This is a genomic window from Paenibacillus sp. VTT E-133280 (assembly GCF_002264385.1).
Lineage (GTDB): Bacteria > Bacillota > Bacilli > Paenibacillales > Paenibacillaceae > Paenibacillus_AQ > Paenibacillus_AQ nitricinens.
Genome location: NZ_NFUX01000044.1, coordinates 1 through 57,671, shown reverse-complemented (window position 1 = coordinate 57,671; position 57,671 = coordinate 1). Strand labels below are relative to the sequence as shown.

Below are 57,671 nucleotides of genomic sequence, written 5' to 3'. Positions count from 1 at the left end.
AAGTCTTTCTTTTCATCAAAAGGTTCGTGAAGGCTATCAATTATTAATCCAGGACAATCCGGACAGAATAGTAGTTCTGGATGCTAATCGCCCGATCCATATGGTAGAACAAGATATTGTGAGAACTCTTGAAGAGAGAGTATTAAAGGGTTTTTAGGGTGTTTTGTCTAATATACTAAGAGAAGTGACATATAATTAGGCATGTGCTTATGATGTAAGGGTTACTACGAGAGGGCTTTCAGTAGTAATACACCATAAAATTATTGGGAGGGAATGCGAAGATGAAGTTGATCATTGCAATTATCCAGGATAAAGACAGTAACCGGTTGTCCAGCGAGCTAGTTAAAGCCAATTTCCGTGCTACTAAACTTGCAAGTACAGGTGGATTTCTACGGGCAGGGAATACGACATTTATGATCGGGGTAGAAGACAGTCAGATTGAATCTGTATTAACCGTAATCCGAAACAGCTGTAAAGTCCGTGAGCAATTAGTTACTCCGGTAACACCGATGAGTGGAACAACGGATTCGTATTTGCCACTTCCTGTCGAAGTACAAGTCGGTGGAGCTACTGTATTCGTACTTCCTGTAGATCGTTTTGAACATTATTAAGTATAATATAGAGTAGCAAGTCATTTACAAAAAGGGCGGTAGATAACCTTTGAAGATCAATCCGGGGTATAGGCCCTTGAAGAGTGAAATGACAAATGCAGAAGGGGCTAATAAACCCGTTCAGCAAAAAACATTCTCTGATGTTTTTCAGCAGCAAAGTGAACAGAAAACCAAAGACGAACTAAATCGCCAGATCAAAGAGATACAGTCTCAAGGGGATCGTTTATCTAAGTCCATGACGATTCGTGAACTCACTATATACCGGATGATGATCAAAAGGTTTCTGGAAGAAACGGCTCGAAGAGGCGTTACTCTGAAAGAAACACGCGGATGGGATCGGCGTGGCCGTGGCAAGCGTTACAAGCTGCTTGAGGAAATTGATTCGGCTTTGCTATCTATGGCAGATGATTTGCTGAATAGCGAGCAGGGCCGGATAGATTTGTTGGGACGTGTTGGAGAAATCCGCGGGTTGTTAATCAACCTTTCTTTTTAAATTATAAGAAAGTATATGCTTTACACTATACTTTATCCTTATATTTCTTGATTAAACACTTACCGTCCTTATAAGGGCGCCGAAGGCGTTTATGTTTGAAAGTTTTGGGAGGAAATTATGCCTTTTCATGATATAGTAGGCCAGGAGAACGCCACGCGGCTACTCCAAAATGCCTTGCGCAAAGAAGCTGTGAGTCATGCTTATTTATTTACAGGGCCAGCAGGCAGTGGACAAATGAAAACGGCGCTGATGTTTGCCCAAGCTATATTTTGTACCCAGAGCAAGGACGATGCCTGTGGGGAATGCCTGGAGTGCCGCAAAGTAGAGCATGGAAACCACCCTGATTTGTCACTGCTGCAGCCAGATGGGGCAAGTATTAAAATAGATCAAATCCGTGAGCTGCAGCGCGTCTTTTCCTATCGGTCAGAGGGTGTGAATCCGAAAGTATATATTATAGATGGAGCAGACAAAATGACGGTACAAGCTGCCAATAGTCTGCTGAAATTTCTGGAGGAACCACCAGCTCCGGCTGTTGGAATCTTAATTTCTGATAATAGCCGTTCCTTATTGCCAACCATTCAGTCGCGGACCCAGCGGATTCCATTTAGTCCGTTAAACCCGGATATTATGCTCCAAGCTCTGGCAAGTGAGGGCGTTCCCATACCCTTAGCTCGATGTGCAGTATCACTTAGTTCAGGATTTGATGGTTGCAGGAAACTTTTGGAACAGAATTGGTTTGCAGAAATGAGAAATGTAATGTTACAATTAGCTAAGGAGTCCTTAGGCAAGGGCAGCTCCGCTGTAGCAACTGCTGGGCAGAAGCTGTTCAAGACCGGACTCGCTGAACATTTGGATATCTTCTTCAGCATGTTCCATCTGTGGTTTAAAGATATGCTTTACTTCCTGTATCGTAAGCATGAGAGTATCGTTTTCATAGATCAGTTAGACTTTATTTCCAGGCATGCCCGTGAGCGGAGTGCGGAACAATGGGTGGCTTATATGGGATTTGCTGCAGAGAGTTCGAAGAAGCTGCGATCCAATGCCAATGCCCAGTTGTGTCTGGAGCAGTTTTTAATCCGACTGGAAAGTTAAAGGATTAGTTATGATATATCCTCCGGATGTCGCTTTACCTGGAAATATCGTTTTAACAGACGAGGAAGGACAAGCATGGATCATCAGGGAGCGGACATGCCCATAGGTTCCTTTTACCGGCAAACAAGGGGGTTAATTTTTGTACAGCGTAGTAGGTGTCCGTTTTAAAAAAGCGGGTAAAATATATTATTTTGATCCACTTGATTTTCCGATTGAACGGGATCAATATGTTATTGTGGAGACAGCACGTGGGGTTGAATACGGTAAAGTTGTCGTAGGTAAAAAAGAGGTGGAAGAATCCGACGTAGTTTTGCCCCTCAAAAAAGTGATGCGTATTGCCGGAGAAACCGACGCACGCGTAGTTGAAGAGAACAAAGGGGCCGCTAAAGAGGCTTTTACCACCTGTTTAAATAAAATACGCGACCATGGTCTCAAAATGAAGCTCGTCGATGTAGAGTTTACTTTTGACCGTAATAAGATTATATTTTACTTTACGGCCGAAGGACGGGTCGACTTTAGAGAATTGGTTAAAGATCTAGCAAGTATTTTCCGGACCCGCATTGAGCTACGGCAAATTGGGGTGCGTGATGAGGCTAAAATGCTAGGTGGACTTGGACCTTGTGGGCGAGTACTTTGTTGTTCATCTTGGTTAGGGGATTTTGAACCCGTATCCATTAAAATGGCGAAGGATCAGAACCTGTCACTTAATCCGACGAAGATTTCAGGACTTTGTGGACGTCTGATGTGTTGTTTGAAATTTGAGCATGACAATTATGAGAGTGTGAAGGAAGAAATGCCAGCGGTCGGCAAGATTGTCGTGACCTCATTGGGTGATGGCAAAGTAGTAGGACTTAATGCCGGAAGCCGTACGGTTCATGTACAGTTGTTTGAAGTGGGCAAAGTTAAGGAACTTCCAATGGATGATGTTGTCGTCAAGTAAACCATTATAAGGTTACTTTCGGGGTGGAAACTTGGAGAAGAAAAATATATTTGCACACATGCAGGATATGGAAGCACAGATGGAAACGATGCGCGCCAATCTTGGAGAATGGAAACAGACGGTAAAAGAACTGATGGAAGCGAATCAGAGGTTAACTCTGGAAAATGAACAGCTTCGCAAAATTTTAAAGCGGGATGCACCTTTGGATCCTACCGTAGATTCTGCGGAGGCGGAAGCTCTTTTAGCTGCCGGAGAGGGAACAGAAGAGGTTGTCGGGGAAGGTTATGACAACTTGGCCCGGCTTTACCATGAAGGCTTTCACATCTGTAATGTTTATTTTGGACATTTACGCACGGAAGGTGATTGTCTGTTCTGTCTTTCTTTTCTTAATAAATGAGGATATCCAGCCGTAGGAGATTGATCCTACGGTTTTTTTTGAATTTCAGCTGAATGAAGATAGTCTTGTTTCGATGATTATGCACAGAGATTTTAGCTCAACAAAAATTTTAGGAGATTACTACATGACAAATTCTTTTAACGATATATCTGTTCCTTTGCTGCCGACGGAGCGGGTGGATGATTTATTAACGCATGACTTGCGAATTATTCAAAGTGATGAAGTATTCAGCTTTTCTATGGATGCTGTACTGCTTGCCCGTTTCGCCAGCGTTCCGCCCCGTGGGAGAGTCCTGGATCTTTGTACTGGAAATGGTGTAATTCCTATTTTGATGACGACCCGAACTAAAGCTTCTATAGAAGGGATTGAAATTCAGCCCCGTTTAGCGGATATGGCTCGACGTAGCGTGGCTCTAAATGGGCTACAGGATCAGGTTGTGATCCATGAAGGCGATTTACGTGAGTTATATAAAGTAGCAGGACATGGCGTATATGATGCAATAACAGTCAATCCTCCTTATATGCCGCTTAACGGCAGTGACCTCAAGCTGAACACTCATCAGGCTATGGCTCGTCATGAAATCGGATGTACACTGGAGGAGGTTATTCAAGCCTGTGTGAGACTGGTTCGCACCGGAGGAAAGGTAAGTATGGTTCACAAGCCACAACGATTGGTCGATATTATTAGTTTGATGAGAAAATATAGGCTCGAGCCCAAAATTATCCGCTTTGTACATCCACGTGCGCATCTGGAGGCTAACATGGTATTAATCGAAGCGATACGTGATGGTAAGCCGGAGGTTCGTTTACATCCACCACTCATTGTATATAATGAGGACAATCAATACTGTCCAGAAATTATGGACATCTACTATGGTGCTAAAGAGGGTAAATCATGACGATATCATGCCAAAGCAGTTTTCAGAACAATAACAATACACATAAGCAGGAATCAACCGGTTCACTCTTTTTGGTTGCAACACCCATCGGTAATTTAGAGGATATGACTTATCGTGCTGTTCGCACATTGCAGGAATGCGATATTATTGCAGCTGAGGATACAAGACAAACCCGGAAATTGTTGAGTCATTTTGAAATTACACCCTCTATGCTGTTCAGTTATCATGAGCATAATAAGGCTGCAAGTGGACCTGAACTTATCCGCTATATAATAGAAGGAAAAAATTTGGCACTCGTCAGCGATGCCGGTTTACCAGCCATTTCCGACCCTGGTGCAGACCTTGTAGCCCTTGCCATAAGTCACGGTATACCAGTAATTCCTATACCCGGAGCTAACGCAGCTTTGTCAGCATTGATTGCCTCTGGTCTGCCTACGACTACTTTCACCTTTATCGGCTTCTTACCTCGAGAACGTAAAGATATCCGTGCGGTATTAAGTCCACTTCGTTCGGCGCAAGGGACTATATTGTTCTACGAATCTCCACATCGCGTGGTGAAGACACTGGCTCATCTCCATGAAGCATTTGGCAATCGGCGAATTGTGCTTGCTCGTGAACTGACGAAGAGATATGAGGAGTTTCTACGTGGGACGATCGAGGAATGTACGGATTGGCTCGCTGAACATCCACCGCTTGGTGAGTATGTCATTGTCGTTGAAGGTGAGAGCAAGGAAGATGCTGAAATGGCGGAATCGGCTTGGTGGCGCCAGTTAAGTATTGAAGAACATGTTGCTCATTACGAAGCAGCAGATATGCCGCGTAAAGAAGCTATGAAAAAAGCAGCCTCTGATCGTGGTGTGTCAAAGCGGGATATTTATAACGCACTTCTGGATAAAGCGGAGCAGCAGTAAGTGTTATTGACGGATTCTAATTCTAAGAGGTTAACAAGGTGCGGAGGGGTATTACGAAGCTGACGAGATTCTAGCCTGAAGGTGGTTCCCAAAAGGAAGCCCAATATAGACCAGATCATGGTAAAAACTCGGTTTACTTCATGCTCTCACCGCATTCCCCATCATTATTAGGTATCATGGGGGGAGTAAATCCTTGTAGACATCTTTTGGAGCGGGAAACACAGGTGATTGCAGAAAAAAAAATACCTCCCGCGGTCACGGGAGGTCAAGGAGATATGAAAAGGTTAGAATTAACAATTTGATTAGTTCTATTATATACTATTTATTTTAGTTTGTCACAGGGGTAGGGATAGTAGAAATGCATTCATGACAAACTATTTTTCCTTTGAAGTAAGTTACGTTCTCAGCGTTGCCGCAGAAAATGCAGGCAGGCTCATATTTCTTAAGCATAATGCGCTCACCATCAACGTAAATTTCAAGTGCGTCTTTTTCACCAATGCCAAGAGTACGGCGTAATTCGATGGGAATAACTACCCGTCCAAGTTCGTCTACTTTTCTTACAATTCCTGTTGATTTCATCATACCAATCGTTACTCCTCTCAATGTTCCAAAAACGTCATTATTCGACATTGTTCACTGTTTTATGATATTCATAATACCAACGATTCCCAAAACAGTCAACCTTTTTTCATAGGTTGAATTAAGAACTTTTTCACTAAAACTTTGAATTGCCTATACCAATTGCGAATTCTAAAAAAAAAGTAAAAATAAACTTTGTCGATTTACCAAGACTAAAAACGTCATCATTCGACAAAGTACGACATAATTACTTATTATATACTTATATTGGTTAAAATCATATTAAATTTAATAAAGGAGTTGATCTCATGAAGCAGCCGCTCACAGAAGAAAAGGTTTTCAAAGATCCGGTTCACAATTATATCCACGTGCAGGATACTATTATTTGGCGACTAATAAATACAAAGGAATTTCAGCGTTTACGCCGAATACGCCAGCTGGGTACCTCGTATCTCACCTTTCATGGCGCAGAGCATAGTCGGTTTTCTCATTCTCTAGGGGTATACGAAATTACACGTAGAATTATTTCGCAATTTGAACGAAGCGGTTATAAGGATTGGATTCCTGAAGAAAGTCTGCTCACCTTGTGTGCGGCTTTGCTGCACGATCTGGGGCATGGTCCATTTTCCCATTCTATAGAAGAAGCCTTTGAAATGAATCATGAGGATTGGACTTGTCGAATTATTCTGGAGGACACAGAGATTACTGAGATCTTGCGTGATGTGGAGGAGGATTTTCCTCGTAAAGTAGCCTCAGTAATCGCTAAAACTTATGAGCATGAAATTGTTGTAAATCTGGTTTCAAGTCCGCTAGATGCTGATCGCATGGATTATTTGCTGCGTGATGCGTACTATACAGGTGTAAACTATGGAACGATCGACATTGATCGGATTTTAAGAATGCTGCGTCCTTATAATGGTCGAGTTGTTGTAAAAGAATCGGGAATGCATGCCATTGAAGATTATTTAATGTCGCGTTATCAAATGTACTGGCAAGTGTATTTTCATCCGGTGACACGTAGCTCAGAGATTATCTTGCGACAAATTTTCCGTAGAGCCAAGGAGCTTTTCCAAGAGGGGTACAATTTTAGTTTCATGATTAATCCGCTGGAGGATTTGTTCCGTGGTGAGGTGACAGTAAAGCAATATTTAATGCTGGATGAAGCACTGGTACAGACGGCTTTTATGCAGTGGACGCTTGAAAAAGATGAGCTACTAAGCGACTTGTGCACCCGTTTTATTCATCGTAAACTGTATAAATACGTTGAGATGGAGAATCTCGATACAGATATGATTACTGAAATTCGCAGCAGTTTTGCGGCAGCGGGTCTTCACCCAGAATATGATTTGGAGATTGATTTTCCGACAGATCTGCCCTATGATGTGTTCCGTCCGGGAGAAGCTTTTGACAATAAACAAATTCTGCTGCTTGATCGGCATGATCATCTGCGGGAAATTTCAGAGGTATCCGATATTGTACGTTCTATTAGCGGCATTCACCGTGGCAGATATCATCTTTATTTTCCTCAGGATAAGTTGAGAAAAGTGCTTACACGATTGCCTTCTTCTATCGCAGAGATTTTTGCAAAATAATACAAAAAAATATAGCATTTTTGACAAGGAGTGAAGGTTAAAATGTATCTGTTTGACACACATACGCATCTGGATGCGCCTCAATTCGACGAGGATCGCGAAGAAGTTATCGCTCGTGCTGTAGAAGCAGGAGTTAGCAAGATGATTAATATCGGATTTAATCGGGAGACGATTCCCTCAACGATGAAGCTGGCGGAATCTTACGATTATATTTATGCGGCAGTGGGTTGGCATCCTCAGGATGCGATTGATATGAAAGATGGAGATCTCGATTGGATCGCTTCTCTATGCAGTCATAAGAAAGTGGTGGCGATCGGTGAAATCGGACTGGATTATTACTGGGATACTTCTCCCAAGGATGTGCAGCATGAAGTTTTTCGCAAGCAAATTGGACTAGCCCGCGAACTGAATATGCCGATTTGTATTCATGATCGTGATGCCCATGAGGATGTTGTACGGATTTTACGGGAGGAAAAAGCAAATGAGGTTGGAGGCGTGATGCACTCGTTCTCTGGAAGCTGGGAAACGGCTAAGATGTGCTTGAATCTTGGTTTTCATTTATCCTTTGGAGGACCTATTACGTTCAAAAATGCAAGAGTGCCAAAAGAAGTACTTGCGCAGACCCCTCTAGACCGATTATTGATCGAAACCGATGCTCCATATTTGACTCCGCACCCCTTCCGCGGAAAGCGAAATGAGAGCGCTCATGTGAAGCTGGTAGCAGAGGCAGCAGCTGAAATTAAAGGGTTAACATGGGAAGAATTGGCTAAAATAACGTATGCGAACGCACTGGAACGATTTGGGATTGAGTGAAAACGGGAGAAAAACAGGCGAAAAATAGAGAATGGCCGATATATTAAACTTTTTTAATATAAAAACAGCTGAATATTACAATATTTTAACCATATTTTTGCTTAAACGTGGTTGAATCGTCCTTTACAACATGCATCAAAACAGGATATCATCTTTTCAGTGATGTGAGCTGTGTTACAGTGACAGCCATATATTCATGGATCGTCTCGCTGAGTCTCCGTATGGAGAACGGGGGAACCAATATTGACCTGCCGCATGCCTGTATTTAAAATACGGTTTAGACGTGCCGTAGGACAGTATTTGATTTCTTCACGTGGTCTTTGGGGTGAATTTAAGGGCAACCGCCATGAGCGGGTGACCTGAAATAGGGCGTCTCTCTTTCGTCCGAACCCGACAGCTAACCCCGTAAGCGCAAGTAAGAGAGGCAACCTCGTGCACAAGCATTCTCTATTCTGATATTGGAGAAGCCACGAAAGAGTCCTCAGTTGAACTCTTTTTAGGCTTTTTTATTTTTGAATAAATAGAATGTTACCCACATACTGTTATATAACAGGGGTGGGAGTAGCTGTGCCGAGCAGGCGATCCATGAGCAGGAGACGCTAAGTTATTACGTGCGTGTCCTGTGACAATCTCAAATAGTTTCGTCAAAGGAATTCAGTCCTCATGATATACAATTGACGACGGGGCTATGTAAGGAGGATGGAGAGAATGGGCGTATTCCAACCAGAAGTATCCCATGATTCGCAGTCATCCAGCAGGTCTTTCGCATTACGGTGGGAGCAAGTAAATACTCGCGTGCTTTTACTTGCAGGCGTGATTTCAGTCGCTATCGCGTTACTTATTCTGCTGTACGTACACGGTCAAAGTAACAAACAATTATTTTTAGTAATAGACGGGCAAACACAGACGCTTGAAACGCGGGAAGCGCTTCTTGGTGATGTGTTGGAGAAAGAGCAAATTTCGCTACAGCCGCATGATGAACTATCTTTAGGTCTGAGTGATGAAATAAAAGACGGTGACCGTGTCGTTATCAATCGTGCGCAGAAAATTAGTCTTACTGCGGATGGAGCAACAAAAACGTTATATACGACCGAGGATACAATTGGTAAAGCAATTGAGAAAATGGGCATTACCCTAGAAGGTCATGATAAGATTTTCCCTTCGTTAGACACCACCATTTCTGCAAACATGGAGGTTAAGATTGTTCGCATCAACAAACAGACCGTACAGCGAACAACTGACTTACCCTTCAGAGTCATCAAGACAGCAGACCCCTCCCTTACTGTGGGAACAGTTAGAGTGGCACAGGCAGGCAAACCAGGCGTCATGATTCAGCATATTGAAAAGATCTACCAAGACGGAGAACTGGCCTCTATGCGCATGATTGGTAAGGAAGTACAAACGGTAACGAAAGATAAGATTATTGCCGTTGGTACCAAAGCACTTCCTAAGCCGGCTGTAGCTAAGACTACAACAACTTCCAAATCAAACACCACTTCAAAAACGGCTAAAGTTAGCGCCAAGACTAATAACGTCACAAGCAAGGCTGGCGTAGACTTTGAGTACAAGAAGATGATTAAGAATGTCTCCATGACAGCTTATTCGTCAGAAGAGGCAGGTATAGGTACCAAAACGGCTTCCGGAACACGCGTAACGGAAGGTCGCACAATTGCTGTAGATCCGAATGTAATTCCTATTGGCTGGTGGGTATATATCGAGGGACTTGGATTCCGCCGAGCAGAAGATACTGGCGGTGCCATTAAGGGCAATAAAGTAGATGTCTACTACGATTCACTGAGCCATGTTCGTAATTTCGGTCGTAAATCACGAACCGTTTATGTGATTGGACCTGTGAAGCCGGAGTTAAACTAGGCTGAAGCTTTTGCAAATTATTCTTTGATAAGCTATAGTGATGATAACCGTTAAGGAACGCCAGATGATCATTTCGTTGATCGCAGAGCAACCGCTCATCACTTATACATTCTTTAACCAAAAGAAGAGGAGCGAAACCTCTTCTTTTTTGCTTTTTTTGGAAGGAGTCAGAGATATGATTAAGGAACTAATTGTCGTCGAAGGTAAGAGTGATACCGTCGCTGTTAAACGCGCTGTAGAAGCAGATACGATCGAAACAGGGGGCTCGGCTGTAGACCGGACCGTAATTGCGAAGATCGCGCTTGCTATGGAGCGTAGAGGGGTGATTATTCTTACGGACCCGGATCACGCCGGTGAACGAATCCGCAAGATTGTGTCTGCAAAGGTGCCGGGCTGCAAGCATGCCTTCATTCCGGAGAAGGACGCAACCCGCAAAGGAGATATCGGTGTGGAGAACGCTTCTCCAGAGGCGATTCGTCATGCGCTGCGGAATGTACATACCTCTTTTGAAGGAGCACCTGCTTTAATCGGACTTGATGATCTAATGGCCGCTGGAATGCTTGTACACCCTCGGGCAGCTGAAAGACGTATGGCACTTGGTAATTTGCTTGGAATCGGATATTGTAATGGCAAGCAGCTGTACAAGCGGCTGGCGATGTTTGGAATTACGCGGGAGGAATTTGCCGGAGCTCTCGCCCAAATTGATCAGGGGGGCATTACTTCATGAGTGGTAGAGAGGAAATTTCAACTCCAAAACGGACGAAAGAAATTATTCAACGTTATGGATTCAAGTTCAAGAAGAGCTTAGGACAGAATTTTTTGATTGATCAAAATATATTGGACAAGATTGTAGACGCTGCCGGGCTAGATAGCGGCTCTGGGGCATTGGAGATCGGTCCCGGCATTGGGGCGCTGACAGAACGTTTGGCGCTAACATCTGGAGCGGTAACCGCTGTGGAGATCGACCGTAGATTGATTCCTATTTTAAGAGACGTACTTTCCCCTTATCCGCATGTTAAGGTTCGTAATGATGATGTTCTGAATGTAAATCTGCAGGAGTTGTTCAAAGAAGATTTTGCATCCGTGAACAAGGTAAGCGTAGTTGCCAATCTGCCGTATTATGTGACTACTCCGATTCTGATGAAGCTGCTCGAAGAGAAGCTTCCACTTGATAACATCGTTGTAATGATTCAGAAAGAGGTTGCGGAGCGTATGGCTGCTTCTCCGGGAGGAAAGGAATATGGGAGCCTTAGCATTGCCGTGCAGTACTACAGCGAGCCTGAGCTCGTCTGCATTGTGCCGCGTACGGTGTTCATTCCTCAACCTAATGTGGAGTCCGCTGTAATCCGTCTAAAGGTAAGAGAGCGTCCACCGGTAGAAGTTGAGAGTGAGAAGCACTTCTTTGAGGTCGTCCAAGCTTCTTTCACACAGCGCCGTAAGACGATTGCTAACAATCTCAAGGCTCGTTACTTCCCTGGAGAGGGACGTGAGCGTCTGGAGGCTTTACTCGCAGAAGCTGGGATTGAACCAACCCGTCGTGGAGAAACGTTAAGTCTAGAAGAATACGCCCGATTGAGCGGTGTTCTGTTGGCTGCTGGAATTGAATAAGCTAAAAACATAGCTAGTTATGAACCAACTGAGGCCTTTGCCCATACGATGGGGTAGAGGTGGTGGTTGTAATGAATTTAGGAGACTTGGTCGTTCGTAAATCTTATGGCGGAGATTTGACTTTTCGTGTAGATCATATTGTGCAGGACAGAGCGGTCATCAAAGGCACAGATTTCCGTCTGTTGGCGGATTCTCCTCTGAATGACTTGGTTCAAGTGCCTCCTACCCGGATTACGGAACGAGGACAGCAGGCACAGATTAAAGCGAATGAATCACTGACACAGCTGCGGAAAGACCGACAGGAGCAAAGTCAGCGGAGCGGCAGCGCTCTATCAGAAGGCGCATGGGCTCCATCGCCTAAGGAAGCTGCTTATTTTGAAGTACCGGGGAAAGTACTGCATCTGGATGGCGATCCAGCGTATTTGAATAAGAGCCTTAGCTTATACGAACAATTGCGGATCCCCGCTGAAGGTCATCATGTTCATGAGTCCGCAATGGCGGACACTTTATACCGGCTGCTGCCCCGCGTGCGTCCAGACATTGTGGTGATTACCGGTCATGACGGGGTGCTGAAGCAACAGCATACTTACGATCTTCACAGTCTGAGCAGCTATAAAAATTCGCAAAACTTCGTAGCTGCTATTAGGGTGGCTAGGGACTATGAGCGAAATTTTGATGCGTTGACGATTGTTGCAGGTGCTTGTCAGTCACATTTTGAAGCACTGCTGGGGGCAGGGGCCAATTTCGCCAGTTCTCCTGGACGGATATTGATCCATGCCTTAGACCCAGTTTATGTAGCGGCAAAATCGTCGTTCACGCCCATTAGGGATACGGTGAATCTGAGTGAGGTTTTGAACAACACCATTAGTGGTAATCAGGGAATCGGCGGTATTGAGACCCGTGGCAGCTTCCGTATTGGGATGCCGCGTCTGCAGAACCTGTCAGAACTAAAAGTGACACCTTCCGCAATTTAATCGACATGTACTGATCATATTTTTCAAAGCTAATAGGTAATTTGGAGTGGCCGAATAGAGTAACGCGAAGAAAGGGTGAGCGATGAGCTTAACCCTTTTTTTGCGTGAAATGGTAGTTATCTTTAAAAATCTACAATGTTATTTTTCTTGCTTTGTGCTGAACCTATTACAGATAACAAGGATATTAGTTCGCCTCTGATTCTCCGCAAAAAAATTCCGTTGACAACCAAATATTCATCATCTATAATTATTTATTTGCTTTGACAAACACCTGGGGAAGTTGTATAATGGACAAGAAAAGAGGTGGTCGTCAGGCAATGGCTAATAACGCGCTGTTGGAAATCAAACGCAGTCTCGAAGCTCACGTCGGTCATAAGATCACGTTGCGTGCAAACGGAGGTCGTCGTAAAACCGTAGAACGCACCGGTGTCCTGGAAGAAACGTACCCTTCTGTATTTATTGTCAAACTGGATCAGGAGCAGCAAACATTCAAGCGAGTCTCCTATAGCTATGCCGATATCCTTACTGAATCTGTGGAAATTACAGTATGTGAAGATGATGGGCAGATGCGGATTATGTATATTAAAGCTTAATGTTTCACGGGCAGCTTCCTTTGGGGGCTGTTTTTTATTTGTGCAGATAAACATTCAGTGAATGATCCTTGTTCTTAGCAAGCATACTAATTGAGCAATCGGTTTATCATTTTCTTTCATAAGGGAGGAATTCCGTAATGAGCCGCAGAAAACGAGGCATGATGTCGGAAGAACTAAAGACAGAGTTAGCCAAGGAGCTTGGTTTTTACGAAACTGTGGAACGTGAAGGCTGGGGAGGAATACGGGCGAAGGATGCCGGCAATATGGTAAAAAGAGCGATTCAGCTCGCTGAAGAGGCCGCGCGGAAATCTTAATCTTTAGCGTGTGAACAATTATTTAACGAAAAAGGGTGCGTCCAACTGGCGACACCCTTTTATTATTGGACTTCATTAGAAGTTTTTCATATAATATGTTAAGTTGTTTTTACGGGAAAAGCTGAAGGTGGGTGAACGCCTTGAAAATGTATGAGAAGGCACCAGCTAAAATCAATTTGATGCTGGATGTGCTGCACAAGCGTGCTGACGGTTTTCATGAGGTGGAGATGATTATGACCATGGTAGATCTAGCAGACCGTTTAGAGCTGTCTGAGCTGCCAAGGGATACTATTATAATATCAAGTCAAGCGGGTTATATTCCTCTAGATGAGAAGAACCTGGCCTTTCAAGCGGCTAGGCTTATTAAAGAGCGTTATAACGTGAAGAGTGGTGTACATATCCATCTGGATAAAAGAATACCGGTTGCAGCTGGCCTGGCTGGCGGCAGCAGCGATGCAGCGGCTACGTTACGTGGCCTGAACCGACTGTGGCGCCTAGGAATACCTGCGCAGGAGCTGCAGGAGCTTGGCGCTGAGCTTGGCTCAGATGTGCCTTTCTGTGTTACAGGTGGTACTGCCTTGGCAACAGGTCGTGGCGAGAAGCTGACGCCGATTAAGAACCCTCCGCAATGCTGGGTAGTTTTGGCTAAGCCACCTATCAATGTATCGACAGCGGAAGTATACGGACGTGTTCGGAGCAATAATATAGCTGTGCATCCTTCGGCTAGAAGGATGCAGGATGCGATCGAAGCTGGAGATTTTGGGGGCGTATGTAATCATTTAGGCAATGTGCTTGAGGATGTTACCCTAAAGCTTCATCCAGAGGTCCAGCAGCTCAAAGAGGCGATGGTTAAGCTCGGAGCAGACGGAGTGTTAATGTCCGGCAGCGGACCTACTGTATTCGGTTTAGTGTCCAAGCAGTCTAAAGTAGCAAGAATTTATAATGGACTGCGTGGGTTCTGCAAGGAAGTCTATGCAGTGAGATCACTCAATTAGTATGCTTCTCTTGTGTAAACCCGTACAAAAGTGATATATTTTTCATAAAATATTCGGTTTTGGCGAGGAGCATTCCGTGAAGAAATTAAAAAGAAGCCAACGTTTGGTAGACATGACTCAGTTTTTACTTGAGCGGCCACATGACCTACTGCCGCTGTCTATATTTGCCGATCGGTATGGAGCGGCTAAGTCCTCCATCAGTGAAGATTTGGCGATCATAAAAGAAGTATTTGAAGGTGAGGGCATTGGTGAGCTTCAGACCTTGGCCGGTGCAGCAGGTGGAGTACGTTATATTCCTGTGATGCCTAAAGAAATGGCGCTCTCTTTTGTTAAACGTTTATGTGTGCAGTTGGAACAGACAGATCGGATACTGCCTGGTGGTTACTTGTATATGTCGGACCTGCTTGGACTGCCATCTTTGATGGAGCAAGCGGGGAAGATCATCGCAACGGCCTTTTATGGATCGGAAATCGATGTGGTGATGACAGTAGAAACTAAAGGGATTCCGCTAGCCTATGCAACGGCAGCGCAGCTCGGCTTGCCAGTAGTGCTGGTACGACGTGACCATCAGGTTACAGAAGGTTCAGCAGTAAGCATTAATTATGTATCTGGATCACATAAGAGTATACACACCATGTCTCTTTCTAGACGAGCACTCAAGGAGAAATCGCGGGTACTCATTGTAGATGACTTCATGAAGGCAGGCGGAACCGTTCGAGGGATGGTTGATTTACTCGGTGAGTTCAATGCCGAAGTTGCTGGAGTGGGTGTATTGGTCGAATCTGGCGCAGTAGAGACGGAAGAGCGTCTGTTGCATGACTATGTTTCTTTAGTGAAGCTCAGCGAGGTAGACTCGAAAGAGCGGCGGATTTCCGCGCATCCGGGCAACTACTTTTCCTCTTGATAGATTGGTATTTCTTTGTTTTCAAAAAGCGTGGAAATTGTCGAAAACGTAAGAGATATTAAGAAAATGACCCGATGCGTGTCGAAAACAACGAATCCTAAAAAATATATTTCTTTTTTAGGTATTTTATGGAATCAAAAAGAAGGAATTCGCTTTGCTGTGTGGAATTATACACCAAGTCTCTGATGGAAAAAGGTGGTGAACACACACATGCAAATTACGGATGTCAGACTCCGCCGCGTTAACTCTGAGGGGAGAATGAAAGCAATCGCATCCATTACAATCGATAACGAGTTTGTTGTTCATGACATTCGCGTCATCGATGGTAATAACGGGATGTTTGTTGCAATGCCCAGCAAGCGTACACCGGATGGCGAATTCCGCGATATCGCTCACCCGATCTCTTCGGGAACACGCGAGAAGATTCAATCCGCGGTTCTAGCCGAGTACGATCGCGCCGCTACTGAAGAAGAAGAAGAAGTTATTGAAGAGGGAGCTTAGGCTACCTCGGAAGACGGCTACCTTTTGGGTGGCGTAGGATCCGCCGTTTTTGATAAGATCATACCGAATATACTTCATGACTTAAGCAGCTTGATCTTGCAAGAAAAGCTAGCGCTAGTGAAGGATTTGACGACATCTTCGAAAGGCAGCGATAAATGCTTTTCTAACATGGGGTTTATAGAAAAGAGAACCATGACTTCATGGTTCTCTTTTCTTTTTGCCCGGAATGAGATATATTCAGTAGTGAGTTCAAGAGTAGGAGGTTGGCATTCTTGAAAAGAATGGCTGTAGTTCTTGCCGCAGGTCAAGGCAAGCGAATGAAATCTAAATTATATAAGGTGCTGCACCCCGTTTGCGGTAAGCCAATGGTAGGGCACGTGCTTGATACAGTAGAAGCGACCGGATGCCAGCGCACCGTTGTTGTTGTTGGGCATGGCGCAGAGAAGGTTAAGGCCTATGTAGGGCAAAGTGCGGAATACGTGCTGCAGGAAACTCAGCTCGGTACGGGTCACGCTGTCAAACAAGCTAAGGATTTGCTCGGTGGTGAAGAAGGAACGACGATTGTTGCTTATGGTGACACTCCGCTTATTACATCGGAGACGCTGATAGGATTGATGGCTCTGCATGAGGAGCGTCAGGCAGCAGCGACTGTATTAACTGCAGTAATGGATGATCCATCTGGATTAGGACGGATTATACGTAGTGAAGATGGCGGCTTAATGAAGATCGTCGAACAGAAAGATTGTAATGCCGAACAGGCAGCTATTCATGAAATCAACACAGGAATTTATTGCTTTGATAACATCAAGTTATTTTCAGCTTTAGAGAAGGTTACTAACAGCAATAATCAACAGGAGTATTATTTGACAGATGTTATCAGTATTCTGCGTGAGCAAGGTGATCTTGTTCTAGCATTCCAGACTGAGGATGCTAACGAGTCTATTGGTGTTAATGACCGTCTAGCTTTATCTGATGCGGAAGGTATTATGCGTCAACGTATTAACCGCAAACATATGCTGGGTGGCGTAACCATAATCGATCCTGCCTCGACATATATCGGAGCAGATGTAGTCATTGGGTCAGATACAACGATTTATCCAGGAACCATCTTGAAGGGTAAAACTGTAATCGGTGAGAACTGTGTGATCGGACCGGCAAGTGAAATCGAAGATTGTCAGATCATGGATGACGCAACGATTAAGCAGTCCGTATTGAATCAAGCACAAGTTGGCGCACGGACTACCGTTGGGCCTTTTGCCTATTTGCGTCCAGGTTCTATACTTGGAGAAGAAGTGAAGGTTGGCGATTTCGTTGAGATCAAGAATGCTACGATAGGTGACGGTTCTAAGGTGTCGCATCTTAGCTATATTGGCGACGCATCTGTGGGTAAGAATGTAAACGTCGGTTGCGGTGCGATTACTGTTAACTATGACGGGTATAATAAATTTACGACAACAATTGAAGACGATGCCTTTATTGGCAGTAACGTTAACCTTATCGCACCGGTTTCTGTGGGCAAGGGGGCTTTTGTTGTAGCTGGTTCGACAATTACACGTTCCGTTTCAGAGAACGATCTGGCTGTTGCCAGAGTACGGCAGGAGAATAAACCGGGATATGCAGAGAAGATCCGTTCCCGTGCAAAAGCGAAGAAAGACCACTCGAGTCCATCGTAAAGCGTTGCTAAGAAGCGCCGGACGGACTTATATTTCCGCGCCGGCGCCTTTGGAAAGCTAAATTCCGTCACGGAGGGTTTAAATTTTATGACTTATTGTGATTCCAAATTAAAGATTTTCACCTGTAACTCCAACCCAAAGCTTGCTAGTCAAATCGCTGATTACATCGGAATTCCGATGGGTGAATCGCATACTACAAGTTTTAGCGATGGAGAAATCCAGGTCAAGCTGTCAGAGAGCGTTCGGGGTTGTCATGTGTATATTGTTCAATCCACCTGCGGCCCAGTTAATGACAACCTAATGGAGCTTTTAGTTATGGTGGATGCACTCAAACGCGCCTCCGCAAAAAGCATCAATGTGGTTATCCCTTACTATGGTTACGCTCGTCAAGATCGGAAAGCTCGTTCCCGTGACCCTATTACGGCCAAGCTGGTAGCAAATTTGATTGAAAAAGCCGGCGCTCACCGTGTAATTACGATGGACCTCCATGCTATGCAGATTCAGGGATTCTTTGATATTCCAGTGGATCACTTGCTGGGTGTTCCCATCCTGGCTCAGTATTTCCGTTCCAAACAAATCGAGAACCCAGTTGTCGTATCGCCAGATCACGGCGGTGTAGTACGTGCAAGAAAGCTTGCTGACTTCCTGAACGCTCCGCTTGCAATTATAGACAAGCGTCGTCCAGAGCCGAATGTCAGCGAAGTCATGAACATTATCGGTAATATTGAAGGTAAAACAGCCATTCTGATCGATGATATTATCGATACTGCCGGAACTATTGTACTTGGTGCTAATGCTTTGATGGAAGGCGGCGTGAAAGAAGTATACGCTTGCTGTACACACCCGGTATTGTCTGGTCCTGCACATGAACGTCTGGAGAATTCTCCAATTAAAGAGATTATCGTGACAGATACGATTCCAATTCGCAGCGCGAACCCAACTTCTAAACTCAAAGTGTTGTCCGTGGCTCCACTTATGGGTGAGGCAATTATCCGCGTTCATGAAGAGTTGTCGATTAGTAAATTGTTTGAAATTGAATAAATATAATCAATGAATACAAGCATAAATGCTCTACCGTCCTTATAAGGTCGGTAAGCGTTTAAGCGAGAAATATAAGACATATAGTATAATGTGAAGCTTATACTTTCTTATATTTGTAAAAAAGGGTTACACCTCCGTTCTCGGAGATGTAACCCTTATCGGCGTGATGCAGGTAGAAGCGCTGGCTTCAATACCCGGCGCGGGAGACGAAGGTGAATATGCTGCGGTTATAGAGTGTCCCTTGCAGCTCCACGAATCCCTCGTCCACTGCTGTCAATACACCAATGTCAATGTGCACGTCGCCTCTGTATATTTCCACAGGCACAGCATATTGGATATGGTACTGAAAATCGCGCTGATGTGTTAAGATTCCACCTTGATGTTGCATAGGTTATCACCTGTCTTCGGAGTATAATTTCGCTCTGGTTGCTTAAGAGTATGCAGATAAGATCTATTGTACCAAAAACGGACTTCTCTTGCCGGAGAGCCCGCATGGAAAGGAAAGGTTCGATAATGAAATGGATTGTCGGATTGGGAAATCCGGGAACACAATACGCGAAAACCAGGCATAATGTTGGTTTTATGGCATTGGATGAGCTTGCGGCTCAGAATGGGATTTCTTTCAACCAAAGCAAATGTAAATCTGTGATCGGTGAAGGCGTTATCGGGGGAGTCAAAACCGTATTGATTAAACCGATGACCTTTATGAATTTGTCCGGTGAGGCTGTTCGAGCTTATATGGATTATTACAAAGTTAAACTAGAAGATATGATCGTCGTCTACGATGATCTGGATACCGAAATTGGGAAAATTCGCTTGCGTTATCAAGGTAGTGCTGGTGGACATAACGGAATTAAATCGATCATTCAGCATGTAGGTACACAAAGCTTTAATCGGGTACGAATGGGTATTTCTCGTCCTGAACCGGGTTTTGCAATAGTGGATTATGTTCTCTCTTCTTTTCCTAAAAAAGAAGGGGATCCTCTGAAGCAGATGATCCTTAATACTTGTGATGCACTGGAGTTTAGCTTAAAGAATTCATTCGAACAGACGATGGCAAAATTCAATGGTTGATCTGTAAACTCTGTTGTTATGAGGCTAAAGATGATGCTCCCCGGACATACTGAAGGTATATAGTACCTTCAGGAGGCATATAGATGGCAATAAACTATGTATGTAGGCACTGCAAGACATCTCTAGGCAGCATTAATAGAAGTGATGTTACAGAAATGCAGTTGGGCCTTCATTCCTTGACCCCTGCGGAGCGCAGAGATATAATAGCGTATAATTCAGAAGGTGAGATCACGATAAAGGTGACTTGCGACTATTGCAAGGAGGCTTTAGAGCATAATCCGGAGCTTAGCCTGCTGACGAGTCCGCTTCAGTAGGTGATAGCGCCTGTCTCTATCGTCATCCGCAAGCCTTGGCGTTACAGCTGAGGCTTCTTTTCGATTCCAATCATAATAGGTGACGGTCGCTTTGACTTCCGTTAGCCTGTTTAGTAAGAGAGGTGCGCCTGTTGTTACAAGGTATTATAGAAGCTTTTTCCAAGGATCCCGATTTCCAGTCTATCACCCAGGGTGTAGCTGCAGGTATGAAAGAGCAGCTCATATCGGGGCTTACAGGTTCAGCTAGACAGATCATGCTTGCAGCACTGCATGAAGAGACAGCTCGTCCCTTGCTTGTGGTGACTCATAATATGTTTTCGGCTCAGAAAATGGCCGATGATTTACAGGAAGCGCTTTCCCCGGAACGAGTTCTGCTCTATCCTGCTAATGAACTTGTGGCTGCGGAAGCTGCTGTCTCAAGTCCAGAGACATTAGCCCAGCGTATTGATGTACTGACCAAATGTGCTCAGGGCTTTCGAGGCATTGTTGTAGTTCCCTACTCGGGAGTGCGCAGACTGCTCCCTGCACCAGAGGTTATGGCAGAGGCGCAGGTTACGGTTTCTCAGGATGGAACGCTTGCTCTGGACGAATTCTTGATGTCCATGATCGAAATGGGTTATGAAAGAGTAGAGCGGGTTGAGAATCGCGGTGAACTGAGCGTTAGAGGTGGAATTATTGATTTTTATCCAATGACTTCTCCTTTGGCATATCGTGTTGAGTTGTTTGATGATGAGGTTGATTCCATCAGAACTTTTGATCCAGTGGATCAGCGTTCTATTGATAAAGTACGAAGTGTGAAGATTACACCGGCTAAAGAGATCATTGCGAGCAGGTTTCGCCAGGAATCCGCTTCTGCTGAAGCATCTGTTATGCTGGAGCGACAGCTTGAGAAAATGGCGGATCGGCAGGCTAAGTTGCGTCTAAAAGAAGAAATTGGACGCGAGCTAGAAATGCTGCGCGAAGGAACCTATTTTCCTGAAATCTATAAATATATCAGTCTTTTATACCCTGAACGCTCTCATTTATTTGATTACATGGCCCAGGATACGATCCTTATTCTCGATGAGCCGACAAGACTGCTTGAAACGGCAAAACAGCTCGAAAGAGATGAATCGGAGTGGAACCTCCATCTGATGCAAAACGGCAAAACATTGCCGGATCTGGATCTCTCTGTCGAGACAGATGTTGTGATGTACAAACGTCCGTTCCAAAGCCTGTTTATGTCGATCTTTTTGCGCCAGGTCCCACACATTCAACCACAGAATATTCTTGGGTTTATTAGTCGTGGGATGCAGGATTTCCATGGTCAGATGAATGTGCTTAAATCGGAAATGGAGCGTTGGCAGAAGTCTGGTGTAAAGGTAATGATGCTTGCGAGCAGTGAAGAACGGATTGAACGTGTACGCAGAGTCCTTTATGACTATGGTATTGATGAGCCAACGATCGTACAAGGAAACCTGGGTTCAGGCTTTGAGCTGCCTTCTATTCATCTAGCCGTTATCACTGAAGGAGAGATGTTCTCTCAGAAGCAGAGGAAGGCACGGAAGATCTCTAAAGGGATAGATAATGCTGAACGGATCAAGAGTTATACTGAGCTGAAAATTGGTGATTATGTTGTTCACCAGAACCATGGTATCGGTAAGTATATGGGGATCGGTACGCTGGAGGTCAGCGGTATTCATCGCGACTACATGCATATTTTATATGCGGGTGGCGATAAGCTCTCGGTTCCGATTGAGCAAATTGACTTGATTCAGAAATATGTCGGTTCAGAAGATAAAGAGCCGAAAGTATATAAATTAGGCGGTAATGAATGGACGCGGGTGACTAATAAGGTCCGCTCTTCCGTTCAGGATATTGCTGATGATCTAATCAAACTGTATGCCGAACGCCAAAGTGCAGCAGGGTATGGTTTTGAGAAGGATACTCAGGAACAGCGTGAATTTGAGGAAATGTTCCCTTATGAGGAGACTCGTGATCAGCTTCGAGCGATAGAAGAGATTAAGAAGGATATGGAACAGAACCGTCCAATGGACCGACTCCTCTGTGGAGACGTTGGTTATGGGAAGACAGAGGTAGCTATACGAGCAGCCTTTAAATCAGCAATTGAAGGTAAACAGGTGGCTGTGCTGGTACCGACAACGATTCTAGCCCAGCAGCATTATGAGACCTTCCGGGAACGTTTCGCTAATTATCCGCTTAATATTCAAGTCTTAAGTCGTTTCCGCAGCCGTAAGGAGCAGAATGAGACGATTAAAGGCGTTCGGGCAGGAACGGTCGACGTGGTCATTGGAACCCACCGTTTGTTGTCTCAGGACCTTGTATTCAAGGACCTCGGTTTATTGATTGTGGATGAGGAACAACGATTTGGCGTGACTCATAAAGAGAAGCTGAAAAAGCTAAAAACGAATGTAGATGTTCTCACCCTGACAGCAACACCAATTCCTCGTACACTGCATATGTCGATGCTGGGAGTGCGTGATCTGTCTGTCATTGAGACGCCACCGGAGAATCGTTTTCCCGTGCAGACTTATGTTGTCGAGCATAGTCAGACACTTACTCGGGAAGCTGTAGAGCGCGAATTAGCCCGTGGGGGGCAAGTCTACTATCTGTATAATCGTGTGCAGGGCATTCAAGAAATGGCCGCTCAAATTTCCATGCTTGTTCCTGAGGCTAGAGTAGGTATCGGACATGGCCAAATGTCGGAAGCGGAGCTGGAGAAGACGATCCTTGATTTTCTTGATGGAGAATACGATGTACTGGTCAGCACAAGCATTATTGAGACGGGGGTAGATATTCCTAACGTAAATACACTTATTGTGCATGATGCGGATAAGATGGGTTTGTCTCAGCTCTATCAATTACGTGGACGTGTAGGCCGGTCCAACCGGATTGCGTACGCCTATTTTACCTATCAGCGGGACAAGGTTCTGACTGAAGTGGCAGAGAAGCGGCTGCAGTCTATTAAGGAATTTACGGAACTCGGTTCGGGTTTCAAAATAGCGATGCGGGATTTATCTATTCGTGGTGCCGGTAACTTACTTGGTGCAGAACAGCATGGTTTTATTGCATCGGTAGGATTTGATTTATACTCACAAATGCTGGCGGAGGAGATCCGCAAGCGTAAGGTTACTGTGCTTGGAGAGGAAGATACCTCGCTCAAAGAGGGCAATACTGTCATTGATTTGTCGATTGACGCATATCTGCCATCCGAGTATATTTACGACAGTATTCAGAAAATTGAAATCTACAAAAAAGTTGCGGCAGTAACATCCTTTGATGATGCTTCTGAGCTTGAGGATGAGCTCTTGGATCGGTTCGGAGAACTGCCTGAAGCCGTTGTTAATCTATTAACTGTGGCTCGTCTGAAAGTGTATGGAAAAATGTATGGCATTGATTCCATGATCAGACGTGGTGATGAGGTTACCCTGAATTTCTATGAGGGGAGTCTTGGCGCTCTGGATACGGCGAAACTCGCCAAAGTTGGAAATAGCTTCGAAAGACGTGTACAATTCGATAGAGATGCTAAAGCCAGTATCCGAGTGAAGTCGAAAGACTTAAGTGATAAACAGCTGCTTGACTTGCTTGAACAGTTTCTTAAGGAAGCTAAACAGTCTTTTAAATCGAAGGGAGAACTACACAATGTCGTTAAATAAAAAAAAATCATGGAAAGTACTGCTCGTTTCATTGGTAGCAGCGGTTTCCTTTTCTATGCTAGCAGCATGCGGTAGTAGTGCTGATGATAGCAAGGCAGTTGCGACTTATAAAGGTGGAACAATTACAGAGAAGGAATTTGCTATGGATCAAAAAATCATGAAATTCCTCTCCCCACAGCAAGCGCAATATTTAGAGATTGAGGCGTTTAAGGAGTCTATTTTGAAGCAGGAAGTGGGCTTTGAATATTTGGCTTCCAAAGCAACGGATGAAGCGAAGAAGCAGGCGAAGAAAGAGGCAGATAGCCAAATTGCTGACTTGAAGAAAGCCCTGGGCGACAATTATAAGAAAACACTTAAAGACGCTGACGTTACAGAAGGCGATATCCATAGTTATATGGAGCGTGTGCTGACGGTTTATCAGGATATGCTGCTTAAAGTGACAGACGATCAGGTTGTCAAGGAATTTGAAGCTACAAAAGGTGACTTTACGGTAGCGACTTTGCGTCATGTGCTAATCGGTCTGACAGATGCTAACAACAAAGAGCGCACTAGTGAAGAAGCACTGAAAATCGCGAAGGAAGTTAAGGCAAAGCTGGACGGCGGAGCTGATTTTGCAGCCATCGCTAAAGAATACACTGACGATACAAGCTCTAAGGAAACGGGCGGAGAATATAAAGATAAAGCTGTAGGAACATATGTAGATGAGTTTAAGAAGGCTGCGCAAACCCTGCCTTTGAATACCATTAGTGATCCTGTAGAGACTTCTTATGGTTACCACATTATCAAGGTGGAGTCCCGCACCGACAAAACCTTTGACCAGTTAACGGATGAACAAAAAGAAGGCATTAAGAGCTCCATTGTGTCCAAGAACCTGGAAGCGTTCATGGAGAAAGATCTGGAAGGCATTATTGAGAGCATCAATCTGCCGAAGAGCTCTGCTGCTGCAGACGAATCCGGAACAAAAAATAGCGGAACAGAAGCCACTACAGCGCCAAGCGCATCCCCAAGTGCTACAAAAGCTGCTGAATAAACATCGGTAAAAATGGACAAGCTTACCTTAGAAAAGCCATCCTCACTTAATGTGAAGATGGCTTTTTATAAATATAAGGAGTATAAGTTTCACGCTATACTTTTTCCTTATATTTCTCGCTTAAGCGCATACCGTCCTTATTGAGGACGCCGAAGGCGCTTATGCTTGTTCGAAGAAACATCTTCAGAACGGCCTTTATCTTGATGCAGATATTAATACATGTCAGCTTATGTATAAGGATCTGGGAAGAGATGAATACTATGGTCAGATATTACGATAAATCACTGGGATTATCCTTTCCCATAATGGACAGTAGTAAGACCATACTTCTTAAGAAAGCGGGGCACATGTGAAATGAAAGCTACTGGAATTGTTCGGCGTATTGATGATCTCGGACGAGTGGTTATTCCCAAAGAAATTAGACGTACTCTACGGATTAGAGAAGGCGACCCACTGGAAATTTTCGTCGATCGGGACGGTGAAGTCATACTCAAGAAATATTCCCCGATTGGCGAGCTTGGTGACTTTGCAAAAGAGTACGCGGAGTCCTTGTTCGAAGGTACTGGACATATTACGATGATTGCTGATCGTGATACCTTTATTGCACTGGCTGGAGGCTCCAAGAAGGACTATTTGGAAAAACAAGTAGGAATTCTTTTGGAGAAGGTCATGGATAGTCGTAAGACTGTACTGGAAACCAACGAAGGCAGTTATGAAATCGCTAAAGATCATCCGGATTTGGTGTCCTCATATGTAGCCTCACCGATCATTTCCGGTGGAGATCCTATTGGTTGTGTAGTGATGGTAAGTAAGGATGATTCAGTGAAAATGTCGTCAATGGAAGTGAAAATGTCCGAAACCGCCGCCGCATTCCTTGGCAAGCAAATGGAGCAATAACCGTAATGTAGACCCCGCTTTCCTTTTGGTAAGATATACAAAGGGTAAACGGGGTTTTGTCGTTCTTACAAAACCGTTTCTACTTGTGGGTATACATACGTTATAATATAGAAATTCATCCCATTAAAGTTGTAGAAGCAGGTATTTTATGAAATCTAACACACAAACATCACGGCTCTTGCAAGGGGCATTTATTCTAAGTGCCGCGGCAATTATTTCAAAGCTTATAGGTACACTCCAAAAAATCCCGCTGCAAAATCTAGGCGGAGATGCAGTATTTGGTATATACAACACAGTTTATCCTTTATACACGATGTTGTTGACGGTAGCAATGCTAGGTCTGCCAGCGGCCATATCCAAATTTGTCGCTGAAGCCTCTGCAGGAAGGCGGGATGACGAGGGTCGAAGGATTCTGCGGTTAACTGCAATTATAACAGCCATAAGCGGTTTGGTTATCGGAGTAATCACCTATGCAGGTGCGCCCATTATAGCTGGGTGGGTCGGTAACTCGCATGTGATGCCCGCTTTGCGGACAAGTGCTTGGGGACTTGCGGTTGTTCCAATCATGTCAGCTCTTCGCGGTTATTTTCAGGGTCTTCATAATATGGTTCCGACGGCTGTGTCACAAATTGTAGAGCAGTCCGTACGTGTTACGGTAATGATTGTACTGCTCTTATACCTGACCTCACTGGGTGCAGGCGCTGAGAGCATTGCTGCTGGCGCATTGCTCGGATCAGCCGGGGGAGGGGCAGCAGGTCTTGTGGTTATGCTGTTGTTCCTGCGACGTCATCAGCGGAGGTTAAGACAGGGCACCTCTGTAGATGCTGCTGCTTCTGTCGAAAGCCAGGATTTAAAGCCGCCTAACGCGGAAATTAAGGGGCGAGCCAATCAACGGTTTATGGGCGTTAAAGCAGGTGCCTTGCTGGCTTATGGCATTCCTGTGATGCTTGGCGCGTTGGCAATGCCCCTTATCGGGCTTGTAGATGTTTTCACCGTACCTCGTTTGCTATCCTCTGTAGGAAGCGAAGTGGAGGCGATGATACAGTTTGGAGTGTACAATCGTGGTTTACCGCTAGTGCAAATTGTAACGATGATTGCCACTTCATTGTCCGTCGTGTTCATTCCAGCCTTGGCAGAGGCGAAGTACAAGGGAGATACGAAGCTGATTGAGAACCATTGCAGCTTATCGCTGCGTTGGTTCTGGCTTCTAGGGCTAGCAGCCTCGGCGGGCCTAGCGGTGCTTGCTGAGCCGATTAATATGGCTCTTTACGGCGATACGGCCGGCAGCAGCACTATGACTTGGCTGGCCTTAACCGCTGTTGGCGGTACGGTCAGCATCATCTCAGCTGCGCTTTTGCAGGGCCTCGGCTACGTGCGCGCCCCGGCCCTGCACCTTTTGGCCGCCGCGCTGCTCAAGGCGGCCCTGAACCTGCTGCTGGTTCCGCAGCAGGGCATTACCGGCGCAGCCATCGCTGGCGTGGCCGCGCATTCGTTCGCAGCAGCGCTTAACGTGCTGCTGCTGTACCGCCAGGGCCATCTGCGGGTTCGCCTCGCAGATGCCCTGGCACGGCCCGCGCTGCTTACAGCGGGCCTGGCTCTTGCCGCCGCAGCCGCCAGCTGGGGCGTGGGCGCTGTGGCTACGGCCGCTGGCATCGGCGGCGGGCGCACTGCCAGCTTGGCGCAGAGCCTGCTCGGAGTGCTCGCAGGCTGCGCTGTCTTTGCCGTAGGGGCTATAGTCCTGCGGCTCCTTAGCGAGAGCCAGCTGCGCCAGCTTCCGGGCTTCGGCCCGTCCCTGGCAGACAAGCTGAAGAAGCTGCGCTTATTCCCTTAATCAACTTCTACATCACAATATAAAAATGCGGTCTGCTGAGACAGCCGCTTAAGAGGAGGAACAGACATGAGTGCAACATTAACGGTCGTCGGTCTGGGTTCAGGTAACCCTGATCGATTGACGCTAGGAATTATAAAGAAGCTGAAGGCAGCATCCGTTGTCTATGTCCGCACAAAAGAGCATCCAGTCATGGCTGCCCTCTCCGAGCTTGAAATAACTTCACAGTCCTTTGATGGATTGTATGAATCATTATCCTCGTTTCCAGAGGTGTATGCAGCGATTACTTCAAAACTGATTGAAGAGGCTCAGGCAGCAGCAGACGGTATAGATATTGTTTACGCGGTTCCGGGTCATCCTATGGTTGCGGAATCAGCGGTTTCCCAGCTGCGCGAGCGGTGTCCTGAGGAAGGCATTGAACTGCAAATATTGGGTGGAGAGAGCTTTCTCGACGAGGCGTTTGTTCGACTGGGGTTTGACCCCATTGAAGGGTTTCAGTTACTAGATGCTTCAGGCATTCGCAGTGCTCAGCTTCAGCCTGAACTTCACACCCTGATTGGTCAGGTGTACGATAGCTTTACAGCCTCGGAAACAAAATTATCTCTGATGGAGCTGTACCCGCCTGAATATGAAGTTGTTGTGGGGCATGCACTCGGTGTCGAGAACGAAGAAAGTATTGTAAGAGTGCCACTGTACGAACTGGATCGACTCGACGGTTATGGTAACCTGTCATTAGTTTATGTACCTGCGAATCGTGATGAGAAGCTAAGAAATCGTACCTTTGCCCGTCTGCATGAAATTGTTGATATTCTTCGAAGCCCGGAAGGTTGTCCATGGGACCGGGAGCAGACACATGAATCCCTGCGCAAAAATTTAATCGAAGAAACCTATGAAGTCCTTGAAACGATAGATGAGGATGACCCCGATCATATGAAAGAGGAGCTGGGCGACCTTTTGCTGCAAATTATGCTTCACTCTCAAATGGAGGAGGAGCTAGGCACATTTAACGTGTATGATGTCATTGAAGGGCTGAATGATAAGCTTATCTTCCGTCACCCCCACGTATTTGGGGATACCCATGCGAATGATGCCGAAGAAGCGCTGAAGAACTGGGAAGGCATGAAGGCAGAAGAGAAGCGGCGTAAAGGTGTGAAGCCAGAGGAATTATCCGTTCTTAGTGGTGTTCCGCGTGACCTGCCTGCCCTTATGAAGGCATATAAGCTTCAGAAAAAAGCATCCAAGGTGGGCTTTGACTGGGACAATGCTACGGATTGCATAGCCAAGATTCGTGAGGAGATCGATGAGCTGCAGGAGGCGATTGACACAGATGCGGCGACAGATGAGCAAATTCTGGAACTTGGGGATTTGTTGTTTGCAGTTACGAATGTAGCTCGTTTTATCGGTGCAGATCCGGAAGAGGCATTAACCCGGACTAACCGCAAATTTGTGCGCCGGTTTCAATATATTGAGCAAAGCTTGCAGCGCAAGGGAACGAGCGTAAAGGATAGTAGTTTGGAAGAGATGGAAGAACTGTGGCAAGAGGCTAAGGCTGAGGAGCGTAAAGTCTAGTATTTCACAACCCCTTTGCGGTATATGGACTCCACAATGAGGCAATGCTGTGGATGTAGCTTTTATTTTCTGATTTAGAATGTGGCCAGTAGTTTAATAGTGCTATAGAATAGATTCTGCGACGATTTCTGAGAAATAACTGCTTCTTTTTTAAAAAAACGACGAATCGTGGCAGGATTTTAAGGTGACATCAAGAATAACATAAAGACGAAATGCGATTCGCCCCATATTATGGCGGTGATTCTCGTTTCATTTATTTTTTCGTATCCTAGGAGGAACTTTAAATTATGAACAAGACAGATTTGGTAAACAACATTTCCGAGAAAAACGGATTGGCAAAAAAAGATGTAGAAGCAGTATTGAACGGATTCTTGGGTGAGATTACAGAAGCTTTGGCAAAAGGTGATAAAGTCCAACTGATCGGTTTCGGAACTTTTGAAACTCGCAAACGTGCAGGACGTACTGGTCGCAACCCGCAAACGGGCACAACGATTGAAATTCCAGAATCGACTGTACCGGCTTTCAAAGCTGGTAACAAGCTTAAAGAAGCCGTTAACTAATGCGTCTTGACAAATTCCTGAAAGTGTCCCGTTTAATTAAGCGCCGTACAGTGGCCAAGGATGTGTCCGAACAAGGCCGGGTACTGATTAACGGGCGGGAATCTAAACCTAGTAGTGCAGTTAAGATCGGTGACGAGATTACTGTACAATTTGGACAAAAGCTTGTAACGGTCAAAGTAGAAAAGCTGGTCGAAACGACTCGCAAGGACGAGGCCGCTGGTATGTATACTCTAGTTCGGGAAGAGCCTGTTGCCAAAAGCAGCGGACTGGACTGGTAAGAGTAATAGAAGAAGGCATAACTTTACATTTTGTAGAGTTGTGCCTTCTTTTTTTCTCTCTTATTTTAGAGGGACGGGATGTTCTATAACTTCTACTTCTGCCATAGATTAGAGGTAAGAAGGAGGGGTACATGCTATGATCGAGCCAGGAAAGGTAAACAAACAGCATGATCTGCACATGCGCAGTCGGAAGCAGTTAGAGTTGACGGGCGTGCAAAATGTGGAGAGCTTCGACAGCGAGGAATTTTTGCTTCGTACAGAACTCGGCCATCTCACCATTCGCGGGAATCATTTACATATCAAAAATTTAAGTCTGGAGAACGGAATGTTGTCCTTAGAGGGCAATGTACATTCCCTGATTTATCTCGATCCCGGATCGCAGGGCAAAAACAAAGGTCTGCTCGGTAAGCTATTTAAATGAATCCTGCAGTCCAGTGGGTGACGCTGTTCTACATGATCATGGCCGGGTTGGCAATGGGACTGGCCTATGACAGCTACCGGGTGCTGTCGCTGAAGTTCAATTTTCCCAAATGGCTGAATGCCATACTAGATCTACTGTATTGGCTTTGGGCTGCCTTGCTCGTTTTTCGTATGCTTTATGCCGGAAATCAAGGACAATTGCGGTTTTATGTCTTTCTAGGTTTGTTTCTAGGAGTATGGATCTATTTTTTAATCTTCAGTGTTACGGTGCGGCGTTTTGTGTTAAGGTTAATTCAATCGGTTCAGTATATGTGCAGGCTGCTTTGGAGACTTGTGGAGATCCTGATAGGTACACCTCTTCGCTGGCTTTGGCGATTTGTTTTAGGACTGCTAAAGCTACTAGGTCGTATTCTGCGGTTCATCTTTAAGCTTCTGCTGCGTCTGACCAAACCAATTTGGGTATTACCTGTTAGGTGGATCTCTCCACAGTTATCTCGGCTGACACATAGCGCCTGGATTGTGAAGATCACTGGATGGATTACCAAATGGCGGAAACGCTGACCTTGAATTAGGGGGTACGTTACATGAACAGATTTACTGCGGAAGAGAAGAGTAATCATAGCAAAAATTCGGCCGCAGGCGCGAAGAGAAGAAGATTTATGTGGATTGTCTTTGTGGCAATATTTTTTGGTTGGGCGGGTTATACTTACTTCGATCAAAGCGCGGTCATTGCGGACAAGGGCAAGGAGCTTGCAAAGAAACAGGAGACTAGTGAGGATGTCATGGCATCTTTAACTCAATTAAAATATGAATTATCCAGACTTAATGATGACGAGTATATTGGCCAATTAGCACGTAAATGGTACAATATCTATCCTCAAGGGGAAACTCCTATTCGAACAGAGCAATCAGAGCAATAATAGCGGCTAAAAGAGGCTTTTACTCTGTTGCCTTGCTTTGCTCTTTACTGTATAATCAAATCACCGCAGACAGGATGACCTTAATATTCGTCTGTATATTTTTAAGGGAGGATCATTTTATTCTATGGCAATTGAAGTGGGCACCAAGTTAGAAGGCAAAGTGACAGGCATCACGCATTTCGGAGCATTTGTGGATCTGTCAGGAGGTGTCACAGGTCTCGTTCACATCTCGGAAATCGCCGATAATTATGTCAAGGATGTTAACGATCATCTGAAGATTAGTGATGTAGTAACAGTCAAGGTGATCAACGTCGATAAGGACGGCAAGATCGGACTTTCCATTAAGCAGGCTGTTGACAAGCCAGCATCGGAAGTACGTCCGCCTAGAGCTCCAAGACCAGAACGTCCTAGCGGCGGAGACCGTTTCGGCGGCGGTGGCGGCAGTGGTGGTGGAGGCGGCGGTGGATTCAATCGTGAACGGGGTGGGCGTCCATTTAAGCCTGCAGCCGGTAAACCTTCATTCGAGGATAAAATGTCGCGATTCCTGAAAGACAGCGAAGAACGGATATCTTCGATTAAGAAGAACACAGAAGGAAAGCGCGGAGGCCGTGGAGCTAAACGCGTATAATCCAATACCTGTACATCATAAATAACCGCAGGGGCATTTCGCCCTTGCGGTTTTTTTGTCATGTCATATAAAATTGCCGACAGCATCCATGTCATTCTCACATAACTCTAGGGCAATCGCTGACGAATGACCGCCGCGTTAGCGCGTGAAATTACGTTGCAAACAATCTTGAAACCAATCAACCTACCGTCCCGCAAGGGATAGAACCACTTTTTTACAGATCATGAATGAAGGCTTTTTTGTCGGAAATTTCTTATGTGTGTCCCTCCATTTTTGACAAACTTTCTCAAATCTCCGGTTATATAATGAGTAGCATAAATTCTTAAACGGGTGGTGTAGGGGAATGAGTAAAAGCAATGTGGTAAATTTGCCAGAGTGGACAAGAGTGGGAAGTGAAGATAAGAAACAAAGACAAGCCTTACGTACGCGCATTACAGCTTGGGTTCAGAAACAGCGGTATATGCAGCTTATAGCCGCGAAGAAATGGATGGTTTTGCTCAGTTTCATGGGATTTTTGCTGGGTAGAGCCATGATCTTGGACGAGCTATCCCCTTTTGCTGTCGCATATTTCGCCGTCATTGTGTTTATGCGTCGTGACTCCATTTTACCTGTGGCTGCAGCGATTATAGCTGGAAGTCTCTTCACTCCATTCCCCGGAGCTTTAGTTACTACTGCTGAACTGATTATTTTCTATCTAGTCTACAAAGGGCTGGAAAGTTATGAACGAATAGATTTGTCCTATGCACCATTGATGGTGTTCGTGTCTTCGTTTATGGTTGGTCTGTTCCAGATCGTTATTGGACCGTCTCTTTCCTGGTATCCGCTTATGATGATAACACTAGATGCTTTATTAGGCTTTGTACTTACACTGGTCTTCATTCAAGCGCTTCCTCTACTAACCTATAAGCAAAAGAGTAGAGCGCTCAGGAACGAAGAGGTTCTATGCCTTATTATCTTGCTTGCCTCTGTAATGACTGGTCTTGTGGGTTGGACCCTTAATGGTTTGTCTTTAGAACATATATTGTCACGATATTTGATTCTACTGTTCGCTATGGCAGGGGGGGCTCCACTTGGTGCGGCTGTCGGGGTTGTGACTGGGTTGATTCTCAGTTTGGCGGATATCAGTGCTATTTATCAGATGAGCCTGCTTGCTTTTTCTGGAATGCTAGCGGGAATGATGCAGGGGGGTAGAAAAGGTGCAGTATCCATCGGGATGTTGCTAGGATCCACGATCCTTTCCGTCTATTTTACGGGTCCGGGTGATATGATGGCCTCGACATGGGAAACCTGCGTAGCTGTAGTGCTATTTCTTATAACGCCTAAGGCGATGATATCTGCCATTGCTAAATATGTTCCGGGCACGTCAGATCATAGCCGAACTCAACACGAATATGCGCGAAGGGTCAGAGATTTAACAGCAGAACGGGTGACGCAATTCTCACAGGTATTCCAGCAGCTGTCGAGCAGCTTTGGGCAGATTCCACGTGCCGGAGAAGTAGGGAAGTCAGACCGTGAGATGGAGGATTTCATGAGTACGGTGACAGAGGGCGCCTGTGCAGGATGCATTCGGCGTTCCCACTGCTGGGATGCAAAATTCTATCAGACGTATAGATACATGACAGATATGATGACTACTGTTGAGGAATGCCCTGATATTACGGCAGCTCAGCTGCCTCCGGAATGGAGCCGGATTTGCGGTAAAACTGGCGAAGTGCTTGAAGTCATGAAAGGACAATATGATCTTTACCAACATGATATGCGATGGAAAAGACAAATATACGATAGTCGTCAATTTGTTGCCGAGCAGTTATCGGGCGTGTCACAGGTTATGGAGGACCTAGCGCGTGAAATAAAACGTGAGGGACAGGCTATGTATCGTCAGGAAGCTCAAATCCGTGAGACATTGGAGAAGTTAGGGTTGTCTATTCATAGCATCGAAATCCTAAGTTTAGATCCTGGGCGTGTAGAAATAGAGGTGGTACATGCCTATACTCGTGGTTTTGATGAATGCCGTAAAATGATCGCTCCGCTCCTTTCTGACATACTAGATGAGAATATTGCTGTCATGAGCGAGACGGCAGTCCATCCCCGGGAAGGATTGTCGATGGTTACCTTCGGTTCAGCCAAAGCCTTTGAGATAAACACAGGAGTGGCCGTTGTTTCTAAAGGCGGAGATATGCTATCTGGCGATAGCTTCAGTACCGTAGAGCTTGGAAACGGCACCTTTGCAGTATCCATTAGTGATGGAATGGGAAATGGTGAGCGGGCGAGAATGGAGAGTAGTGCCGCCCTCGGCATGTTAGAAAAGCTACTGCAATCCGGTATGGATGAGAAGCTGGCTGTAAAGTCGGTAAACTCTATTCTCTTATTACGTTCTCCTGACGAGTTCTATGCTACCGTTGACATGGCTTTAATCGATCAGTATTCCGCGCAGACAACTTTTATGAAGATTGCTTCCGCACCGAGCTTTATCCGCAGGGGTAGTGAGGTTATTCCAATAACCTCTAGCAATCTGCCTATAGGAATCATTAAAGATATCGATGTGGATCTGATCAGCATGCAGCTTCGGGCGGGTGATATTTTAATTATGATGACGGATGGTATTTATGATGCGCCTGGATATGCCGTTAATAAGGAGATATGGATGAAACGGTTGATCCAAGAGCTTGAGGGGGATGATCCTCAAGATTTGGCGGATAATCTGTTAGATAAGGTAATCCGTTATCAGGGCAATGAGATCCATGATGACATGACCATTGTCGTAAGTCGTGTAGATCATTTCCACCCAGAGTGGTCCAGCCTGCATATGCCTGGTGTCGGGCGAATGGAGCGTCCGCGTACGGTGAGCTAGTTATTTTAGGTTTAGGTTTAGTAGGTTTTAATGTTGGGTACGCGCGAAGCGCCGTATTGCTTGTATGTTTAAGCACGCACGAAGTGTCGTGTTGCCTATATATTTGCAGTGAGCGCAATGCGCCGTGCTGCTATAGGAGGTTTAAGTACGCGCGAAGCGTCGTGCGTGCTTGGAAGTCGAGGCGAGTCTGTGATGTGTAACTCGCCGGCCTCTACTATTTACGTTTCAAAGGTTCGCTGACTTTGGAGCGTAATTTTTTAGATCTAAACTGTTTACTAGTGAAGGTACGGAACGGAGAGAAAGTTTGGAGCTGTAGAAGCGGAGCGTTCGCCTTTATTATTTGATTTCAACCGCAGAGGGCGGTTTTAATAGAGAAATCAAATAATAACAGCGATCGAAAGCCCAAACATTTCTCGCAGTTCCCCTATTCACTAACTCTCTATTTTGATCTAAATTTCCCCACTTAATAGCGACCGTTTGAAATCTCTCATTTCTGGATATGCTAGAAACAGAGGTTCAAACAAAGGGGGAGTTGAGGGTTATGAAGCAAATTATGCTCATTACTGACGGTTGTTCGAATGTAGGAGAAAGTCCGGTGTTGGCAGCGGCGCATGCCCTGCAGGAGGGAATCACCGTAAATGTGGTTGGTGTAGTTGATTATGGTACGATCGGCGAACTCGGAAGCCGGGAGATTGCCGACATTGCCAAGGCCGGGGGAGGCCTTAGCCGGATAGTCGGAACGCCACAACTGGCGCAGACGATTCAAATGATGACACGCAAGACCGTGGTTCAGACGATCCAGCAGGCGGTTAATAAAGAGGTAAAAAAGATACTAGGCGATGGCTCACTGGATCAGTTACCTCCTGTTCAACGTTCACAGGTTGTTACAGTTGTAGATGAACTGACAGAAACAACACCGCTGCGCATTGCACTTCTTATCGATGCCAGTGCTAGTATGAAACCTAAATTGGGTGCCGTGGAAGATGCTATCCGCGATTTGGCGCTAAGTTTGGAAGCACGGGAAGGTAAAAGTGAGATCGCTGTGTTCCATTATCCTGGAAATAACAGCAGTGAAGATGCCAAGCTTGATCTAGATTGGACCCATGACATGTCAGGTATTCGTACGTTATTCTCTAAATTACACATGAGAGGCGCGACACCGACGGGTCCAGCTATTTTCAAGGTGCTTGAACATTATCGTTATGATACACTGGATGAACATCGTGGACGCCGACTAAGTGATGACCACGACGAAAGAGAAGGGATGATTGGTGGGTATGTCGTCTAATCCGTCCTATCCTACTGGTACCTTAATTAACGGCAAATGGCGGGGTAACCGTTATGTCGTTGAACGGATGCTGGGAAGGGGCGCGAACGGAACCGTATATCTTGTGCAAAGAGAAGGCAGACGGGAAAGGTACGCGCTAAAAATCGGATACGATACACTTGAACTTCAATCGGAGATCAATGTATTAACCTCGCTGCAATCACGGCGAAAGCGGAATGAACATCGTGCTCGTCGTGAGAATCCATTGTCTTCTTATTTTTTGGAAGCGGATGATTTTGCGAATGGGGATAATGTCCCCTTCTATGTAATGAGGTATGTTGAAGGCAAACCTCTGCATCATTTTTTATCGAAAAACGGTCCCGACTGGTTAGGCCTGGTAGGGCTTGGTCTGCTTGATAAGCTGCGCACGCTGCATGAATGCGGTTTTGTGTTCGGGGATTTGAAGCCGGAGAACGTCATGGTATCAAAGTACGGCGAAGTGGAGCTGATCGACTTTGGGGGCACAAGTCCTATGGGTCGCAGTGTGAAGCAGTTTACCGAATGGCATGACCGTGGCTTTTGGAATGCAGGCAGCCGCACGAGTGATGAGGGTTATGATCTATTCGCTTTTGCTGTACTGTGCCTCCGTCTTTTGAATGAAGAGGGGCTCAAGAAAGCTGCGCTACAGCTGCCGCAGACAAGAAGTGTAGATGAGCTGTTTAAGCTGGCTAGAAATCTACCCGACAAGAAACTATCCTCTTGGATTTGTTTGGCGTTAAAAGGAGGTTTCACCGGTTCCGCTGATGCTACAGAGCTCTGGCGAAACCATATTTACAATTCGCGTAGAAAGCGTCCTGATAGTATGGACACACCTCGCTGGCTCAAAAATGCTTTTGGGTTATCCCTGTTTGTGCTTGCCTTTACAATTTATTGGGTATTTCGGTTTTGAACTTATACATATAGTTAGAGAAAAGGGGGGCCGCATATGGAGCAAATGAATGGACTGGTGGAGTCAGTATTGGAGTCAGCAGCCGAGCACGAGCTGTGGGCGCCCCATGACACCATTGTAGTCGCAGTTTCCGGCGGCCCGGATTCTGTGGCTCTTTTGCATGTTTTGCATGAAATAGCTTTAAACGTTATGCCACTTACCTTAATATGCGCTCATGTGAATCATGGATTTAGAGCGGAGTCTAAGGAAGAGGCAGAGCTAGTACGTGGTATGGCTGAACAATTGGGACTGCCCTTTGAGTTGGCAGAATTCGATATTCCCTCTTTGGCTAAAGAGAGTGGACTCGGCCCTGAGGGGACAGCACGCGAGAAGCGATACGAATTTCTGATTGATACCGCACACCGTTATGGGGCGCGCTCCGTTGCTCTGGCTCATCATGCGGATGATCAGGCAGAAACGGTGATTATGCGTCTATTGCGAGGAAGCGGTTTATCGGGGCTATCCGGTATCAAGTGGAAAAGAACAGAAAAAAAGGTGGAACTCATTCGTCCATTCCTACGTATTAACAAAACGGCTCTTCTTGGGTTATGTCAGAATGAAGGTTTCACCTATGCCGAGGATGCGACTAATCTGCTGACGAAATACAAGCGGAATGCTGTTCGATTGGAAGTTCTTCCTTTTCTGGAAAGGTATAACGGCAGAGTGAGGCAGTCACTTGTGCAGCTTGCGGAAATTGCAGGAGCTGAGGATGAATATATGGAGGCATCTGCGGTAAAATGCTTTGAGGAGCTGGTTTCGGAAGGGGAAGGGAAATATACCTTTAACAGAGCTTCATTTGCGGCCATACCCTCCGCTTTACAACGGCGTTTGATTAAACTAATATTAAATTATCTGTCGGCGGATCTATCTGCCCTTGATTTCTCCAAGATTGAATCTGTACGTCGGGGAACGCTGCAGAGCTATCCCACCACCTGGAGTTTGGATTTAGGTGGAGGCCTGACTTGTGTGCGGCAATATGATATCATCTTGTTCTCGTCCAAGCCCGCGCAGCAACAGGCAAGCTATACATATCGTCTGTTTTTACCGGATTCCGAGCTTAAGCTGGAGGAAATAGGTAAGGTGATGTCGATGGCGGTGCTGGAGAGAGAAAACTTTTTTGTACAGGGGGAGGATTATGGGAAGATGTCGGCTTGGTTTGACCGTGATGAACTGGTCTTTCCACTAACGATACGTTCCCGATTGCCTGGAGATACCATAAGAGTCATGGGATTAAACGGAAGCAAAAAGGTAAAAGATATTTATATTGATGATAAAATACCTGCTGCTGAACGCTCAATGATCCCCCTCGTTTGTGATGGTTTGGGCAATATCGTCTGGATTCCGGGCGTAAGACGCTCGATGCATGCCGCAGTAGGGCGGCAAACGACCTCGGTTCTTCTATTGTCTCTAGCAGAGCTGGATGACCGTGAAGAAACGTAATGGTCGATGTAAGTCTTTCATAGTATAACTTAGGAGGTTTCGCAAGTTGCAAAATGATATTCAAGAAGTCTTGATCACCGAAGAGGAACTTCAGCAGAAAATTAAGGAGCTCGGCCAAAAACTGAGCGAAGAATACGCAGGACGTACCCCTTTAGTCATTTGTGTACTAAAAGGCGCGTTTATATTTATGGCAGATCTGGTTAAAGCCATTACAGTACCTGTTGAGATGGATTTCATGGCAGTATCTAGCTATGGAGCATCCACCAAGTCCTCTGGTGTTGTCAAAATTATTAAGGATTTAGATGTATCGGTAGAAGGCCGCGATATCTTGATCGTTGAAGATATTATTGACAGTGGCCTTACGCTCAGCTATTTGATTGAGCTACTCCGCAACCGCAATGCTGCTTCTATCAATGTGGTTACCTTGTTTGATAAGCCCTCAGGTCGTACGGTTAATCTGGAAGCCAGCTATACAGGCTTCGTGTTGCCAGACGAATTTGTAGTAGGCTACGGATTGGATTATGCCGAGCGGTATCGGAACCTCCCATATGTTGGAGTACTGAAGCCTGAGATTTATTCCAATTGAACTATTGATTGCCTTGATCATACGGATCGGGCACCCTTGGCTTCCTTTATTTGAGGTGTCCCAAGAGGCTATGGTACAATAACTTGAGTGTTGCGAGAGGAGGTAGGGGATGAATCGGTTCATCCGGAATTCTGGTTTTTATTTGATTTTATTTTTAGTCGTGGTGGGTATTGTCCAGTTTGTGAGCAATGGAAATGAAGCCGCCGATTTCCCTAGATACGACGAGTTACGGCAGGAGATCAAGAGCAACAATGTGAAGGATTTGACGGTTCAGTTTGAGGGTAATGCCTTTTTAGTTACAGGCGAATATAGAGAGTTGCCTGCCGATACTAAATCGAAGAGCTTCTCCACATATATTCCTCCTACAGATGCTGCTATTGATGAACTGATTCAAGCCAGTGATGTTAATGGGATTGAATTAACTCAGAAGAAAATGGAAGGTACCAGCATTTGGCTGACATTCCTTTCTTCTATTATCCCGCTAGTCATTATGTTCATCTTGTTCTTCTTCCTGTTTAACCAGGCGCAAGGTGGCGGCGGTAAAGTCATGAATTTCGGCAAGAGCAAGGCTCGGTTATATAATGAAGAGAAGAAGAAAATTAGCTTTGAGGATGTTGCAGGGGCGGACGAAGAGAAGCAAGAGCTTGTCGAAGTTGTTGAGTTCCTGAAAGATCCACGCAAATTTGCAGCTGTCGGTGCACGTATTCCTAAGGGTGTATTGCTTGTGGGTCCTCCGGGAACAGGTAAAACATTGCTTGCACGTGCAGTAGCAGGTGAAGCTGGCGTTCCTTTCTTCAGTATTTCCGGTTCTGACTTCGTGGAAATGTTCGTGGGTGTCGGTGCTTCTCGGGTACGTGATTTGTTCGAGAATGCCAAGAAGAATGCTCCATGTATTATCTTCATTGATGAAATTGATGCTGTGGGTCGTCAACGTGGCGCCGGACTTGGTGGCGGACATGACGAACGCGAACAGACACTTAACCAATTGCTGGTTGAGATGGATGGATTCGGTGGTAACGAAGGCATTATTATTGTTGCGGCAACTAACCGCGCTGATATACTTGATCCTGCATTGCTACGTCCAGGACGTTTTGACCGTCAAATTACGGTTGACCGCCCTGACGTAAAAGGCCGTGAAGCTGTACTTAAGGTTCACGCTCGTAACAAGCCTCTTACGAAAGATGTAAGACTGGATGTTGTTGCAAAACGTACAACTGGATTCACTGGTGCGGATCTGGAGAACCTGCTAAATGAGGCGGCGTTGCTAGCTGCGCGTCGTAACCGTAAGGATATTTCCATGATTGAAGTCGATGAAGCCATCGACCGTGTTATCGTAGGTACTGAGAAACGCAGTCGTGTTATCAGTGACCGCGAGAAACGTATTGTGGCTTATCATGAAGCAGGTCATACTATAGCTGGTTACTTCCTAGAGCATGCCGATATGGTGCATAAAGTTACTATTATCCCACGCGGACGTGCAGGCGGATATGTTATCATGCTTCCGAAGGAAGATCGGATGATCGTTACGAAGCAGGAGCTTTTGGATAAGGTTACTGGATTACTTGGTGGACGTGTTGCCGAAGAATTGTTTATTGGCGAGATCGGTACGGGTGCATACAGTGACTTCCAACAGGCTACGCGCATCGTGCGTGCTATGATTATGGAGTACGGTATGAGCGATAAGCTTGGACCTATGCAGTTCGGATCTTCTCAAGGTCAAGTATTCTTGGGTCGTGATATTGGGCATGAGCAGAATTATAGTGATTCCATTGCTTATGAGATTGATCAAGAAATGCAGAACTTTATTACTTCGAGCTACGAGCGTTGTAAAGAGCTGTTGCTCAAACACTCTAAAGAAATGCACTTGATTGCCAATACCTTACTTGAGAAGGAAACACTTGAGCTTGATCAGATCAAAGAACTGATTGAACAAGGCTTCCTTTCCGAAGATGGTAAAGCTAAGGATGGTGAAGGTGTTGCACTTGAAGTTGGTGAACCAGTCATTGATAATATCGGTGATGTGAAAGTTCGCATTCAAGGCAAACCTGAGGATGCACAGTCCACAATCCCTGATCTATCGAAGGATATCCCGAATAACCCTGATTCTGAGGGTAATGATGATTCCGACGATAACAACAAAGGTGGCGGCACTAGCCTTTCCTAAATGGTCTCACGATTCATATGATGTAAATTTATCCGGAGAACGTAACTGTTCTCCGGATTTTTTATTTTAATTTTTAAGGGATTTTGAGCCTTAAAGCCTGTCCAGTTACATTGACAGAGACTGGAACGTTGTGTACATTAGTGATTAATATTACTTACTATTCATATCAGTATGTTCATTTTTTCACCATGATGGCTCATGCCATTTGATAACATCGCGCCGGCTTAAAGCCGCGAAGATTTAAGGGGGAGAACAATCGGTGGAAGCTCTGGCACTTGAGCGCAAGCAGGAACAGAATCGAGAACTTCGGATACGTCTTGAACAGCTTAAAAAGGAAAGAAACGCAATTATTTTAGCTCATTATTATCAACGTGATGAAATTCAGGAGGTTGCCGATTTCCGGGGCGACTCTTTCTTACTCGCTCAGAAGGCTGCGGAGACAGATGCAGAGGTTATTGTATTCTGCGGTGTTCATTTCATGGGGGAGAGTGCTAAAATTCTGGCCCCAAATAAAACCGTCCTTATTCCTGATGAACGTGCAGGTTGTCCAATGGCTGATATGGTCAATGTAGACGGTTTGCGTAAGCTGAAAGCACAGCATCCAAATGCTAAAGTGGTTACTTATATCAACTCGTCTGCAGAGATTAAAGCGGAGACTGATATCTGTTGTACCTCTGCAAATGCCGTGAAAGTAATCGAATCCCTCGATGCTGAAGAAATTATCTGGGTACCCGATAAGAATCTTGGCCAATATGTACAAGATCAGACCGGTAAAAAACTGATTATCTGGGAAGGCTACTGCAACACTCACGACATGTTGACCGTTAAAGATGTAGTAGAAATGAGAGCGAAATACCCAGAAGCAGAATTTGTAGTTCATCCAGAATGTCGTCCGGAAGTAGTAGCCATGGGTGATTATGTGGGTAGTACTACATCCATTCTCGAATATTGCCGGAAATCAGACCGCAAGCAGTTTATTGTTGGGACTGAAGACGGTACAGGATATCAGCTTCGTAAAGATAGTCCGGATAAAGAATTCCATTTTGCTACAAAATTTCTTGTTTGTCCTAATATGAAAGTTAACAATCTAAAAAAACTGGTGAAATGCCTGGAGACGATGAAGCCACAAATCTATGTACCGCCTGCTGTCGCCGACAAAGCCAGAACTTCCCTAGAGCGCATGCTACAAGTCCGGTAGTATGCGCTACTCTTTCGTTGAAACAGGTGAAACGCGGTCATGATTCCACAATATTTGGTTGATTTTGATCTTCGGGATATTCCTAAAGTAAAAACAGATTGTATTGTTATCGGTTCAGGGATTGCCGGATTGTTCACGGCTATTAAAGCTAGTGAAGATCGGCGTGTCATTATGATCACAAAGAAATCAGTAATGGAGAGTAATACTCGCTATGCACAGGGGGGGATCGCAGCTGTAATAGCTGAGGACGATTCCCCTGCTTATCACCGGCAGGATACATTAATGGCTGGAGCAGGTCTTTGCTCATCCACAGCTGTCGATGCACTTGTTAATGAAGGACCAGATAGAGTTCATGAGCTAATTCGTTTAGGTACTCTTTTTGATAAGGAAGATGGGGTACTGGCTTTGACGCAGGAAGGAGCGCATAGCCACCGTCGTATTTTGCATGCTAATGGAGATGCTACAGGTTACGAGATTGTTCGTGCTTTGGCTGAACAGGTAGCTGAACATGAGAACATTGAGGTGTGGGATGATCACTATGTCATTGATCTCATCACTGAAGGTGGAGAATGTGTAGGCGCATTGTTGCAGCGTCCCGGCGGCGGACGGTTATTCCTGCAAGGGGATGCGACTATTTTGTGCTCTGGTGGTGCAGGACAATTATTTAGATACACTACTAACCCTGAAGTAGCTACAGGCGACGGGGTAGCCATTGCTTACCGTGCCGGCGCTCATATACGAGATATGGAATTTATTCAATTTCATCCTACAGCATTAAGTTATCCTGGAGCTCCTAGATTCTTAATCTCCGAAGCAGTTCGAGGGGAAGGAGCAGTATTGCGCAATATTAATGGAGAGCGGTTCATGGAGCGTTATCATGAGCTGCTTGAGCTAGCTCCACGAGATATTGTAGCTCGGGCTATTGTAAGTGAAATGGAGCTTACAAAATCAACGTTTGTCTATTTGGATATTACGCATGAATCCCCGGAAATGGTGAAGCATCGTTTCCCTACAATACATGAGACATGTATGGGCTATGGACTGGATATTACAAGTGATTGGATTCCAGTAGCTCCAGCTGCGCATTATATGATGGGGGGCATTAAGACCGATCTGAATGGGGAAAGTACGATACCTCGCTTGTTTGCTTGCGGGGAGGTTTCTTCCACAGGCGTACATGGTGCTAATCGGTTAGCAAGCAATTCATTATCGGAAGCAGTTGTTTTTGGGCATCGTATTATTGAGCGGATTCGCAAATTATCCCCGCTTGGACGTGATGTTTTATCAGTTAGTAGTAACGAAGGGCGTGTTGATTTGCCAACGCAAGCTATTGTGGAACGCCGTTTGAAGCTACAAAAGGTAATGGTTCGATATGCTGGATTACGACGTAATGAAGAGACCTTGTCTAAGGGAATAGAAGAATTGAAACGGCAGCTACCCATCTTTGGATCGGTATTGACTAAACGCGAGGAATACGAGTTCGCTAATATGCTGACCTGCTGTTTGCTCGTGACAGAGTCTGCTCTAGCACGGGAAGAGAGTCGCGGGGCACATTACCGTGAGGATTACCCGCAGCGAAGTGATGATCAGTGGCGCAAGCACCTGCTTCAAATTCGCGATCTGGGAATAGTGGAGGAATTAAGCGATGATGTTTAATGGTTACAATGAAGAACTAGTACAATCCATCAAGGCTTGGCTGCGGGAAGATGTTGGCTCCGGGGATGTAACAACACAGATGACGATACCTGTTGGCCATGAGTCTAAAGGGATTATTCATGCTAAAGAAGATGGCGTCATTTGTGGTATCCCGATTGCAGAGCTGGTTTTTGAAATTGTTGATCCTACGCTTAGCTTTACAGCCCTTGTAGAAGAAGGTCAAGCAGTGACAAAAGGGACTGTAATTATCGAGGTGGAGGGTAGCACACACGCAATTCTTACAGGTGAACGGCTTGCACTGAACTTGATGCAGCGCCTTTCGGGTGTTGCATCACGTACCGCATCTTTCGTACAGGTGCTCGCTGGATTACCGACTCGTCTAGTCGATACACGTAAGACTACACCAGGACATCGTATGCTGGAAAAATATGCAGTTCGTGTTGGTGGAGGCTTTAACCATCGCTTTGGTCTATATGATGCGGTTATGATCAAGGATAATCATATCAAAGGTGCAGGTGGGATTAGGCAGGCGGTAGGCCGTGCTCGGAAGAACATTCCACATACGATGAGTATTGAAGTGGAGACTGAGAATTTAGAGCAAGTAGAAGAGGCACTGGCAGCAGGTGCTGATATTATTATGCTTGATAATATGTCTAACGAGATCATGAAGCAAGCGGTGGCCAGGATTAAAGCTAAAGCTCCACATGTCAAGACAGAGGCCTCCGGCAATGTATCGTTAGAAACGGTTCGCGGGATCGCAGAAACAGGTGTGGATGTGATTTCTGTAGGACGCCTTACGTACTCCTTCTCCAGTCTGGATATTAGTCTAGACCTTAATGCCAAGAAGGAAGGGTCCTCATCATGATGCTTGCTGTAGATATCGGTAATACCAATATTGTTCTCGGTGTATACAGAAAGCGCGAATTGTTGCATCATTTTCGGCTAAGTACTGCGCGCCAATCCACCGTGGATGAATATGGAGTGCTGATACACAATCTTTTTCAGATGTCAGGGATCTCTGTCAAAGATGTGGAAGGCGTAATTATATCCTCGGTAGTTCCACCTCTGGTTAAGACTATCGTAGATATGTGTATAAAATATATAGGTAAAGAACCGTTACTCGTGGGGCCAGGGATAAAAACGGGACTTAATCTTCGTTATGAGAATCCGCGTGAGATTGGCGCAGACCGGATTGTTAATGCAGTTGCTGCGATTGAGCAATATAAATGTCCGCTTGTTGTTGTTGATTTTGGTACGGCTACGACCTTCGACTGTATCGATGCAGGAGCTAATTATCTCGGAGGAGCGATTGTTCCGGGTCTTGTTATTTCTACAGAGGCCTTATATCAGCGAGCATCGAAGCTGCCGCGAATTGAGTTAGAGAAGCCTAAAAAGGTTATCGGACGTAATACAGTTCACGCTATGCAGGCTGGTATTATTTTTGGGTATGCAGGCCAAGTGGAGGGGATTGTAAAGCGTATCAAAATCGAGATGAATGCTCCGGAACTGAAGGTTATTTCTACTGGAGGGCTTGCTTCGCTAATTGCGGGGGAGACGGATTGTATCGACGAAGTAAACCCTATGTTAACACTAGAAGGATTACGAATTATTTATGACCGTAACCAATAAAGATAAAGAAGCCTAAAGGGCGATGAGATAGGAGGGCTATGCACCCAATGGAAAAAAAGAAGGATCGACTTATCCGTGGAACGGCTATGAATGGTAAAGTGAGAGCGTTTGCTGTCCGCACAACAGAATTGGTCGAGGAATTGCGGCGCAGACATGATACGTATCCAACGGCTACAGCCGCACTTGGACGTACAGTTACCGCTGCAGCCATGATGGGCGCTATGCTCAAAGGAAGAGAGAAGCTATGCATTATGGTTAAAGGGGATGGACCGATCGGGCAAATCGTTGCGGAGTCCAATGCGTTGGGAGAAGTGTGCGGTTATGTACATCATCCTCACATTCACTTACCTAGCAATAGTATGGGGAAATTGGATGTTGCTGGAGCCGTAGGCACTGAAGGGTTCATTGATATTATAAAGGATTTAGGCTTGAAAGAACCTTATCGAGGTAGTATTCCTATCATCTCCGGAGAACTTGCGGAAGATTTTACTTATTATTTCGCTGTTTCTGAACAAACCCCAGCTGCAGTTGGCTTAGGTGTATTAGTGGATACCGATGAGTCAGTGATTGTAGCCGGAGGGTTTATCGTGCAGCTTCTTCCAGGACTGACGGATGCGGAGATTACGGAGATCGAAAAAGCTCTAGGGGCTATGCCTTCCGTGACAACACTTCTTGATCAGGGCCTAGAGCCAGAAGAAATGCTGCGTATTCTTTTGCCGGATGCGATAGTTATGGATGAACTGGATATTAACTTTGCTTGTCAATGTTCGCGTGAGCGGGTAGAGCAGACATTGGTTAGCTTAGGGCAAGATGAACTGGAGAGATTAATTGCAGAAGATGAGCAGGCTGAAGTTGTATGTCATTTTTGCAACGAGGCTTATGTTTTTAATAAGGACGAATTACAGGTCATTTTAGAACAAGCGAAATCGTAGGGCATGGGATGATGACGAGACAGGAACGTGCACTTCGCAATACGGTTGTTATTCTGGCTGTTGCAACTTTAATGCTCGGGGGTCTATTGTTCTGGAGCTTACGTGCAATGGCTCTTCTAAAAGGAGATACAACAGAAAACGAAACACCGGATGCAGCGACTGCAGGCGGACAACCGATAACAGATAAGCAGTGGATGGATGAGCTCAAAAAAAAGCATGGGCACGAAGTGCTGGTTGGAATGATTAATCATATTGTTGTGGAGATGGAAGCAAAGGCTCTGGGGATTACCGTGACCGACGATGAGGTTGAACAAGAACTTGCACGAACTATGATTGGATACGGATCGGAAGAACAGTATTATGCTCAAATGCAGTCTCAGCTGGGGTTATCTCGTCAGGAAGTGTTCGCGGAAACGGCTTATCGTCTAACCTTACAAGCAATAGCTACTGATGGTATTACGATTAAGGAAGCTGATATCGATACTTATTTAGACCAAAATACGGAGCGTTTCACGCCCAAAAGGGAATTGGAACTCTCCATGATTAAGGTTGCATCTTATGATGAAGGCGAGCAAGTAATGGATCGCTTGGAGCAGGGCGAGAATTTTGCTGATTTAGCCAGGGAAGTTTCCATTGATGCAGAGAGTCGGCAGCAAGGAGGACGTTTGGGCAAAGTAGAGGAAGATGACCCTTTTTGGCCGGAGGGACTGCTTAAGACCGCTGCTAGTTTGGATGAAGGTGATATAGCGGGGCCGATTCAGGCAGAGGACGACTTCGCTATCATTCGACTAGAGAGTATTCATACACAAAATATACCGGACCAAAAGGAAATTCGGGCGCTGGTACGTCAAGAGCTGGCTTTGGAGCAAGCCCCCTCTTTACAACAAGTGGAGAGTGATTTGCGCACGAAATATGATGTGGCAATAAATATTGACAACAGCCTGCAAGATTGATAATATGATATTAATGTAAAACCTACCGTTTTAGTCGGAAATAACTAACGGTAGTCTAATATCTACACCCCTTTATAGCAGTTATTATTGCATAATAGGGACACACATACAGAAGAGTAAAGTCACAATTTACGTTCTTATATCGCATTTATCATTCTAAGGAGGTTTTTGCTCATGGCTAAAGTCGTTAACAACGTAACAGAATTGATCGGAGGTACTCCGCTCGTTCGTTTGAATCGTCTGGCACAGGAAGGCTCCGCAGATATTTATTTGAAATTAGAATATCAGAATCCAGGATCAAGCGTAAAAGACCGTATCGCAATCAGCATCGTTGAAGAAGCTGAACGTGAAGGTCTGCTGAAACCTGGAGGTACAATTGTAGAAGCAACTAGTGGTAACACTGGGATTGGCTTGGCACTTGTGGCTGCGGCTAAGGGTTATAAGGCAGTTATCGTAATGCCGGAAACCATGAGCTTGGAACGCCGTAATCTACTTCGTGCATACGGAGCAGAATTGGTTCTGACTCCAGGATCGGAAGGCATGAATGGTGCGGTTAAGAAAGCAGAAGAAATTCTGAAAGAAAACCCAAGCTATTTCCCATCGGAGCAGTTCAAGAATAAAGCGAATGTGAAGATCCACCGTGAGACTACTGGACCTGAAATCGTTGAAGCTATTGAGTCCATCGGTGGCCCACTGGATGCTTTTATTGCAGGTATCGGAACAGGTGGAACGATCACGGGTGCAGGTGAAGTGCTGAAGAGTAAATATCCTGACGTGAAGATCTATGCTGTGGAACCTGCTGCTTCTCCAATCTTGGCAGGAGGCAAACCAGGCCCTCACAAAATTCAGGGTATCGGAGCAAACTTCATTCCTGAAATCCTGAACCAGGACATTTATGATGAGATCATTCATGTTGAGAACGATGAAGCATTTGAAACTGCACGCCGTGTAGCTAAAGAAGAAGGCGTCTTGTCTGGGATTTCTTCCGGTGCAGCAGTATTTGCGGCACTTAAGGTTGCTAAAGACCTCGGTCCTGGCAAGAAGGTAGTTGTCATCATCCCAAGTAATGGTGAACGTTACCTGAGCACACCACTTTATAATTTCGAAGCGTAATTGTTTGCAATAACGTAATCTATAAGAGTCTTCATACCACTTTTCTGGTGGTGATGGAGACTCTTTTCGTTGATTAAATGGGCAAAAGGTTCTGTGGATATATGACGATCTAGACGTGGTATTACTGAAGAGTTAAAGCCATAATAATTTCCTATAGCTGGGGGCTTTTCAATAATGCCTTAAGTACAGTATACTGACAGGCAATATACTACTGATGATTAATAATAAGTAGTTGCTAGACAAAACTAAGCGAATGCTTACGAAGTGAGTTTTATTGCGTAGTGATGTCTATGATGTAATTGCTCCATAAAACTTTTAGGAGGATGGCTTTGGAAATCATAACGACATGGCATGAGTGGGAACAATGGGCAGCTGAAGACTGGAGCATGTTCCCCTTGATTATAAAATCACCCAAGTGCTCGGGGGAATTGCCCGCATCCTGGAAGAAGGCCTGGGAACTAGCTTCTGAATACTCCGTAGTGTTGGAGAGTGGCAAGGGTGGCCGCTATACGTACTTAGGGTTAAATCCTGTATCAATATTAGAGGGCAAGGGAGAAGGTGCTGAGGTGTTTAGCCTTTTTCCCGAATCATTGGGTCATACAGCCGATGAGGGTTCACATGAGACTAGAACGCTGCTAGGTCAGCCGCTAGAACTGCTACAGCAATGGATGTCAGGCTTCACCTCGCCAAGTCTAAACGTTAAGGGTATTCCCCCTTTTACCGGTGGATGTATTGGATTTCTAGGGTACGATGTGGTTCGTTCATTGGAGCGTTTACCGTCTCTTGCACAAGATGATCCCGGTTTTCCTGATTATCTCTTTATGAGGATGGATGAGGTATGGATTTATGATCACGAAGAGCATGTGCTTTATTGTGCTGTTCACGTCCCGGTTCCAGCAGAATGTGGGATGGAGGATTTGCAGAACCTTTATCTCGGTGCTATAGAACAGGCTGGGCGAATGGTAGAGCAGTGGCAGTTGGTATCCACTGCTTCGGGATTGAACGAAGAGATCAAAAGTAGCATGGAGGCCCTCACAGATTCCTCAGGAGAGTGGCCCGGTATGACCTCGGCCTTCTCGCCTGAGAAGTTCCAGCAGGCCGTGCTGGACGTTCAGGAATATATCCGTCAAGGCGATGTATTTCAGGTGAACCTCTCGCTGCGCCAGGAGGCGCAGCTGAAGTCCTCGCCGGAGGATGTTTACGAATGGCTGCGAGGGCTCAATCCGTCCCCGTACATGGGGCTCTTACGGTCGCCCGGCTTCGCGCTGTCCAGCGCTTCACCGGAGCTGCTCGTCAAGCTGCACGGGGACAAAGTGAGCGCCCGGCCAATCGCCGGCACCCGGCGCCGGGGCCTGACTCCCGCGGAGGATGCCGCCATGGAGGCGGAGCTTCGCGGGAGCGAAAAAGAGATCGCCGAGCATATCATGCTTGTCGATCTGGAGCGCAACGACATCGGGCGTGTCGCGGCATATGGATCCGTCAGCGTGCCTGAGCTGATGACGGTGGAACGCTACTCTCATGTGATGCATCTCGTTTCACAGGTAGAGGGCCAGGTCGCACCGGATAAGGATGCTTATGCTGTAATCGCAGCATTGTTCCCAGGGGGAACGATTACAGGTGCGCCCAAAGTAAGAACAATGGAAATCATTGAAGAGCTGGAGCCGGTTCGGCGTGGGCCGTATACAGGATCTATGGGCTTTATTGACTATAACGGAAATATGGAATTAAATATTATTATTAGAACACTGGCTGTAAAGGATGGAGTCGGATATATTCAGACAGGTGCGGGCATCGTGATCGACTCTGATCCATACCGTGAATACCGTGAATGCCATAATAAAGCCAAAGCGGTAGTGAAGGCAGTACGCTGTAGTGAACTACAGCAGGAATCGCTAACTGCCATTGGCGCCGAAGGGGGAGAAACACTGTGATCTTGGTCATCGATAATTATGATTCCTTTACGTATAACCTCGTGCAGTATTTAGGTGAACTTGGGGAAGAGGTTAAAGTACACCGCAACGATGAAATTACCATTGAAAAAATTGAAAAAATGGCTCCCGATCATATTTTAATTTCACCAGGACCATGTACACCTAATGAAGCGGGGATCAGCTTGGAATTGTTACATCATTTCAAAGGTATTATTCCGATCTTCGGTGTATGCCTAGGGCATCAGGCGATAGGCCAAGCATTTGGTGGGAATGTTATTCGTGCAGAGCGTTTGATGCATGGAAAGACATCCCCGATTCATCATAAGGGCACGTCGGTATTTGAAGGTCTGGAGTCTCCTTTTACAGCAACAAGATATCATTCTTTGATTGTAGAGCGCGAGAGTCTGCCGGATTGTCTGGAGATTACAGCGGAGACCGAAGAAGGGGAGATTATGGCACTGCGCCATAAAGACTACCCTATCGAAGGTGTGCAATTCCATCCGGAATCGATTATTACGGATCATGGTCATACGATGCTGCGTAATTTCTTGAAACGGAGAGCCGGAGAAACGGCATGAAATATATAGGATTTAACAATGGTGTCATTGATGCAAGACAAGCCGTGGTTTCCGCACTGGATCACGGTTTTTTATACGGCATAGGATTGTTCGAGACCTTTCGTACGTATAGGGGAGTGCCTTTTCTGCTGGAGCGTCATTTGAAGCGTATGGCAGAGGGGTGCAAAGAGCTTGGCATTCCATTTGCGCAGGATGTCGATCAGCTGCAGGAGTGGATTCAGCGTGTAATGGATAAAAATGAATTAAAAGAAGCTTATATACGTTATACAGTGACCGCTGGTGAAGATATTCTCGGATTACCCGCAGGCGATTATTGCGAACCTAATCATTTGCTGTACATCAAAGCGCTGCCGAATGTATCCGAAAAGATATATAGCGAAGGCAAAGATCTGCAACTGTTGTCTTTACGGCGTAACACTCCGGAGGGAGCGGTTCGATTCAAGTCTCTGCATTATATGAATAATATTTTGGCCAAGCGTGAGCTTAGAGGTTATGTCTCTGCGGCCAATGGTGCTGAAGGAGTGATGTTGACTGCACAAGAGGTCATAGCAGAGGGCATTGTCAGCAACATCTTTTTTATAAAAAATAATATTCTCCACACTCCAGATATCTCAACTGGGATTCTTCCGGGAATTACCCGGGAAATGGTAATGGAGCTCGCTCGTAGTGCTGGAATCAGGGTAGAAGAAGGCGCATATCATTGGGAACAGTTGAAAACAGCCGATGAAGTATTTCTTACCAATTCCGTACAAGAAATTGTCCCGGTCGCAACGCTTTGGGAAAAAGATAAAAAATTCACCGTAGGCGATGGCCTTTGCGGCAGAATGACTTCGGATTTGATTTTATTCTATAGAGAAAGGACGGGAATATCGAAATGAGACCAGCCATATTCAAGCGGACATACCGCTGTGGAAATACTGATTTGGAATTGGGAAATCGAACGCTGATTATGGGTATCCTGAATGTAACCCCGGATTCTTTTTCAGATGGAGGACTTTGGGATGATCCAGACAAAGCAGTAGAACATGCGCTACAAATGGCCGCAGACGGTGCTGATATTATAGATATTGGTGGAGAATCTACCCGTCCTGGTCATAAACCAGTGGGGCTTGAAGAGGAATTAGCTCGTGTATTGCCTGTCATCGAGAGTATTCATCGAGCGGCACCGCATATCCCGTTATCTATAGATACCTACAAAGCTGAAGTGGCACGCCAAGCTATTGCTGCTGGTGCGCATATCATTAATGATATATGGGGCTGTAAGGCTGATCCGGAAATGGCGGCAGTGGCAGCTGCTGCAGACTGTCCCATTATTTTGATGCATAACCGGCAGGACCGTGATTATACGAATCTAAGTGCGGATATGTCGGCAGACCTTAAGGAAAGTATTGATCTTGCTTTAGCCGCAGGAGTGAAGCCAGCCAATATCATCTTGGATCCAGGGATCGGCTTTGCGAAGGATTGTAATGAAAATTTGCAGGCGATGATGCTTTTGGATGGATTGACTGAGTTTGGCTATCCACTGTTACTGGCGACTTCACGCAAAAAATTCATCCGTACCGTACTTGATTTACCCGCTGATGATGTTGTGGAAGGTACCGCAGCTACAGTAGCCTTTGGTATTGCTCAGGGCTGCCAAATTGTACGAGTGCATGATGTGTCTCTGATAAAACGAACAGTCAAGATGTGTGATGCGATGTTGTATGCTGCACCTCCATTGGTGCGTGAATAAAGATATTTTATAAAAAGGGCGGGTTTAAAGATGGATAAAATGACACTGCATCGAATGGAATATTACGGATATCATGGTGTGTTTGAAGAAGAGCGTAAGCTGGGCCAACGTTTTTACATTGATTTGGAGCTGGAACTCGATCTACAGGGAGCGGGCCAGAACGATGATTTGAACCAAACCGTAAACTATGCTGAAGTGCATGAACTGGTCAAAAACATTGTCGAAATAAAGTCCTTTAAGTTAATTGAAGCTCTGGCAGAATATATTGCATCCTCCGTACTGGACACTTATACTGTTATCAATGCAGTAACGGTAAAGGTAACTAAACCGCATCCGCCATTCGACATTCATTTTCAGGGAGTGACTGTGGAGCTGCGCAGAACTAGAAAGTGAGAACAAAGTCCATGAATATACATTCCACCTCTGAAGAATCAGAGGCTTATATTGCTTTAGGGGCTAATTTGGGCGACCGTGAAGGCACGCTGTCAGAGGCTTTGAACAGACTGAATAATCATGATGAAATATCGGTAGTTCGCTGCTCCAAAGTCTACGAGACAGAGCCGGTAGGTTATTTAGATCAGCCGCAGTTTCTTAATATGGCAGCAGCTTTGCGCACGACGCTTGCGCCAGAGACCTTGCTGGAAGTAATGCTGGGGATCGAAACGAAGCTGGGTCGTATCCGGGATATTCGCTATGGACCGAGAACGGTAGATCTAGATTTATTGTGGGTAGAGGGCCAGACACTTGATACTCCGCATTTAACGTTACCGCATCCGCGTATGTTTGAGCGTGCATTTGTAATGCTTCCGCTCAGTGATATCGTTCCACAGAATGAACAGACTTCCGGACTCCGCAAGTTGATTACAGCAGCGCTTCAAGACATAGACGGGAAGGAAGGAATTCGATTGTGGACAACAAGCGTATGGGACGGAGGGTCAGGGCATTCCGCAAGCTAAAAGGTTATACTCAACAAGAACTTGCGGATCTCACTGGAATTTCCTTGGCTGTGCTTGGCGCAGTCGAGAGGGGAAATAGGCGTTTAGAAGATCAAATTTTAGATAAAATTGCGAATGTACTAGGGGTTACAACCGAAGAATTGGTTAACCCTGACTCATAATTTTTAAGCAATTCAAATAGGAATAGTGGAAGTGATACGAATGCTGAAGATTGGCGACATTGAGATGAAAAATCAAGTTGTTCTGGCACCTATGGCTGGGGTGTGCAATCCGGCCTTTCGTCTAATCGCTAAAGAGTTTGGTACAGGTTTAGTCTGTGCGGAAATGGTGAGCGACAAGGCTATTATTCACGGGAATACGCGTACTCGCGAAATGTTGTTTGTAGATGAACGGGAGAAACCGCTTAGTTTGCAGATTTTTGGCGGGGATAGAGAATCACTGGTGCAAGCAGCTAAAGTGGTTGATAAAGAAACCAATGCTGATATTATCGATATCAATATGGGATGCCCAGTGCCTAAAGTAACTAAATGTGATGCGGGAGCCCGCTGGCTTTTGAATCCCGACAAAATCTATGAAATGGTCTCTGCGGTTGTCGATGTTGTCGATAAACCCGTAACCGTGAAAATGCGGATTGGCTGGGATAGCGAGCATATTTTTGTCGAGGATAATGCGCGTGCAGTAGAGCGTGCCGGTGGCAAAGCTGTCAGTGTACATGGACGAACACGGGAGCAGCTTTACACGGGGCGTGCGGATTGGAATTATATCAAGATGGCAAAAGAAGCGGTCTCTATTCCGGTTATCGGCAATGGTGATGTCAACACACCTGAAGATGCCCGGGCAATGCTGGATCAGACCGGTTGTGATGGCGTAATGATCGGGCGTGGTGCGTTAGGTAATCCATGGATGCTGTTCCGTACGATTCAGTATTTAAGCACCGGGGAACTGATGCCTGAACCTGGATTGGATGAGAAGATTAAGGTTGCCATTCTTCATATGGATCGGCTGGTTGCACTTAAGGGAGAAGCAGTAGCCGTTCGGGAGATGCGTAAGCATATGGCTTGGTATTTAAAAGGCCTGAAATCTGCTGCACGAGTGAAGGATGTGCTCATGTTAGAGACAGAACGTGATGGAATGGTGAAGATTTTAAATGATTTTGTCGTTCAACTACAGCATGAAGAAGAGAATAAGGGTAATGTAATGTCTGCTTCCGCAATATAAACGTTATTTTCCTAACGCTTTTTGAACACATCCCACTTTATATGTGGTGTCATTGACATTTTGTAGCGGTTCCAATATAATTTCACAGTATAAAATCGCCGTTACAGTAAGTGCAATGCAGCAGGGAGGGTTCTTATCCTCCTAGATTAGCATATAGTATGGTGTTTTCAATAAATGTATACGACAGGAGAATCGGTTGAGATGAGCGATAAAGAAGTCATCCTTACGCCGGACGGGCTAAAGCGTCTGGAAGATGAGCTGGAATTCCTCAAATCTGTGAAACGCCGCGAGGTTGCTGAACGGATTAAGGTAGCGATTGGCTACGGAGATATCAGTGAGAACTCGGAGTATGAAGACGCGAAGAATGAGCAGGCTTTTATCGAAGGACGCGTTATCACCTTGGAGAAGATGCTTCGTAACGCGCGCATCATTAATAGCGACGAGATCGTTACTGATGTGGTAAGTATCGGTGTTACTGTAAGTGTTGAAGATTTGGAGTATGGTGACACTATGGAATACACGATCGTAGGTACAGCGGAGTCCGATCCACTGAATAATAAGATCTCCAACGAAAGTCCAGTAGGCAAAGCCATCATCGGCAAGAAAATAGGCACGATTGTTGACGTTAATACACCTGCAGGCGTTATTCAATATAAAATTCTCGATATCAGAATGAAGTAGTGTACAGATCTTATAGTCTGTAAATAGATGTGCTGCCGAATGTATAAGTAGTTTTGTTGTATACAGGCAGATAAGGGAACATTGTTTGGGAAAGCTTCCTTAGGGAAGCTTTTTTTCAAAATATAAGGGATTTATATCTGCAAGGGGATGAATAGCATGACCGAGGAAATGAATAATGTGGAGAATGCAGAGAACGAACTAAGTGAGCTTTTGCAAATCCGCCGTGCCAAATTGGACGAGCTAAGAGGACTTGGCATCGATCCTTTCGGCAAAAAGTATGAGCGTACAGCTAACGCTGGCGACCTAGTATCGAAGTATGATGGACTTTCAAAAGAAGAATTGGACGAGCTGTCTGTTGAAGTCAGCATAGCGGGTCGCATTATGGCAAAACGTGTTATGGGTAAAGCCAGTTTTGCGCATATCCAAGACCTCAGTGGAAGAATTCAGCTTTATGTTCGTCAAGACAGCATTCCTGAAACGCAATACGCAGCGTTCAATGTTCTCGATCTAGGAGATATCATTGGCGTTCGCGGAACAGTATTCAAAACCAAAACAGGCGAGACCTCCATTAAAGTGCATAATCTCGAAGTCTTGTCCAAGTCCTTGTTGCCACTTCCTGAGAAATATCATGGCCTTAAAGATGTAGAGCTGCGCTACCGTCAGCGCTATGTTGATTTGATTATTAATCCAGAAGTTCAACAGACCTTTATTGCTCGTTCAAGAATCATTCAATCGATGCGACGTTATTTGGATTCACTTGGCTATCTTGAAGTTGAAACACCTACACTTCATGCGATTGCCGGTGGAGCTGCTGCGCGTCCGTTCATCACTTACCACAACACGCTTGAAATGCAGCTTTATATGCGTATTGCTATTGAGCTTCATTTGAAACGTCTTATTGTTGGTGGACTGGAAAAAGTATACGAAATCGGTCGTGTATACCGTAATGAAGGCATTTCGACTCGTCACAATCCTGAGTTTACTATGATTGAGCTGTATGAAGCTTATGCTGATTACAAGGACATCATGAACCTTACGGAGAATATGATCGCTCATATTGCCCAAGAGGTATTAGGAACTCAACAGGTCGACTATCAAGGTAAGCCAGTAGATCTGTCACCAGGATGGCGTCGTGTAACTATGGTTGATGCCGTTAAAGAAGTAACCGGTGTTGATTTCAGTGTTCATATGACAGATGAGGAGGCACAGGCTCTGGCAAAAGAGCATCGTGTACCTGTCGAGAAGCACATGTCTTTCGGTCATATCCTTAATGCCTTCTTCGAGCAATTTGTAGAGGAAACTCTGATTCAGCCTACCTTTGTAATGGGACATCCGGTTGAAATCTCACCACTCGCTAAGAAAAACGATGAGGATCCACGCTTCACCGACCGTTTTGAATTGTTTATTGTGGGTCGTGAGCATGCGAATGCCTTTAGTGAATTGAATGATCCGATCGACCAGCGTCAACGCTTTGAAGCGCAAATCCAGGAGAAAGAGCAAGGTAATGACGAAGCTCATGAAATGGACGATGACTTCATCCGTGCTTTGGAATATGGTATGCCTCCTACAGGTGGACTGGGAATCGGTGTAGACCGTTTGATCATGTTGCTTACCAATTCTGCATCTATTCGTGATGTACTGCTGTTCCCGCATATGCGTAACCGTACAAACGAATAGTATTTATACAACAATGAGCACAGGGGAGCTGTCTAGCGGCGGTTCTCCTTGGCTACTGTTGATCAGAAGGTAAAGGTTCTGGTATCGTTTTGAGGATATATAGCTTAATACTTATTTATTTGAAAAAAAGTGTTGCAATGAATCTC

General features: G+C 45.4%; 59 protein-coding genes and 1 riboswitch (1 of these 60 running past the window's edge). Of the genes, 57 read left to right on the top strand and 2 right to left on the bottom strand.

All coding sequences use genetic code 11. From position 1 onward, the window contains the following. The 8 genes from tmk to rsmI all read left to right on the top strand — a co-directional run. On the top strand, positions 1-157 hold the 3' portion of the coding sequence (gene tmk / locus CA600_RS18935) for a dTMP kinase (RefSeq protein WP_094872036.1). The gene continues 485 nt to the left of window position 1, outside the view; the window shows 157 of its 642 coding nt (coding positions 486-642); the start codon falls outside the window, past its left edge; its stop codon occupies positions 155-157. Between the two features lie 124 nt (positions 158-281). After that, entirely contained in the window at positions 282-611 is a 330-nt protein-coding gene (locus CA600_RS18930; RefSeq protein ID WP_042183817.1) for a cyclic-di-AMP receptor, read from the top strand. A gap of 49 nt (positions 612-660) precedes the next feature. Continuing rightward, entirely contained in the window at positions 661-1,104 is a 444-nt protein-coding gene (locus CA600_RS18925; protein ID WP_094872035.1) for a YaaR family protein, read from the top strand. Between the two features lie 117 nt (positions 1,105-1,221). Further along, a complete protein-coding gene (holB, locus tag CA600_RS18920; RefSeq protein WP_094872033.1) occupies positions 1,222-2,196 on the top strand; it encodes a DNA polymerase III subunit delta' in 975 nt (324 codons plus the stop codon). Between the two features lie 139 nt (positions 2,197-2,335). Beyond that, positions 2,336-3,136, top strand: a complete 801-nt coding sequence (locus tag CA600_RS18915; RefSeq protein WP_042123087.1) for a PSP1 domain-containing protein — start codon at positions 2,336-2,338, stop codon at positions 3,134-3,136. A 31-nt stretch (positions 3,137-3,167) separates the two neighbouring features. Then, entirely contained in the window at positions 3,168-3,533 is a 366-nt protein-coding gene (gene yabA / locus CA600_RS18910; protein ID WP_042123089.1) for a DNA replication initiation control protein YabA, read from the top strand. 124 nt (positions 3,534-3,657) lie between these two features. Further along, entirely contained in the window at positions 3,658-4,431 is a 774-nt protein-coding gene (locus CA600_RS18905) for a tRNA1(Val) (adenine(37)-N6)-methyltransferase (RefSeq protein WP_042183822.1), read from the top strand. Then, on the top strand, positions 4,428-5,342 hold the full coding sequence (rsmI, locus tag CA600_RS18900; RefSeq protein ID WP_094872031.1) for a 16S rRNA (cytidine(1402)-2'-O)-methyltransferase: 915 nt from the start codon (positions 4,428-4,430) through the stop codon (positions 5,340-5,342). The genes CA600_RS18905 and rsmI overlap by 4 nt, the downstream gene beginning before the upstream one ends. 327 nt (positions 5,343-5,669) lie before the next feature. Here rsmI and CA600_RS18895 read toward each other — a convergent pair whose 3' ends face one another. After that, positions 5,670-5,924, bottom strand: a complete 255-nt coding sequence (locus tag CA600_RS18895) for an AbrB/MazE/SpoVT family DNA-binding domain-containing protein (RefSeq protein ID WP_042123095.1) — start codon at positions 5,922-5,924, stop codon at positions 5,670-5,672. Between the two features lie 305 nt (positions 5,925-6,229). Between CA600_RS18895 and CA600_RS18890 the strand changes: the two genes are divergently transcribed. The 13 genes from CA600_RS18890 (at position 6,230) to CA600_RS18825 (ending at position 18,801) form a co-directional block, all read left to right on the top strand. Continuing rightward, positions 6,230-7,513: an HD domain-containing protein gene (locus CA600_RS18890; RefSeq protein ID WP_094872030.1), complete on the top strand. Its 1,284-nt coding sequence runs from the start codon at positions 6,230-6,232 to the stop codon at positions 7,511-7,513. 42 nt (positions 7,514-7,555) lie between these two features. Beyond that, the gene (locus CA600_RS18885; RefSeq protein WP_094872028.1) at positions 7,556-8,326 is read left to right on the top strand and encodes a TatD family hydrolase; all 771 of its coding nucleotides are present in this window, start codon (positions 7,556-7,558) and stop codon (positions 8,324-8,326) included. 197 nt (positions 8,327-8,523) lie between these two features. Then, positions 8,524-8,753: riboswitch (cyclic di-AMP (ydaO/yuaA leader) on the top strand. 281 nt (positions 8,754-9,034) lie between these two features. Continuing rightward, complete coding sequence (locus CA600_RS18880; RefSeq protein WP_094872027.1) at positions 9,035-10,198, top strand: 3D domain-containing protein; 1,164 nt, start codon at positions 9,035-9,037, stop codon at positions 10,196-10,198. 175 nt (positions 10,199-10,373) lie between these two features. Next, on the top strand, positions 10,374-10,925 hold the full coding sequence (gene rnmV / locus CA600_RS18875) for a ribonuclease M5 (RefSeq protein WP_042183831.1): 552 nt from the start codon (positions 10,374-10,376) through the stop codon (positions 10,923-10,925). Beyond that, the gene (rsmA, locus tag CA600_RS18870; RefSeq protein WP_094872025.1) at positions 10,922-11,806 is read left to right on the top strand and encodes a 16S rRNA (adenine(1518)-N(6)/adenine(1519)-N(6))-dimethyltransferase RsmA; all 885 of its coding nucleotides are present in this window, start codon (positions 10,922-10,924) and stop codon (positions 11,804-11,806) included. Before rnmV ends, rsmA begins: the two co-directional genes overlap by 4 nt. A gap of 71 nt (positions 11,807-11,877) precedes the next feature. Next, positions 11,878-12,780, top strand: coding sequence for a sporulation peptidase YabG (yabG, locus tag CA600_RS18865; RefSeq protein WP_094872024.1), 903 nt, complete (start codon positions 11,878-11,880; stop codon positions 12,778-12,780). Between the two features lie 317 nt (positions 12,781-13,097). Continuing rightward, positions 13,098-13,373 (top strand): biofilm formation stimulator Veg, encoded by a 276-nt coding sequence (gene veg / locus CA600_RS18860; RefSeq protein ID WP_019914493.1) that lies wholly within the window; start codon positions 13,098-13,100, stop codon positions 13,371-13,373. A gap of 137 nt (positions 13,374-13,510) precedes the next feature. Next, the gene (locus CA600_RS18855) at positions 13,511-13,687 is read left to right on the top strand and encodes a small, acid-soluble spore protein, alpha/beta type (RefSeq protein ID WP_042183837.1); all 177 of its coding nucleotides are present in this window, start codon (positions 13,511-13,513) and stop codon (positions 13,685-13,687) included. A gap of 140 nt (positions 13,688-13,827) precedes the next feature. Beyond that, positions 13,828-14,682: a 4-(cytidine 5'-diphospho)-2-C-methyl-D-erythritol kinase gene (gene ispE / locus CA600_RS18850; RefSeq protein ID WP_094872022.1), complete on the top strand. Its 855-nt coding sequence runs from the start codon at positions 13,828-13,830 to the stop codon at positions 14,680-14,682. Positions 14,683-14,758: 76 nt separating this feature from the next. Then, entirely contained in the window at positions 14,759-15,586 is an 828-nt protein-coding gene (purR, locus tag CA600_RS18845) for a pur operon repressor (RefSeq protein ID WP_042183840.1), read from the top strand. A gap of 210 nt (positions 15,587-15,796) precedes the next feature. Then, positions 15,797-16,087 (top strand): septation regulator SpoVG, encoded by a 291-nt coding sequence (spoVG, locus tag CA600_RS18840; protein ID WP_042123119.1) that lies wholly within the window; start codon positions 15,797-15,799, stop codon positions 16,085-16,087. Positions 16,088-16,359: 272 nt separating this feature from the next. Then, a complete protein-coding gene (gene glmU, locus CA600_RS18830) occupies positions 16,360-17,760 on the top strand; it encodes a bifunctional UDP-N-acetylglucosamine diphosphorylase/glucosamine-1-phosphate N-acetyltransferase GlmU (protein WP_042183845.1) in 1,401 nt (466 codons plus the stop codon). 87 nt (positions 17,761-17,847) lie between these two features. Further along, the gene (locus CA600_RS18825; RefSeq protein WP_036678796.1) at positions 17,848-18,801 is read left to right on the top strand and encodes a ribose-phosphate diphosphokinase; all 954 of its coding nucleotides are present in this window, start codon (positions 17,848-17,850) and stop codon (positions 18,799-18,801) included. Between the two features lie 187 nt (positions 18,802-18,988). Here the strand turns inward: CA600_RS18825 and CA600_RS18820 are convergent, their stop codons facing one another. After that, on the bottom strand, positions 18,989-19,189 hold the full coding sequence (locus tag CA600_RS18820) for a hypothetical protein (protein ID WP_094872014.1): 201 nt from the start codon (positions 19,187-19,189) through the stop codon (positions 18,989-18,991). A gap of 125 nt (positions 19,190-19,314) precedes the next feature. On the opposite strand from CA600_RS18820, the gene pth reads away from it, so the two are divergent. The 36 genes from pth to lysS all read left to right on the top strand — a co-directional run bounded on the left by pth (position 19,315) and on the right by lysS (position 57,525). Further along, positions 19,315-19,875 (top strand): aminoacyl-tRNA hydrolase, encoded by a 561-nt coding sequence (pth, locus tag CA600_RS18815; RefSeq protein WP_094872044.1) that lies wholly within the window; start codon positions 19,315-19,317, stop codon positions 19,873-19,875. Positions 19,876-19,958: 83 nt separating this feature from the next. Continuing rightward, positions 19,959-20,189 carry an anti-sigma-F factor Fin family protein gene (locus CA600_RS18810; protein ID WP_094872013.1) on the top strand — a complete coding sequence of 77 codons (231 nt, stop codon included), beginning with the start codon at positions 19,959-19,961 and terminating at the stop codon, positions 20,187-20,189. Positions 20,190-20,320: 131 nt separating this feature from the next. Beyond that, complete coding sequence (mfd, locus tag CA600_RS18805) at positions 20,321-23,845, top strand: transcription-repair coupling factor (protein ID WP_094872011.1); 3,525 nt, start codon at positions 20,321-20,323, stop codon at positions 23,843-23,845. Continuing rightward, positions 23,832-24,875, top strand: a complete 1,044-nt coding sequence (locus tag CA600_RS18800; RefSeq protein ID WP_094872010.1) for a peptidylprolyl isomerase — start codon at positions 23,832-23,834, stop codon at positions 24,873-24,875. Before mfd ends, CA600_RS18800 begins: the two co-directional genes overlap by 14 nt. A gap of 354 nt (positions 24,876-25,229) precedes the next feature. Continuing rightward, the gene (spoVT, locus tag CA600_RS18790) at positions 25,230-25,772 is read left to right on the top strand and encodes a stage V sporulation protein T (RefSeq protein ID WP_094872006.1); all 543 of its coding nucleotides are present in this window, start codon (positions 25,230-25,232) and stop codon (positions 25,770-25,772) included. 148 nt (positions 25,773-25,920) lie between these two features. Next, positions 25,921-27,603, top strand: coding sequence for a putative polysaccharide biosynthesis protein (locus CA600_RS18785; protein WP_094872005.1), 1,683 nt, complete (start codon positions 25,921-25,923; stop codon positions 27,601-27,603). A 66-nt stretch (positions 27,604-27,669) separates the two neighbouring features. After that, positions 27,670-29,169: a nucleoside triphosphate pyrophosphohydrolase gene (mazG, locus tag CA600_RS18780; RefSeq protein WP_094872003.1), complete on the top strand. Its 1,500-nt coding sequence runs from the start codon at positions 27,670-27,672 to the stop codon at positions 29,167-29,169. A 287-nt stretch (positions 29,170-29,456) separates the two neighbouring features. Beyond that, positions 29,457-29,729, top strand: coding sequence for an HU family DNA-binding protein (locus CA600_RS18775; protein WP_036678778.1), 273 nt, complete (start codon positions 29,457-29,459; stop codon positions 29,727-29,729). Then, complete coding sequence (locus CA600_RS18770) at positions 29,729-30,007, top strand: RNA-binding S4 domain-containing protein (RefSeq protein WP_042183857.1); 279 nt, start codon at positions 29,729-29,731, stop codon at positions 30,005-30,007. The genes CA600_RS18775 and CA600_RS18770 overlap by 1 nt, the downstream gene beginning before the upstream one ends. A 136-nt stretch (positions 30,008-30,143) precedes the next feature. Further along, complete coding sequence (gene yabP / locus CA600_RS18765; RefSeq protein WP_042123140.1) at positions 30,144-30,428, top strand: sporulation protein YabP; 285 nt, start codon at positions 30,144-30,146, stop codon at positions 30,426-30,428. Next, entirely contained in the window at positions 30,425-30,988 is a 564-nt protein-coding gene (yabQ, locus tag CA600_RS18760; protein ID WP_094872001.1) for a spore cortex biosynthesis protein YabQ, read from the top strand. Before yabP ends, yabQ begins: the two co-directional genes overlap by 4 nt. A gap of 23 nt (positions 30,989-31,011) precedes the next feature. After that, complete coding sequence (locus tag CA600_RS18755; RefSeq protein ID WP_094872000.1) at positions 31,012-31,347, top strand: FtsB family cell division protein; 336 nt, start codon at positions 31,012-31,014, stop codon at positions 31,345-31,347. A 124-nt stretch (positions 31,348-31,471) separates the two neighbouring features. Further along, positions 31,472-31,975, top strand: coding sequence for a S1 domain-containing RNA-binding protein (locus CA600_RS18750; RefSeq protein WP_094871998.1), 504 nt, complete (start codon positions 31,472-31,474; stop codon positions 31,973-31,975). A gap of 343 nt (positions 31,976-32,318) precedes the next feature. After that, complete coding sequence (gene spoIIE, locus CA600_RS18745; RefSeq protein WP_094871997.1) at positions 32,319-34,826, top strand: stage II sporulation protein E; 2,508 nt, start codon at positions 32,319-32,321, stop codon at positions 34,824-34,826. 541 nt (positions 34,827-35,367) lie between these two features. Next, on the top strand, positions 35,368-36,114 hold the full coding sequence (locus CA600_RS18740) for a VWA domain-containing protein (RefSeq protein WP_042183866.1): 747 nt from the start codon (positions 35,368-35,370) through the stop codon (positions 36,112-36,114). Next, complete coding sequence (locus tag CA600_RS18735) at positions 36,104-37,042, top strand: serine/threonine protein kinase (protein WP_179281661.1); 939 nt, start codon at positions 36,104-36,106, stop codon at positions 37,040-37,042. The genes CA600_RS18740 and CA600_RS18735 overlap by 11 nt, the downstream gene beginning before the upstream one ends. 36 nt (positions 37,043-37,078) lie before the next feature. Beyond that, positions 37,079-38,521, top strand: a complete 1,443-nt coding sequence (tilS, locus tag CA600_RS18730) for a tRNA lysidine(34) synthetase TilS (protein WP_042183868.1) — start codon at positions 37,079-37,081, stop codon at positions 38,519-38,521. A 46-nt stretch (positions 38,522-38,567) separates the two neighbouring features. Further along, the gene (hpt, locus tag CA600_RS18725) at positions 38,568-39,107 is read left to right on the top strand and encodes a hypoxanthine phosphoribosyltransferase (RefSeq protein WP_094871993.1); all 540 of its coding nucleotides are present in this window, start codon (positions 38,568-38,570) and stop codon (positions 39,105-39,107) included. 109 nt (positions 39,108-39,216) lie between these two features. Further along, a complete protein-coding gene (gene ftsH, locus CA600_RS18720; protein WP_094871991.1) occupies positions 39,217-41,271 on the top strand; it encodes an ATP-dependent zinc metalloprotease FtsH in 2,055 nt (684 codons plus the stop codon). A 259-nt stretch (positions 41,272-41,530) separates the two neighbouring features. Continuing rightward, positions 41,531-42,469, top strand: a complete 939-nt coding sequence (gene nadA, locus CA600_RS18715; RefSeq protein WP_042183878.1) for a quinolinate synthase NadA — start codon at positions 41,531-41,533, stop codon at positions 42,467-42,469. A 39-nt stretch (positions 42,470-42,508) separates the two neighbouring features. Further along, positions 42,509-44,125, top strand: coding sequence for an L-aspartate oxidase (gene nadB, locus CA600_RS18710; RefSeq protein ID WP_094871989.1), 1,617 nt, complete (start codon positions 42,509-42,511; stop codon positions 44,123-44,125). After that, positions 44,115-44,990 carry a carboxylating nicotinate-nucleotide diphosphorylase gene (gene nadC, locus CA600_RS18705; RefSeq protein ID WP_094871987.1) on the top strand — a complete coding sequence of 292 codons (876 nt, stop codon included), beginning with the start codon at positions 44,115-44,117 and terminating at the stop codon, positions 44,988-44,990. The genes nadB and nadC overlap by 11 nt, the downstream gene beginning before the upstream one ends. Next, the gene (locus tag CA600_RS18700; RefSeq protein ID WP_094871986.1) at positions 44,987-45,754 is read left to right on the top strand and encodes a type III pantothenate kinase; all 768 of its coding nucleotides are present in this window, start codon (positions 44,987-44,989) and stop codon (positions 45,752-45,754) included. The genes nadC and CA600_RS18700 overlap by 4 nt, the downstream gene beginning before the upstream one ends. A gap of 47 nt (positions 45,755-45,801) precedes the next feature. Beyond that, a complete protein-coding gene (gene hslO / locus CA600_RS18695) occupies positions 45,802-46,686 on the top strand; it encodes an Hsp33 family molecular chaperone HslO (RefSeq protein ID WP_094871984.1) in 885 nt (294 codons plus the stop codon). 8 nt (positions 46,687-46,694) lie between these two features. Beyond that, positions 46,695-47,639 carry a peptidylprolyl isomerase gene (locus CA600_RS18690; protein WP_094871982.1) on the top strand — a complete coding sequence of 315 codons (945 nt, stop codon included), beginning with the start codon at positions 46,695-46,697 and terminating at the stop codon, positions 47,637-47,639. A gap of 174 nt (positions 47,640-47,813) precedes the next feature. Next, on the top strand, positions 47,814-48,752 hold the full coding sequence (gene cysK / locus CA600_RS18685) for a cysteine synthase A (protein WP_042123166.1): 939 nt from the start codon (positions 47,814-47,816) through the stop codon (positions 48,750-48,752). 386 nt (positions 48,753-49,138) lie between these two features. Beyond that, on the top strand, positions 49,139-50,683 hold the full coding sequence (locus CA600_RS18680) for an anthranilate synthase component I family protein (RefSeq protein ID WP_256989906.1): 1,545 nt from the start codon (positions 49,139-49,141) through the stop codon (positions 50,681-50,683). Beyond that, the gene (gene pabA / locus CA600_RS18675; protein ID WP_094871979.1) at positions 50,680-51,261 is read left to right on the top strand and encodes an aminodeoxychorismate/anthranilate synthase component II; all 582 of its coding nucleotides are present in this window, start codon (positions 50,680-50,682) and stop codon (positions 51,259-51,261) included. Before CA600_RS18680 ends, pabA begins: the two co-directional genes overlap by 4 nt. Further along, complete coding sequence (locus CA600_RS18670) at positions 51,258-52,139, top strand: aminotransferase class IV (RefSeq protein WP_094871978.1); 882 nt, start codon at positions 51,258-51,260, stop codon at positions 52,137-52,139. Before pabA ends, CA600_RS18670 begins: the two co-directional genes overlap by 4 nt. Beyond that, positions 52,136-52,993: a dihydropteroate synthase gene (gene folP, locus CA600_RS18665; protein ID WP_094871976.1), complete on the top strand. Its 858-nt coding sequence runs from the start codon at positions 52,136-52,138 to the stop codon at positions 52,991-52,993. Before CA600_RS18670 ends, folP begins: the two co-directional genes overlap by 4 nt. Before the next feature lie 30 nt (positions 52,994-53,023). Then, a complete protein-coding gene (folB, locus tag CA600_RS18660; RefSeq protein WP_042183904.1) occupies positions 53,024-53,386 on the top strand; it encodes a dihydroneopterin aldolase in 363 nt (120 codons plus the stop codon). A gap of 11 nt (positions 53,387-53,397) precedes the next feature. Then, positions 53,398-53,949, top strand: a complete 552-nt coding sequence (gene folK / locus CA600_RS18655) for a 2-amino-4-hydroxy-6-hydroxymethyldihydropteridine diphosphokinase (protein WP_094871974.1) — start codon at positions 53,398-53,400, stop codon at positions 53,947-53,949. Then, on the top strand, positions 53,901-54,110 hold the full coding sequence (locus CA600_RS18650) for a helix-turn-helix domain-containing protein (protein WP_076286863.1): 210 nt from the start codon (positions 53,901-53,903) through the stop codon (positions 54,108-54,110). The genes folK and CA600_RS18650 overlap by 49 nt, the downstream gene beginning before the upstream one ends. A 40-nt stretch (positions 54,111-54,150) precedes the next feature. Beyond that, positions 54,151-55,167 (top strand): tRNA dihydrouridine synthase DusB, encoded by a 1,017-nt coding sequence (gene dusB, locus CA600_RS18645; RefSeq protein WP_094871973.1) that lies wholly within the window; start codon positions 54,151-54,153, stop codon positions 55,165-55,167. Positions 55,168-55,368: 201 nt separating this feature from the next. Further along, positions 55,369-55,848, top strand: coding sequence for a transcription elongation factor GreA (greA, locus tag CA600_RS18640; RefSeq protein ID WP_042183910.1), 480 nt, complete (start codon positions 55,369-55,371; stop codon positions 55,846-55,848). A 156-nt stretch (positions 55,849-56,004) separates the two neighbouring features. Then, positions 56,005-57,525, top strand: coding sequence for a lysine--tRNA ligase (gene lysS / locus CA600_RS18635; protein ID WP_179085871.1), 1,521 nt, complete (start codon positions 56,005-56,007; stop codon positions 57,523-57,525). The last annotated feature ends 146 nt before the right edge of the window (positions 57,526-57,671 follow it).

What these genes read in the sequence shown, in the direction of transcription:
- CA600_RS18785 (WP_094872005.1), top strand. Translation starts at nt 25,921, where the DNA reads ATGAAATCTAACACACAAACATCACGGCTCTTGCAAGGGGCATTTATT.
- yabP (WP_042123140.1), top strand. Translation starts at nt 30,144, where the DNA reads ATGATCGAGCCAGGAAAGGTAAACAAACAGCATGATCTGCACATGCGC.
- CA600_RS18820 (WP_094872014.1), bottom strand. Translation starts at nt 19,189, where the DNA reads ATGCAACATCAAGGTGGAATCTTAACACATCAGCGCGATTTTCAGTAC.
- dusB (WP_094871973.1), top strand. Translation starts at nt 54,151, where the DNA reads ATGCTGAAGATTGGCGACATTGAGATGAAAAATCAAGTTGTTCTGGCA.
- CA600_RS18895 (WP_042123095.1), bottom strand. Translation starts at nt 5,924, where the DNA reads ATGATGAAATCAACAGGAATTGTAAGAAAAGTAGACGAACTTGGACGG.
- CA600_RS18855 (WP_042183837.1), top strand. Translation starts at nt 13,511, where the DNA reads ATGAGCCGCAGAAAACGAGGCATGATGTCGGAAGAACTAAAGACAGAG.
- CA600_RS18800 (WP_094872010.1), top strand. Translation starts at nt 23,832, where the DNA reads ATGTCGTTAAATAAAAAAAAATCATGGAAAGTACTGCTCGTTTCATTG.
- CA600_RS18735 (WP_179281661.1), top strand. Translation starts at nt 36,104, where the DNA reads ATGTCGTCTAATCCGTCCTATCCTACTGGTACCTTAATTAACGGCAAA.
- CA600_RS18885 (WP_094872028.1), top strand. Translation starts at nt 7,556, where the DNA reads ATGTATCTGTTTGACACACATACGCATCTGGATGCGCCTCAATTCGAC.
- rsmA (WP_094872025.1), top strand. Translation starts at nt 10,922, where the DNA reads ATGAGTGGTAGAGAGGAAATTTCAACTCCAAAACGGACGAAAGAAATT.
- nadB (WP_094871989.1), top strand. Translation starts at nt 42,509, where the DNA reads ATGATTCCACAATATTTGGTTGATTTTGATCTTCGGGATATTCCTAAA.
- CA600_RS18825 (WP_036678796.1), top strand. Translation starts at nt 17,848, where the DNA reads ATGACTTATTGTGATTCCAAATTAAAGATTTTCACCTGTAACTCCAAC.
- yabQ (WP_094872001.1), top strand. Translation starts at nt 30,425, where the DNA reads ATGAATCCTGCAGTCCAGTGGGTGACGCTGTTCTACATGATCATGGCC.
- CA600_RS18755 (WP_094872000.1), top strand. Translation starts at nt 31,012, where the DNA reads ATGAACAGATTTACTGCGGAAGAGAAGAGTAATCATAGCAAAAATTCG.
- CA600_RS18770 (WP_042183857.1), top strand. Translation starts at nt 29,729, where the DNA reads ATGCGTCTTGACAAATTCCTGAAAGTGTCCCGTTTAATTAAGCGCCGT.
- nadC (WP_094871987.1), top strand. Translation starts at nt 44,115, where the DNA reads ATGATGTTTAATGGTTACAATGAAGAACTAGTACAATCCATCAAGGCT.
- pth (WP_094872044.1), top strand. Translation starts at nt 19,315, where the DNA reads ATGAAATGGATTGTCGGATTGGGAAATCCGGGAACACAATACGCGAAA.
- greA (WP_042183910.1), top strand. Translation starts at nt 55,369, where the DNA reads ATGAGCGATAAAGAAGTCATCCTTACGCCGGACGGGCTAAAGCGTCTG.
- spoVT (WP_094872006.1), top strand. Translation starts at nt 25,230, where the DNA reads ATGAAAGCTACTGGAATTGTTCGGCGTATTGATGATCTCGGACGAGTG.
- hslO (WP_094871984.1), top strand. Translation starts at nt 45,802, where the DNA reads ATGGAAAAAAAGAAGGATCGACTTATCCGTGGAACGGCTATGAATGGT.
- CA600_RS18690 (WP_094871982.1), top strand. Translation starts at nt 46,695, where the DNA reads ATGATGACGAGACAGGAACGTGCACTTCGCAATACGGTTGTTATTCTG.
- tilS (WP_042183868.1), top strand. Translation starts at nt 37,079, where the DNA reads ATGGAGCAAATGAATGGACTGGTGGAGTCAGTATTGGAGTCAGCAGCC.
- rsmI (WP_094872031.1), top strand. Translation starts at nt 4,428, where the DNA reads ATGACGATATCATGCCAAAGCAGTTTTCAGAACAATAACAATACACAT.
- CA600_RS18700 (WP_094871986.1), top strand. Translation starts at nt 44,987, where the DNA reads ATGATGCTTGCTGTAGATATCGGTAATACCAATATTGTTCTCGGTGTA.
- holB (WP_094872033.1), top strand. Translation starts at nt 1,222, where the DNA reads ATGCCTTTTCATGATATAGTAGGCCAGGAGAACGCCACGCGGCTACTC.
- CA600_RS18750 (WP_094871998.1), top strand. Translation starts at nt 31,472, where the DNA reads ATGGCAATTGAAGTGGGCACCAAGTTAGAAGGCAAAGTGACAGGCATC.
- CA600_RS18670 (WP_094871978.1), top strand. Translation starts at nt 51,258, where the DNA reads ATGAAATATATAGGATTTAACAATGGTGTCATTGATGCAAGACAAGCC.
- CA600_RS18810 (WP_094872013.1), top strand. Translation starts at nt 19,959, where the DNA reads ATGGCAATAAACTATGTATGTAGGCACTGCAAGACATCTCTAGGCAGC.
- folK (WP_094871974.1), top strand. Translation starts at nt 53,398, where the DNA reads ATGAATATACATTCCACCTCTGAAGAATCAGAGGCTTATATTGCTTTA.
- CA600_RS18890 (WP_094872030.1), top strand. Translation starts at nt 6,230, where the DNA reads ATGAAGCAGCCGCTCACAGAAGAAAAGGTTTTCAAAGATCCGGTTCAC.
- cysK (WP_042123166.1), top strand. Translation starts at nt 47,814, where the DNA reads ATGGCTAAAGTCGTTAACAACGTAACAGAATTGATCGGAGGTACTCCG.
- ftsH (WP_094871991.1), top strand. Translation starts at nt 39,217, where the DNA reads ATGAATCGGTTCATCCGGAATTCTGGTTTTTATTTGATTTTATTTTTA.
- CA600_RS18905 (WP_042183822.1), top strand. Translation starts at nt 3,658, where the DNA reads ATGACAAATTCTTTTAACGATATATCTGTTCCTTTGCTGCCGACGGAG.
- yabG (WP_094872024.1), top strand. Translation starts at nt 11,878, where the DNA reads ATGAATTTAGGAGACTTGGTCGTTCGTAAATCTTATGGCGGAGATTTG.
- CA600_RS18740 (WP_042183866.1), top strand. Translation starts at nt 35,368, where the DNA reads ATGAAGCAAATTATGCTCATTACTGACGGTTGTTCGAATGTAGGAGAA.
- lysS (WP_179085871.1), top strand. Translation starts at nt 56,005, where the DNA reads ATGACCGAGGAAATGAATAATGTGGAGAATGCAGAGAACGAACTAAGT.
- CA600_RS18680 (WP_256989906.1), top strand. Translation starts at nt 49,139, where the DNA reads ATGTTCCCCTTGATTATAAAATCACCCAAGTGCTCGGGGGAATTGCCC.
- veg (WP_019914493.1), top strand. Translation starts at nt 13,098, where the DNA reads ATGGCTAATAACGCGCTGTTGGAAATCAAACGCAGTCTCGAAGCTCAC.
- folB (WP_042183904.1), top strand. Translation starts at nt 53,024, where the DNA reads ATGGATAAAATGACACTGCATCGAATGGAATATTACGGATATCATGGT.
- CA600_RS18775 (WP_036678778.1), top strand. Translation starts at nt 29,457, where the DNA reads ATGAACAAGACAGATTTGGTAAACAACATTTCCGAGAAAAACGGATTG.
- spoIIE (WP_094871997.1), top strand. Translation starts at nt 32,319, where the DNA reads ATGAGTAAAAGCAATGTGGTAAATTTGCCAGAGTGGACAAGAGTGGGA.
- rnmV (WP_042183831.1), top strand. Translation starts at nt 10,374, where the DNA reads ATGATTAAGGAACTAATTGTCGTCGAAGGTAAGAGTGATACCGTCGCT.
- spoVG (WP_042123119.1), top strand. Translation starts at nt 15,797, where the DNA reads ATGCAAATTACGGATGTCAGACTCCGCCGCGTTAACTCTGAGGGGAGA.
- CA600_RS18930 (WP_042183817.1), top strand. Translation starts at nt 282, where the DNA reads ATGAAGTTGATCATTGCAATTATCCAGGATAAAGACAGTAACCGGTTG.
- mazG (WP_094872003.1), top strand. Translation starts at nt 27,670, where the DNA reads ATGAGTGCAACATTAACGGTCGTCGGTCTGGGTTCAGGTAACCCTGAT.
- CA600_RS18880 (WP_094872027.1), top strand. Translation starts at nt 9,035, where the DNA reads ATGGGCGTATTCCAACCAGAAGTATCCCATGATTCGCAGTCATCCAGC.
- folP (WP_094871976.1), top strand. Translation starts at nt 52,136, where the DNA reads ATGAGACCAGCCATATTCAAGCGGACATACCGCTGTGGAAATACTGAT.